The sequence below is a fragment of the Arthrobacter sp. ok909 genome, assembly GCF_900104405.1.
In the GTDB taxonomy this organism is placed as follows: domain Bacteria; phylum Actinomycetota; class Actinomycetes; order Actinomycetales; family Micrococcaceae; genus Arthrobacter; species Arthrobacter humicola.
In genome coordinates this window covers 1-57,671 of the sequence record NZ_FNJS01000017.1, presented here as the reverse complement: position 1 = coordinate 57,671, position 57,671 = coordinate 1, and the positions used below count along the sequence as shown (strand labels likewise).

Here is a 57,671-nt window from a genome sequence, read left to right as displayed (position 1 = left end):
CTCGACCGCGGACGGCCACTGGGCGCGGTGCACGGAACCGGTGCGCCACCAGCTCCAGACTTCCTCCGTGGCGAACGGCAGGAACGGCGCGAAGAGCCGCAGGAGCGTGTCCAGGCTCGTCGCCAGGGCAGCCAGGACGGACGCCTGCTGCTCCTCGCCGGCGGCACCGTAGGCACGGTCCTTGATGAGCTCCACGTAGTCGTCGGTGAAGTTCCAGAAGAAGCTCTCCGTGATCTGCAGGGCCCGGGCGTAGTCGTAGCCCTCGAACGCCTTCGTGGCCTGGTGGACGACGTCGGCGAGCTGGGCCAGGACGGCGCGGTCCAGGGGGTTGCTCAGCGCGGACAGGTCGCCGGCAACCACCGAGTCCTCCGTGGCGCCCAGGTTCAGGACGAACTTGGAGGCGTTGAGGAGCTTGATGGCCAGGCGGCGGCCGATCTTCATCTGGGCGATCTCGTACGCGGTGTCCGCACCGAGTCGGGCGGAGGCGGCCCAATAGCGCACGGCGTCGGAGCCGTATTCATCCAGCACGTCCGTGGGGACAATCACGTTGCCCTTGGACTTGGACATCTTCTTGCGGTCCGGATCCAGGATCCAGCCGGAGATGGCAGCGTGCTTCCACGGCGCCGTGTTCTGGAGCGCGTCGGCGCGTACGGCGGAGGAGAAGAGCCAGGTCCGGATGATGTCGTGACCCTGCGGGCGCACATCGAACGGGTAGACCTTGGCGAAGAGTGCCTCGTCGGTGCTCCAGCCGCCCACGATCTGGGGGGTCAGCGAGGACGTGGCCCAGGTGTCCAGGACGTCAGCGTCGCCCGTGAAGCCGCCCGGCACGTCGCGCTGGGCTTCCTCGTAACCGGGTGCGGCGTCGGCGGCCGGATCCACGGGCAGCTGCGCGTCCGCGGGCAGGATCGGGGCGTCGTAATCGGGGTTGCCGTCGGCGTCCAGCGGGTACCAGACCGGTACCGGGACACCGAAGAAGCGCTGGCGGGACACAAGCCAGTCGCCGTTGAGCCCCGAGATCCAGTTCTCGTAGCGGGAGCGCATGAAGGAAGGGTGGAACTCAATTTCGTTGCCGCGGCCGATCAGCCGTTCGCGCCGGTCCTCGTCACGGCCGCCGTTGCGGATGTACCACTGGCGGGACGTCACGACCTCGAGGGGCTTGTCGCCCTTCTCGAAGAAGTTCACCGGGTGCATGATTTTCTTGGGCTCGCCGTCGAGCAGTTCCGCCGCGGCCAGGAGCTCCACCACGCCCTCCTTGGCGCTGAAGACGGTCTTGCCGGCGATTGCCGCGAAGTTGGCGCGGCCTTCCTCGGTGGTGATCCACTCCGGGGTCTCGCCGATGATGCGGCCGTCGCGGCCCACGATCGCGCGGGTGGGCAGCTGCAGCTCGCGCCACCACGTGACGTCGGTGAGGTCGCCGAAGGTGCAGACCATGGCGATGCCCGAGCCCTTGTCCGCCTTCGCGAGCGGGTGGGCTTTGACCTCCACCTCGACGCCGAACAGGGGAGAGGTGACCTTCTTGCCGAACAGCGGCTGGTACCGCTCGTCGTCGGGGTTCGCCACCAGCGCGGCGCAGGCGGCCAGCAACTCGGGGCGGGTGGTCTCGATGAAGATCTTCTCGCCTTCGGCGGTGAAGAACGGGTAGCGGTAGTAGGCGCCCGCGACTTCGCGGTCCTCAAGCTCGGCCTGGGCCACCGCGGTGCGGAAGGTGACATCCCACAGGGTGGGCGCCTCGGCCATGTACGCGTCGCCGGCAGTCAGGTTGGCCAGGAAGGCCCGCTGGGAGATCGCGCGGGACTTGTCATCGATCGTCCGGTAGGTCAGGTTCCAGTCCACGGACAGGCCCAGGGTCTGGAACAGGTGCTCGAAGACTTTCTCGTCCTCGACCGCGAGCTCCTCGCACAGCTCGATGAAGTTCCTGCGGGAGATGACGTCGAAGTCGCGCTGGTTCTTGGCGGGCTCGGCCGGGGGACGGTAGTCGGCGTCGTAGGCGATCGCCGGATCGCAGCGCACGCCGTAATAGTTCTGCACGCGGCGCTCGGTGGGCAGGCCGTTGTCGTCCCAGCCCATGGGGTAGAAGACGTTCTTGCCGGTCATGCGCTGGTAGCGGGCCAGGACGTCGGTCTGCGTGTAGGAGAACATGTGTCCGACGTGGAGGGAGCCCGACGCCGTCGGCGGGGGAGTGTCGATCGAGTAGACCTGCTCCCGGGTGGTGTCCGGGTTGAACTTGTAGGTCCCTTCGTCAAGCCAGCGCCGGGTGAGGGCGCCTTCCAATCCCTCCAGGGCGGGCTTGTCCGGAACGTTGATGGGGGCGGTGGTGGGCGTGTCTGTACCCTGATTGTCTTCAGCCATGGGTCAATTCTTCCACGGCCCGCAGCGCCGACCTGCAGTAGCATGCGCAAATCGTCAATTCTCCGGAAAGCGGTGCCGGAACCTTCGTGATCAAGCGCGTATATGACGCCCCCGCGGACGACGACGGCGCTCAAGGAGTTCCTGCAGCACGGCGGCCGCAGCGGGAACTGAGCCCGGCATTGCCGTTAGGGTGGTGCCATGACTGAGGGAATCGACAACAACGCAAAAGTAGCCCCGGCAGCAGCGGCCAAGGCAGCCGTGGTCACCGGCGCCAGCACCGGGATCGGCGAAGCCACCGTGCGGGCGCTCCGCAGGGAAGGCTGGACCGTGTTCGCGGTCGCGCGCCGCGCGGACCGGCTCGAAGCGCTCGCCGCCGGGACCGGCGCCGTCGCGCTTCCGGCCGACGTGACCGACGACGCCGACGTCGCCCGGCTCCTCGACGAGGTGACCCGGGCCGGCGGCATCGACACCCTGATCAACATCGCGGGCGGGGCCCGCGGCGCCGACAAGGTGGCCGAGGCGAAGACCGGGGACTGGGAATGGATGTACCAGGTCAACGTGCTGGGCAGCATGAAGCTGATCCGTGCGTTCCTGCCCATGCTGCGGGCCTGCGGCGAAGGCACCGTGCTGAACCTGACCTCGACCGCCGGGTACGCGGCATACGAGGGCGGCGGCGGCTACAACGCGGCCAAGTTCGCCCAGCACGCCCTGACCGGCGCCCTGAGGCTCGAAGAAGCCGAGCACAACGTTCGTGTGATCGAAGTGGCCCCTGGCCTGGTCTACACCGAGGAGTTCGCACTGAACCGCCTCGGGGACCAGGACGCGGCCGCCAAGGTCTACGCCGGGGTCGAGAAGCCGCTCTCCGCCGAAGACGTTGCGGACGTGGTCCGCTACGCAGTCTCCGTCCCGCACCACGTCAACCTGGACGAGATCGTGATCCGCCCGGTAGCCCAGGCCTCCAACTTCAAGGTGATCCGCAAGGCCTGAGCCGGCCCCCGGCGCTGCGCTGTCGGGTCTCGCGGCGCGGGGGTCAGCCGTCGGCCGGCACGGACAGCGTCACCAGAACCGCAGCGTGGTCCGTCCCGGCCACAGGCAGCACGGAATAGCTGTGGCTGCGCACCTGCGGGCTGGTCACGATGTGGTCGATCACCACGCCGGGCAGCGGCGGGCCGGCCTTGGGCCACGTCGGAACCAGGCGGGCCAGGGCCGCGACCCCGGCGTCGACGAGGGTCCCGCCGTCGCCGGCCGCGCCCTGGCCGCCCGGACCGCGCTTGAGCATCTGGCGGAACTCGGCGTGGTCGTAGGTGGCATTGAAGTCACCCAGCAGCAGCACGTTGCCCGGACGGTCGGCAAGGCGGCCCACAGCGGCCAGTTCGCTGCGCCACTGCCCGGCCCGGCCCCACACCGGAGCCTTCGTGTGCACATTGGTCACCGAGAGGGAGACCGGCCGGCCGCCGGCGTCGGCGCCCGGATGCCGGCCCAGGTCCAACTGGACGGTGGCGATGTGGAAGGCGGAGCCGCGCAGGGAGTCCGCGGCTACGATCGGGCGGGACGAATACACGCCGCCGCCGCCCGCACCGACCGTCGGGCGGCTGATCCGGTACGGCAGCAGTGCGTCCAGCCCCTCGGCGTCGAGCCGTTGTTCCAAGGCCGGGGAGAGTTCCTGGATGGCCAGCAGACCGACGCCGTTCTCGCGCACCAGCCGGACCACCTCCGCGGCGTCCGCCTGGCCTTTCCAGGCGTTGAGGGTCATCACCTTCAGTTCGGCCGCGGGCTGTTGCCCCGTGCCCTGCTGCGGATCACCCGGCCGGCCCGGCAGCCGCTCCGCTAACCGGTCCGGCGGGAACAACCAGAGCAGCTGGAGGGCCAGCAGGGCGCCGGCGGGCAGGACCGCCCACGGACGGCGTCCCGGCAGCGCCAGCAGGAAGGCTGCCCCGGCCGGAAGCATAAACCAGGGCGTGAAGGCCACGAGTTGCACCACCGGCGACGGCCACGGCGCCGGGACCGCCCGGAACACGGAGGCCACGGCCACTGGCGCGGCGCACAGGGCGGAGGACACCTGCCAGCGGCGGCTCGCGCGGCGGCTCATCACGGGTCGGCCCGAGGCGGCCGGGGGTCGGTCATGGCAAGAGTCTAAGCAGTCCGGCCGTCCGCGTCGCCCCTGAGCGCACGTTTGCCGGGCGGTGTCACTGCCTGTCACTGCCGGTCGCTCCTTGTGGGGCAATGATTTGCAGTAACATCGACGTAGCAGCTTTGACCCGGCCATCACCGGTGAGCTTCCGGAAGAACACCCCCGCGTGCGGTGGCGACGTCGTCGCGGCAGCGCGTGCAGGGCCAGTAGAACCGGACGGGTAAGCCCGTCACAGCAGTAATGAGCGGCCGACGCCGGCGCAGCCCCTTTCCCGAAAGGGTGCGGGCCCGGTGGCGGTAAGTGAGGTGGTACCGCGGTGCCGGTGTTGTCGAAAGACAGTGCAGGAGCCGTCCTCGCATCCTGAATGAATACATGTGTTCGCCGCTCAACCCAGGATGTCGAGATGACCCATTACCCCAAGGCCTCAGCCGCACCCGCCGGTTCCACCACCTCAGCTTCCAACACCTCCGGCGTGTCCGCCTCTGTGAAGTTCCCGGAGATCGAAGAGCGCATCCTCAAGTACTGGGACCGGGACGGCACCTTCCAGGCCAGCATCGACCAGCGCGACGCCGGCCAAGACGGCAGCAACGAATTCGTCTTCTACGACGGCCCGCCCTTCGCCAACGGCCTGCCGCACTACGGCCACCTCCTGACCGGCTACGCCAAGGACCTCGTAGGCCGCTACCAGACCCAGCGTGGCCGCCGCGTGGAGCGCCGCTTCGGCTGGGACACGCACGGCCTGCCCGCCGAGCTGGAAGCGATGAAGCAGCTGGGCATGACGGACAAGACCCAGATCGAGGCCATGGGCATCGACAAGTTCAACGATGCCTGCCGTGCCTCCGTCATGAAGTACGCCGACGAGTGGAAGAGCTATGTCACCCGCCAGGCGCGCTGGGTGGACTTCGAGAACGACTACAAGACGCTCAACGTCGAGTACATGGAGTCCGTGCTCTGGGCCTTCAAGCAGCTGCACGAGAAGGGCCTGACCTACAACGGCTACCGCGTGCTGCCGTACTGCTGGAAGGACGAGACGCCCCTGTCCAACCATGAACTGCGCATGGATGACGACGTCTACAAGAACCGCCAGGACCAGACCGTCACGGTCACCTTCCCCATCACGGCAGGGGAGTCGGAGCTGTCCAAGCAGCTCGCCGGCGTGCAGGCGCTCGCCTGGACCACCACCCCCTGGACGCTGCCCACCAACCTGGCGCTCGCCGTCGGGCCCGCCATCAGCTACGCGGTCCTGCCGGCCGGCCCGCACGGGATCAAGGCCGCCGCGGCCGAAGCTCCCGTGACGGGCAGCTTCCTGCTCGCCTCGGACCTCCTGGGCGCCTACGCCAAGGACCTCGGCTACGGCGACGGCGCCGAGGGCGTGGCTGCCGCCGAGGCCGCCGTCACCTCACGCCACACCGGCGCCGAGCTCGAAGGGCTGACGTACGCGCCGCTCTGGGACTACTTCCACGACGCCGAGAAGTACGGCACCGAGAACGCCTGGCGCTTCCTCGTGGCCGACTACGTCACCACCACCGACGGCACCGGCATCGTCCACCAGGCTCCCGCCTATGGTGAAGACGACCAGAAGGTCTGTGAAGAGGCCGGCATCCCCGTCGTCCTGTCGGTCGACGAGGGCGCCAAGTTCCTGCCGCTCTTCGGCCACGGCGACCTCGCCGAAATCGCCGGGCTGCAGGTGTTCGAGGCCAACAAGCCCATCACCCAGGTGCTCCGCGCCCAGGGCCGCCTGGTCCGCCAGGCCAGCTACGAGCACAGCTACCCGCACTGCTGGCGCTGCCGCAACCCGCTGATCTACCGCGCCGTCTCCTCCTGGTACGTCGAGGTCACCAAGTTCAAGGACCGCATGTCCGAGCTCAACCAGGAGATCAACTGGATCCCGGGCAACGTCAAGGACGGCCAGTTCGGCAAGTGGCTCGCCAACGCCCGCGACTGGTCCATCAGCCGCAACCGCTACTGGGGCAGCCCCATCCCGGTGTGGCAGTCCACCGACCCGGACTACCCCCGCACCGATGTCTACGGCTCGCTCGCCGAGATCGAGGCCGACTTTGGCCGCCTGCCGCTGAACAACGACGGTCAGGTGGACCTGCACCGGCCGTTCATCGACGACCTCACCCGCCCGAACCCGGACGACCCCCGCACCCCGGAGGAAGGCCAGTCCGTCATGCGCCGCGTCGAGGACGTCCTGGACGTCTGGTTCGACTCCGGCTCCATGCCCTACGGCCAGGTCCACTACCCGTTCCAGAACGAGGAATGGTTCGACACCCACAACCCGGCGGACTTCATCGTCGAGTACATCGGCCAGACCCGCGGCTGGTTCTACATGCTGCACATCCTCTCCACCGCGCTGTTCGACCGGCCGGCCTTCCGCAACGTCATCAGCCACGGCATCGTCCTGGGCTCCGACGGGCAGAAGATGTCCAAGAGCCTGCGCAACTACCCGGACGTCTCCGAGGTCCTGGACCGCGACGGCTCCGACGCCATGCGCTGGTTCCTGATGTCCAGCCCGATCCTGCGCGGCGGCAACCTCGTGGTCACCGAGCAGGGCATCCGCGACGGCGTCCGCCAGGTCATCCTGCCGCTGTGGAACGTGTACAGCTTCTTCACGCTGTACACGAACGCGGCTCATGGCGGGCAGGGGTATGACGCGCAGCTCCGCTACGACGGCTACGCCGACACCCTGGACCAGTACCTGATGGCCAACACCGGGGACCTCGTCCGGAACATGACCGCCCAGCTGGACAACTACGACATCTCCGGCGCCTGCGACGAACTGCGCGGCTATCTCGACATGCTCACCAACTGGTACGTCCGCCGCAGCCGCCAGCGTTTCTTCGACGAGAACGTCGACGCCTTCGACGCCCTATACACGGCGCTGGAAACGGTCTGCCGGGTCGCGGCCCCGCTCCTGCCGCTGGTCACCGAGGAAATCTGGCGCGGGCTCACCGGCGGCCGCTCCGTGCACCTGGCCGACTGGCCGGACGCCGACCTGTTCCCGGCCGACGCCGACCTCGTCGAGGCGATGGACCGTGTCCAGCAGATCTGCTCCACCGGCTCCTCGCTGCGCAAGGCCGCAAACCTCCGCGTTCGGCTGCCGCTGCAGGAACTCACCGTCGTGGCACCCGGCGCGGACGCGCTGGAAGGCTTCGCCGCCGTCGTCGCCGATGAACTGAACCTGCGCTCGGTCCGCTTGCTCGACGCCGAGAACGCCTCCCCGGAGGAGTTCGGCATCGAGCAGAAGCTCGTGGTGAACGCCCGCGCCGCGGGCCCGCGCCTGGGCAAGAACGTCCAGCAGGCCATCAAGGGTTCCAAGTCCGGCGACTGGTCGGTCAGCGACGAAGGTGTGGTCACCGCCGGAGGGCTCGCGCTCGAGCCGCAGGAATACACCCTGGAAACCGTCGTGGCCGAGGCCGCGGAGGGCGAGGGATCCCGTGCGGCGGCTGTCCTGCCCGGCGGCGGCTTCGTGGTCCTCAACACCGAAGTCACGCCCGAACTGGAAGCCGAAGGTGCGGCCCGCGACATGGTCCGCGCCATCCAGCAGGCCCGCAAGGACGCCGGACTCAACGTCAGCGACCGCATCCACACCACCGTCACCGCCAAGCAGGACATCATCGATGCCCTCCTGGCCAACGCGGCGCTCGTCACCACCGAAACCCTGACGGTCCGGCTGGACACCGTCCCGGCCGACGTCAAAGAACCGCAGGTCAGTGTTGCCAAGACCGCTGCAGAAGTAGGGGCCTAAGCCATGACCGACGAATTCTCCGTAGAAAGCGTGTACGCCGAGCTCCTGGGCCGGGCGCCGGAAAACAAGATGGAGCCGCGGCTCGCCCCGCTGTACCGTGCCATGGAGATCCTGGGGGAGCCGAACAAGGCCTTCCCGATCATCCACGTCACGGGCACCAACGGCAAGACCTCCACGGCCCGGATGATCGAGGCCGGCCTGCGGGCCCACGGCCTGAGCACCGGCCGCTACACGAGCCCGCACCTGTCCAAGGTCACCGAACGGATCAGCATCGACGGGGCCCCGGTGCCGGACGAAACTTTCGTCCGTATCTGGGACGAGATCCGCCCCTACCTGCAGATCGTGGACAGCGAACTCGAGGCCGAGGGCCAGCCCCGGCTGACGTACTTCGAGTGCCTGACCATCCTGGGCTTCGCGGTCTTCGCGGACCAGCCGGTCAACGTCGCCGTGATCGAGGTGGGTCTGGGCGGCATCACCGACGCCACGAACGTCGGCGACGGCCAGGTGTCCGTGGTCACCCCGATCTCCCTGGACCACACGGAGCTGCTGGGCGACACCACCGGGGACATCGCCTACGAGAAAGCCGGCATCATCAAGCCCGGCGGCTTCCTCATCAGCGCGGCGCAGCCGGTCGACGCGGCCCAGGTCCTGCTGGAAAAGGCCAAGGAAGTCAACGTGCCGTTCCGCTTCGAGGGCGTGGAGTTCGGCGTCGAATCCCGCACTGTCGCCGTCGGCGGCCAGATGGTCACCATCCAGGGCATCGCCGGCCGTTATGAGGACCTGCTGGTGCCGCTGCACGGCGCACACCAGGCCGAGAACGCCGCCGTCGCGATCGCCGCGCTGGAAGCGTTCTTCGGCGCGGAAAAGGCGATCGACGCCGAGATCCTGCAGGAGGCCTTCGCCTCCGTCACCTCCCCGGGCCGGCTCGAGGTGGTCCGCACCGCGCCGACCATCATCGTGGACGCGGCGCACAACCCGGAAGGCATCCGGGTCTCCGCCGAGGCCATCCACGAGGCCTTTAACTTCACCAAGCTCGTGGTGGTGGTCGGCGTCCTGCGGGAAAAGGATGCCGAGGAGATCCTCCGCCAGCTCAAGGAATCCCTGGGCGGGCTCGCCACCGAATACTGCTTCACCGAGTCCAACTCGCCCCGGGCCGTCCCGGCCGAGGACCTTGCCGAGATCGCGATGGATCTGGGCTTTGGCGAGGACAACATCCATGTCGCCGCGAAGCTCGACGACGCCCTGGAATGGGCCGTGGAACGCGCCGAAGCCGACGACGAGCTCGCCGGCGGCGTCCTGGTCACCGGGTCGATCACGCTTGTTGCCGATGCCCGGATCCTGCTCGGAAAGGCGGACGCTTAAGCGATGGCCAAACTCACCAAAGCCCAGCGCGAATGGCGCCCGGGCATGCCCAAAAAGCGGCGTTCCACGAAGGTCATGTTCGCCTCCACGGTCCTGCTGCTGGAAGCGTTTGTGGTGCTGTTCGGGACGCTGGCCGTCTTTGGGCTCCACCGGAACGAGTTCCCGCCGGCTCTGGTCTTCTCGGTGGGGATCGGGCTGTGCCTCGTGTTCGTCCTGACCTGCGCGGTCCTCTCGAAACCGTGGGGAGTGGCCCTGGGCTGGATCCTGCAGCTGGTGCTCATCCTGGGGGGCCTCGTGGAGCCCGCCATGTACGTCGTCGGCGCCCTCTTTGCCGTGTCCTGGTGGTACGGCATCCGCACCGGCATCCGGATTGACCGGGAGGCGGCCCAGCGGGAACGCGAACAGGCTGAATGGGAAGCGGCCCATCCCGCGGTCAGCGGGCCGGAACAAACGCCTGGCGCCGACGCCCGGAACACGTAGCCCGAACCCCGTAGACTTGACCCGAACCCCACCCCAACACATTGGAGCAGCTGTGAGCATTGAGCGCACCCTCGTCCTGATCAAGCCCGACGGCGTCGCCCGCAACCTGTCCGGCGCCATCCTGAGCCGGATCGAAGCCAAGGGCTACACCCTGGCCGAGCTCAAGAAAGTCGATGCGAGCCGGGAGCTGCTGGAGCAGCACTACGAGGAACATGTCGGCAAGCCGTTCTACGAGCCGCTGGTTGAGTTCATGCTCAGCGGCCCTGTTGTCGCCGCGATCTTCGAGGGACACCGCGTGATCGAGGGCTTCCGTTCCCTCGCCGGCACCACGGACCCGACGACGGCGGCGCCCGGCACCATCCGCGGCGACTTCGGCCGCGACTGGGGCCTGGCCGTGCAGCAGAACCTGGTCCACGGTTCGGATTCGGTGGAGTCCGCCGAGCGCGAGATCAAGATCTGGTTCTAGCCCTCATTTCCGGGTGTACCCCGCACCGGGGTAACAGAAAAGGCCAATGTTCGCGAAGAACATTGGCCTTTTCTGTCAGCTCGTTTTCCCGGGGCGCGGTTCCTAATACCCGGAGGTCCCGATGAAAACCTGGATGAAGGCGAAGAAGATCGTGGCGATGACGGCGACGTAGAGCAGCGCCGTGATGATCCAGCCGGCCTCGCCCAGGACCCTGGTGGGGCCGACGGGCAGGGCGATCACGCCGTGGGAGATGTTCCGGATGGTCACCCAGACGAACATCGGGATCATTATGGCCCAGACGATCATGCAGAACGGGCAGAGGATGTGGATGGAGTACAGGGCCTGGGACCAGAGCCAGACCACGAACACGAAGCCCAGGGTTACGCCGGTCTGAACCCCCAGCCAGTACCAGCGGGCGAACCTGGCGCCGGCCAGGATGCCCATGGCTGTGGTGACGATCACCGCGAACGCGACGATTCCGATGAACATGTTTGGGAAGCCGAACACCGAACTCTGCGGCGTCTGCATGACCTGGCCGCAGGAGATCCACGGGTTCACGTCGCAGATCGTGACGTGGTTGGGGTCCTTCAGGACCTCGAGCTTCTCCAGCACCAGGGCGCCGGATGCGAGCCAGCCGATCACGCCGGTGATCAGCAGGAGCCAGGCGAACGGCCGGTCGCGGGTCATGGTGGGAAGGGGCCGGTCCGCGGGGGCCGGTCCGGAGCCCGGTTGGTGCGCGGTCGCGTCACCGGCAGTGCTGGAGATGCTGGGCATGGAATATGGGTCCTTTTGATCGGGTGCTTCTGGCCCCGATTGTAGCGCCGCGGGCTGGACGGCGCCGGGAAACGCCCCTGTCTGTCCCGTCGCGGCCCGCAGCCGGGGGCACTTCCGGCCTTGCCTAAGCCAGCTTTGACGGCTCTTGTGAGACAATGATCGTGGCTGGAACCCGATCCACATCCGGATTCCGGTCCGGCGATTTTGTTTCAAGACCGCCAATGATGAGCAGGGAGCTGCGGATCCTCTGATTCCAGCTGTCCCGCAATGCCATTGGACGGCACCTGGTTGTGGCATGTAGGTCAACGGGTTCCAAAACAATCTCGCCGGCCCTCCAGGGCTGCCGCACCCCACTGCCGGTGCGAACCTGAGGGTATCCAATTGACTTCTGTCAATGCCTGCGGGTGTTGACGCATATTTGCCCCAACGGGCGCCGAATGTGGCGGCGCATCAGGGGCAGGAGTGTCGCCACATATGGATAATGATCAGGTTGTAGCCGGTAACGAAGAACTAGTTGTTGCCGAGGAAACGCAGGAAATGGCCGCAAGTGCGGAAGCAGAGGCTCCGGTAGCGCCGAAGAGGGCCGTCCGGACCCGCCGCAAGGCACCCGTCGCGAAGGTCGACCCTGCGGCGGCCGCCGAAGCTGTGGCCGAAGCCGCGGCCTTGGCCGCAGCAACCGCCTCGGATGAGCCGCTCGCCGCCGCCGAACGGGTCGCGGCCCCCGAACCCAAGGCAAAAGCACCCGCACGGCGCACCCGTGCCCGCAAGCCGGTTGCCGCGCCGGAGCCCCTGCCGGCCTTCGCCGACGAACCCGAAGCTAACGCCGCCGCCGCGGAAGCTCCCGCCGAAGCAGCACAATCAACAGAGTCCGCCGTTGCGGAAAAGCCGGTCCGGCGCCGCGCCAGCCGCGCCAGCCGCGCTAAGGCCGCTCCGAAGGTCGACGAGGTCCCCGCAGTAGCTGCGGCGGAAGAAGAAATCGAAGAAGCAACCGAAGAAGCGGCGGCCGCACCCGCCGAAACACAGGCACAGGCTGCACAGCCCGTCACGGCAGATGAGCAGCCGGCGGAAAGCCCTGCCGCATCGCTCTTCTTGGAACCGGGTGCCCTCACCTCCGTGATCTTCCAGGCCCCGGATCTCAGCACCGTGGTGCGTCCGGCCCCGGCGGCCGCGGCAGCGGAGCCCGAGGACGAAGAAGGCGACGAGGACGAGGACGCCGGCAGCCGCCGTCGCCGCCGCAGCCGTGGCCGCCGCGGACGCACCCGCACGTCCGCCGAGTCCGACACCGAGGTTGAAGGCACCGAGGAAGAGGGCGAGGAGGGCCAGGAGGGGACGCTCGAGGACGGCGTGACCTCGCGCCGCCGGCGCCGCCGCCGCCGCGGTGACCAGGACCTGGAACTGACCGGCGGGGGAGACGACGATCCGCCCAACACCGTGACCCGCGTGCGCGCGCCGCGGGCCATCAGCGAAGCCCCGGTCAACAACCGCGTCACCTCGGTCAAGGGTTCCACCCGCCTCGAGGCCAAGAAGCAGCGCCGCCGCGAATCCCGCGACACCGGCCGCCGCCGCACCGTGATCACCGAAGCCGAGTTCCTGGCCCGCCGTGAATCCGTAGACCGGCAGATGATCGTCCGCCAGCGCGACGACAGAATCCAGATCGCCGTCCTCGAAGACGGTGTCCTGGCCGAGCACTTCGTCTCCAAGACCCAGCAGGACTCCCTGATCGGCAACGTCTACCTGGGCAAGGTCCAGAACGTGCTGCCCTCCATGGAAGCTGCCTTCGTGGACATCGGACGCGGCCGCAACGCCGTCCTGTACGCCGGCGAAGTGAACTGGGACGCCGTCAACCTCGAAGGCAAGCAGCGCCGGATCGAAAACGCGCTCAAGTCCGGCGACTCCGTCCTGGTCCAGGTCACCAAGGACCCCGTCGGCCACAAGGGCGCCCGGCTCACCAGCCAGATCTCGCTGCCCGGACGCTACCTGGTGTACGTGCCCGGCGGCTCCATGACCGGCATCTCCCGCAAGCTGCCCGACGTCGAACGCAACCGCCTCAAGCGGATCCTCAAGGACCGCCTGCCCGAAGACGCGGGCGTCATTGTCCGCACCGCGGCCGAAGGGGCGTCCGAGGAAGAGCTGACGCACGACATCAACCGGCTCCGCGCGCAGTGGGAAGGCATCGAGAGCCAGTCGACCTCGACGAAGATCCTCGCCCCCGAGCTGCTCTACGGCGAACCTGACCTCACCATCAAGGTGGTCCGCGACGTCTTCAACGAGGACTTCTCCAAGCTGATCGTCTCCGGCGAGGAAGCCTGGGACACCATCGAGGCCTATGTGACCTACGTGGCGCCGGACCTCGTGGGCCGGCTCGAGAAGTGGACCAAGGACACGGACATCTTCGCTGCCTGGCGCATTGACGAGCAGATCCACAAGGCCCTGGACCGGAAGGTCTTCCTGCCCTCCGGCGGGTCCCTCGTGATCGACCGCACCGAGGCCATGACCGTGGTGGACGTCAACACCGGCAAGTTCACCGGCTCCGGCGGCAACCTCGAAGAAACCGTCACCAAGAACAACCTGGAAGCGGCCGAGGAAGTCGTCCGTCAGCTGCGGCTGCGCGACATCGGCGGCATCATCGTGATCGACTTCATCGACATGGTGCTCGAATCCAACCGCGACCTCGTGCTCCGCCGCATGGTGGAGTGCCTGGGCCGGGACCGCACCAAGCACCAGGTGGCGGAGGTGACCTCGCTGGGCCTCGTGCAGATGACCCGCAAGCGGATGGGTACCGGGCTGCTGGAAGTCTTCGGCGAACAGTGTGAAGCGTGCGCGGGCCGCGGCATCGTCACCCATGACGAACCCGTCGAGCACCGCCGGGCCAACACAGTCGCGGCCGAGCACTACGTCCCGCGAGCCGAGGCCCAGCCTGCCGCCCGCACCGAACGCAAGAGCCGTCGCCGCGGCCGGGGCCAGGGCCCGGAGTCCGCTCCGTCCGCACCGGCCGCCGTCCACGCCGAGCCCACCGAGGCCGAGCGCCACGCCAAGGCTGAAGCCACCCGTGCCGCGCTGGCGAACATCGCCGCCGCGGCCCACGCCGCGCACCTGCACGACGGGGAAGCGGCCGCTGCCAGCGAAGCCGGGGCCCGCCAGGCCGCCGTCGACGCCGTCACGAAGCTTGCCGCCACGGAAGAGGCGGCCGGCCGTCCCGCGGCTGTGCTGACGTTCGGCGGTGAGCAGGTGGCCCTGCCGTTCGTCGAGCACGCCGAGGGAACACCGGAGCCGTCCCTGACGCTGGACCTGCTGACCGAGGCCTTCGCCAACCTGGGCGAGGCTGAGGCCCAGGCCGGCGAGCAGGCGGCCGCCCAGGCCCGGCACGAGCCTCAGGCCACGGCCGCACCCGAGCCTGCGCGCGCCGAGGCGCCGGCTTCACGGACAGCGGAGACCGGAACGCCGCGCGGCCGCCGCGGGCGCCGCAACCGGAGTGCCAGCCGCGCCCAGGGTGCGGCCAACGAGACCTCCGTGGAGCACCGCGAGGCAACACGGCCGGCCGCGGCCGGCTCGGTTCACGAGGCCAAGGCACCCGCCGTGGCCAGGCCGGCCATCCCGGTCGGCAACGAGCCGATCATTCTCGGGGTTGGCGTGCCGGCATCGGAGCTGTAGTCCTCCACGGCTGATCCCTTCCACCACTGGTCGGGCTGTTGTGTAGATTGCGGGTTTGGGCCGGAGCGGGCGTAATAATACGTCCGCTCCGGCCCGGGCCCGCTTCGCCGTTAACAGGGCGGCGCCGGGTTAGCGGCTAGGCTTGACCACTGACACGGGGTGCCGCGCATCGGGCCGGCTGAGATCCAGACCCGTTGAACCTGTCCGGTTAGCACCGGCGAAGGGATGTCTGACTTGTCCGCAACAGTGAATCCGTCTGAATTTCCGCCCGACGCTTTTCTGCCTCCCAATTTTCTGCCCTCCGCGCCGTCTGCGCCGCTGCGCATTCCCCGGGTGCTGGCCATCGCCGGCTCGGACCCGTCCGGCGGTGCAGGGATCCAGGCGGACTTGAAGAGCATCGCGGCGAACGGCGGCTACGGCATGGCCGCCATCACGGCCCTGACGGCGCAAAACACCCAGGGCGTGCGCGCCGTCCACGTTCCTCCGGCAGAGTTCCTCACGGCGCAGCTGGACGCCATCAGCGACGACATCGGCATCGACGCCGTGAAGATCGGCATGCTCGGTGACGCCGCGGTGATCGACGCCGTCCGCAGCTGGCTGGACAAGGTGCGACCCGCCGTCGTGGTCCTGGACCCGGTCATGGTGGCCACCAGCGGCGACCGGCTCCTGAAGGAATCCGCCGAGGCCGCACTGCAGGCGCTCCTGCCGCTGGCGGACCTCATCACGCCGAATCTTGCCGAGCTCGCCATTCTGCTCAAGGAACCCGTCGCGGCAGACTGGGCGGAGGCCCTGGCGCAGGGCAAGCGCCTGGCCGCCCTGACCGGCACCACCGTCCTGGTCAAGGGCGGACACCTCCCCGCTGGGGATAGTGGCGGGGATAGTGCCGGGGACGGCTGCCCGGATGCGCTGGTCAATACCGTAGGGCTGCTGGGGCAGGAGGCCGTGGTGGTGCCGGGGGAGCGGATCGCCACCCGCAACAGCCACGGCACCGGCTGCTCCCTGTCCTCGGCCATGGCCACGGTGCAGGCACGGGTGGGGGACTGGGAAGCCGCACTGCGGGAGGTCAAGCCGTGGCTGCTGGGCGCGCTTCGCGAAGCCTCGGCCCTGGACGTCGGCACCGGCAACGGCCCGGTCCATCACTTCCATCACGTGCAGGACCGCACGAGCGCTCAGCACAGCCAGTACAGTCAGGGGCCGGCGGAGAGCCCCGCGGAGGGCGAGTTCGCCGCGGCCCTGCGCGACGGCGCCGCGGCCGATCTCGACGCCATCTATGCCCTGGACTTTATCCGCGGACTTGCCGACGGCACCCTGCCCGAGCACGAGTTCGCCTATTACCTGGCCCAGGACGCCATTTACCTCAACGGCTACTCCCGGGTCCTGGCCCGCGCCGCCGCCCTGGCACCCACCGAGGCCGAACAGCTTTTCTGGGCCCGCTCGGCGCAGACCTGCCTTGAGGTCGAGTCCGAGCTCCACCGCTCCTGGCTTAGCACCCGCCCGGCGGCGGCCGGCCTGGGCCCGGTCACGAAGTCCTACGTGGACCACCTGCTGGCCGCCTCCGTCTCCGGCAGCTACGGCGTGCTCGTGGCGGCAGCCCTGCCATGCTTCTGGCTCTACGCCGAAGTCGGGGCCACCCTGCACCGGGAATTCCTGGCCGGCGGCGCCCCCGCGGCGCACCCTTACGCCGACTGGCTGCGGACGTACGCCGATGAGGACTTTGCCGCCGCGACCCGGCAAGCGATTGCGTACACCGATGCGGCGGCCCGGCAGGCCTCCGCCGGCGAACGGGAGGCCATGGCCCTGGCCTTCCGGCAGTCCTCACGCTACGAAGTGCACTTCTTCGACGCGCCGAGGCTGCACGCCTGACCCAACCCGCCCCGCACACCCGCTAGGATGGTGGGGCACGGTTCCGGAAGTCGTTGCGGCAACACTGCGTAAAAACGCAGTGGCGCCTATCACGGACTACCCGCCGGAACCAGCCTCATTTGCGGCCGAAGGCAAAATTAGCGTATTCTAGATCTTCGGTGCTTACGCCAACACTTGGGTTATGACCCTGAGAACTATCCGCTTGGAATTCCACGTGGATTTGTTCCGGGGGTAGCTCATGGGTTCCCCCGGGGAATCCACCGGCGTTGAGGCACAGCGTGAGCCGGTCCAAACAATTTGGCCCCAGGTTCCGCACGCAAATCTAGTAATAAACGTCGAGAGAAGTGAGTTCCCCAGTGGTGTACGCGATTGTCCGCGCAGGCGGCCGCCAAGAGAAGGTTTCCGTTGGAGACTTCGTTACCCTGAACCGCGTCCCCGGTGGAGCCGGCAGCACCTTTGAGTTGCCCGCACTGCTCCTGGTGGACGGTGACAAGGTCACGTCTGCTGCTGCGGACCTGGCCAAGGTAACGGTTACGGCTGAGATCCTCGAAGACCTTCGTGGTCCGAAGATCGTCATCCAGAAGTTCAAGAACAAGACCGGTTACAAGAAGCGCCAGGGCCACCGTCAGGAATTGACCAAGGTCAAGATCACCGGTATCAAGTAACTCTTCGTTACTGTTCAGGTTCCAGCAGATTCCCCAGAATTTTTGAAGGCAGGCATTTCAAATGGCACATAAAAAAGGCGCGAGTTCCACTCGCAACGGTCGTGACTCCAACGCCCAGTACCTCGGCGTGAAGCGCTTCGGTGGCCAGGTAGTTTCCGCAGGCGAAATCATCGTCCGCCAGCGCGGCACCCACTTCCACCCGGGCGCCGGCGTCGGCCGCGGCGGGGACGACACCCTGTTCGCCCTGACCCCCGGTGCTGTCGAGTTCGGCACCCGCCGTGGTCGTCGCGTTGTGAACATCGTGGCTGCTGCAGCTGCAGAGTAACAACAAGTTCTAAATCGGTGGGGCGGGCCATTAGGTCCGCTCCACCGGTGTTTTAACCGCATTACAATCAACTTGGGCCTTTTTGGGGTCCGGGGAACAGCACTGAGGAGATCCACGTGGCTAGCTTTGTAGACCGGGTAGTACTGCACGTATCCGGCGGTACCGGCGGTCACGGCTGTGTCTCCGTTCACCGCGAGAAGTTCAAGCCCCTCGGCGGTCCCGACGGCGGCAACGGCGGCAATGGCGGCGACGTCATCCTGCGCGTCGACCCGCAGACCACCACGCTCCTGGACTACCACCACGCCCCCCACCGGCACGCCACCAACGGCGGTCCCGGCATGGGTGACTGGCGTGGCGGCAAGAACGGCGAGACCCTCATTCTTCCGGTTCCCGAGGGAACCGTCGTTAAGTCCAAAACCGGCGAAGTCCTCGCCGACCTCGTAGGCGAAGGCGCCGAGTACATCGCGGCGGCCGGCGGCATCGGAGGACTGGGCAACGCCGCGCTGTCCTCGCAGAAGCGCCGCGCCCCGGGCTTCGCGCTGCTCGGCATCGAAGGCGAATCCAGCGACATCGTCCTGGAGTTGAAGTCCATCGCCGACATCGCCCTGGTCGGCTTCCCGTCCGCCGGCAAGTCCAGCCTCATCGCCGCGATGTCCGCGGCTCGGCCCAAGATCGCCGACTACCCCTTCACGACCCTCATCCCCAACCTGGGCGTCGTCCAGGCCGGCGAGGTGCGCTTCACGATCGCCGACGTCCCCGGCCTGATCGAGGGCGCCAGCGAAGGCAAGGGCCTGGGCCACAACTTCCTGCGCCACGTGGAGCGCTGCGCCGCCCTGGTGCACGTGCTCGACTGCGGAACCCTCGAAGCCGACCGCGACCCGCTCTCCGACCTCGCCATCATCGAAGCCGAGCTCGAGAAGTACGCCGTGGACATGAGCTACGCCGGCACCGACGGCGAAGTGGTCCCGCTGAACCACCGCCCCCGCCTGGTGGCGCTGAACAAGGTCGACCTGCCTGACGGCAAGGACATGGCCGAGTTCGTCCGCCCGGAACTGGAATCCCGCGGCTACAAGGTCTTCGAGATCTCCGCAACCAGCCACGAGGGCCTCCGCCAGCTGGGCTTCGCCATGGCCGAAATCGTCAAGGCCGCCCGCGACGCCGTCGCCGCGACCCCGCCGAAGGTGCAGGCCCCCGTGCTGCGCCCCCGCGCCGTCAACGAATCCGGCTTCACGATCCGCCGCGAAGAAAAGAACCTCGAGCCGCTCTTCCGCGTCATCGGCGACAAGCCCGTGCGCTGGGTCAAGCAGACCGACTTCACGAACGAGGAAGCGATCGGCTACCTCGCCGACCGCCTCGCCAAGCTCGGCGTCGAAAACGAACTCTTCAAGCAGGGCGCAACGCCTGGCGACACTGTGGTGATCGGCGAGGACGACGGCGTCGTCTTCGACTGGGAGCCGACCATGATGGCCGGCGCCGAACTGCTCGCCTCGCCGCGCGGCACCGACGTGCGCTTCGCCGACATCGGCGACCGCCCGACGCGCGGCCAGAAGCGCGACGAGCAGCAGGAGCGCCGCGACGCCAAGGCCGCCGCCCGCGCCGAGCTCGAAGCCGAGCGCAAGGCCGGTATCTGGACCGAATCCGTCAGCGGCCGCCGGGCGCGGCCGCTCAAGGAGAGTGGGCTGGGCGAAGCCGATGACGAGTAAGACCGTCGTCGGGCACCGGTCGCAGCCGACCAGTGCCCAAAACTCCAGCGCCCAAAACCTCAAGGCGCAGACCCTCAGGGCCCCCGACCGTACCGCGCTGTCCGGTGCCCGCCGGATCGTCGTCAAAGTGGGTTCGTCCTCGCTGACGTCCATCAAGGGCGGGATCTCGGAAGAGGCCCTGACCGGCCTCGCCGACGCCCTGGCGCACAAGCGCAACGCGGGAGCTGAGATCATCCTGGTCTCCTCCGGGGCGATTGCGGCCGGGCTTGCCCCGCTGGGACTCGAGAAGCGCCCGCGCGACCTCGCCACCCAGCAGGCCGCCGCCAGCGTGGGCCAGGGCCTGCTCATGGCCCGCTACACGCACGCGTTCGGGGCGCACGGGGTCACCGTCAGCCAGGTGCTTCTGACCGCTGATGACTTCATGCGGCGCAGCCAGCACACCAACGCGTTCCGCGCGCTGGACCGGCTGCTGAACCTCGGGGTCGTCCCGGTGGTCAACGAAAACGACACTGTGGCCACCCATGAGATCCGCTTCGGCGACAACGACCGCCTCGCCGCCCTGGTGGCGCACCTGGTCCGCGCCGACGCGCTGGTGCTGCTCTCCGACGTCGACTCCCTCTACGACGGCCCGCCGTCGCACGGCGCCAAGCGGATTCCGCACGTTTCCGGCCCGCACGACCTCGACGGCATCTCGATCGGCAGCACCGGCAAAGCCGGCGTGGGCACGGGCGGCATGGTCACCAAGGTCGAGGCCGCCAGCATCGCCGCCGGTTCGGGCATCCACGCCCTCGTCACCTCCACGCGCAATGCGGCCGCCGCGCTGGCCGGGGAGGACGTGGGAACGTGGTTCTCCGTCAACGGCTCCCGCAAGCCCATCCGGCTCCTGTGGCTGGCCCACCTGGCGTCCGTGCAGGGCACGCTGGTGCTCGACGACGGCGCGGTCAAGGCCGTCCGCGACCGCCACACCTCACTGTTGCCGGCCGGGATCGCCGCCGTGCGGGGCCATTTCGAGGCGGGCGACGCCGTGGAGATGGTCTCGACCGACAACACCGTGATTGCGCGCGGGCTCGTGAACTATTCCGCCGCCGAACTGCCCCAAATGCTGGGCCGCTCCACGCGCGAGCTGGGCAAGGCGCTGGGCCGCGGATATGACCGCGAAGTTGTTCATGTTGACGATCTGGTGCTGGTCTAGGTTCACCGCTCGCCTAAACTGGACGTATGACTGAGGCCCTGACTTCCGCCGCCCTGCCTTCTAACGACCTGCCTTCTGACGACCTGCCTTCTGACGACGCGCCTGCTGAGAACACTGCCGGCACCACCGTGCCCGCCCAGGGGTTCGCCGCGGCGCCGGATCCGGCACCCGCAGGAGCCCCGGCCACGGCAGCGGACGTCGAAGCTGCCGTCCACGCAATCGCTGACCGTTCCCGCAAGGCTGCCCGCAAGATGGCGCACGCGAACCGGGCCTGGAAGGACCGCGGCCTGCGCGCCATCGGCAAGGCGCTGTTGGAACACAAGAACCAGATCCTCGCCGCCAACGCCAAGGATGTTGCGGCCGGCCGGGCCAATGGCACCGGTGCCGCCCTCCTGGACCGCCTGACCCTGAGCGATGCACGCATCACAGCCCTGGCCGCGGCACTCGAGAACCTCGCCACCCTGCCGGACCCCGTAGGGAACGTGGTGCGCGGCCAGACGCTGCCCAACGGGCTCCGCCTCCGCCAGATCAACGTGCCCATGGGTGTGGTGGCCGCGATCTACGAGGCCCGCCCCAACGTCACGGTCGATATCGCCGGCCTCGCCCTCAAGAGCGGCAACGCCGTGATCCTGCGCGGCGGATCCGCCGCCGCTGCCACCAACGCCGCCCTCGTCACGATCCTCCGCGATGCCCTGGAATCGGTGGGCCTGCCCGCCGACGCCGTCCAGAGCGTGGACCAGTACGGCCGCGACGGCGCCAACGCGCTCATGCGGGCGCGCGGCCGCGTGGACGTCCTCATTCCCCGCGGCGGGCGCGAGCTCATCCAGGCCGTGGTGACGAACTCCTCCGTGCCGGTCATCGAGACCGGTGAGGGCAATGTGCACATCTTCCTGGATGCGTCCGCCGGCGAGGAAATGTCCGTGGACATCCTCCTCAACGCCAAGACGCAGCGGCCCAGCGTCTGCAACACCGTCGAAACGCTCCTGGTGCACTCCAAGTCCACCGTCCTGCCCGCCGTCGCCGCCGCCCTGCGGGCGGCCGGGGTCACCCTGCACGTGGACCAGCGCGTCCGCGCCGCGCTGCCGGCGTCGATCGAAACCGTCCCGGCCACGGACGAAGACTGGGCCACCGAATACATGGACCTGGACCTGGCCGTGGCCATGGTGGACAGCCTGGACGAGGCCGTCCGGCACATCCGCAAATGGTCCACGGGCCACACGGAAGCGATCCTGACCAACGACCTCGCCAACGCCGAACGCTTCATCGCCGACGTCGACTCGGCGGCCGTGATCGTGAACGCCTCCACCCGCTTCACCGACGGCGGGGAGCTCGGCCTCGGCGCCGAGGTGGGGATTTCCACCCAGAAACTCCATGCCCGCGGCCCCATGGGACTGACCGAGCTGACCACCACGAAGTGGATCGTGCAGGGCGAGGGCCAGATCCGGGGCTAGCAACGCTGTAACATGGAACGGAAGACCGGGACGGCGGACACCTCCGCCGTCGTCACATTTTGAACTCACTAGGGGAGAACATGCTGTCGCAGCAGATCGCCACTTTCGTCGCCGCAGCCGGCGCATCAGCCAACGAGGAGCTCGCGCCGCTCATCGCACCGCCGTTTGTCATTGGCGGCTCCATGTTCGCGGTCCTGGTGGTCCTGCTGCTGATCACGCTGTCCTACTCCAACCTGGGCCGTCGCCACGAGGCCGTCGAGGAGCACTCGGATCCGCACCGTCAGCACCCGAACAAGCACGACCACGGCCAGGGTCACTAATATTTCCGCCACCATGAGGCAGCGCGGCGCCCAGCGCCGCCTGCGTCTGGGTGTGATGGGCGGCACGTTCGATCCCATCCATCACGGACACCTTGTCGCGGCCAGCGAGGTCGCGGCGAAGTTCGAGCTCGACGAAGTCGTGTTTGTTCCCACCGGTCAGCCCTGGCAGAAGATGGCCAAGAAGGTCAGCGAAGCCGAGCACCGGTACCTCATGACCGTCATCGCCACGGCCTCGAACCCCCGTTTCACCGTGAGCCGGGTGGACGTGGACCGACCAGGCCCGACCTACACGATCGACACCCTGCGCGACCTCCGCACGCTGCGCCCCGATGCCGATCTCTTCTTCATCACCGGCGCGGACGCGCTGGCCCAGATTTTGTCGTGGAAGGACATCGATGAACTCTGGTCCCTCGCGCATTTCGTGGGTGTAACCCGTCCCGGGCACGTCCTGGACGGCATGGGCCGCAAGGACGTCAGCCTCCTCGAGGTCCCGGCCATGGCCATTTCCTCCACGGATTGCCGCACCCGGGTGGCCGAAGGAAATCCCGTCTGGTACCTCGTGCCGGACGGGGTGGTCCAATACATCGCAAAGTATGGCCTGTATGACGCTCCCCGCGAGGCGGTCCGCCTCGACAGCCGACACGCCGGGACCAGCAACACCGGAAACGACGCGGCGGGGCTTGATCCGGCACAGCATGATCCAGCCTTCGAGATAACCCAACCAGCCAGCACTGAATGAGTTTGCCATGAGTCAGGAACAGCCTCCCATCCGCAGCCGCCGCGAACTGCGGCAGGCCAGAGATGAACGCCTGGACACTGCGGCACCGGACGAGCCGACCGAGGCCGAAACCACCGGCCGTATCCGCCGGGTAGCCGACGCTCCCGTGGACTCTGTGGGCGCCGGCGCGGAGCGGTCCTCCCAGGTCCGTGCCCGGGACCGTGCCGCGCTGCGCACCATCAAGGAACTCGCTGAAAAGGAAGGCCACCTGGCCGGAGGCGGACCGCCCACGCGACGCCAGCTGCGGCTCCTGCAGCTGGCCGCCGAAACCGCCCCGGCCACCCAGGCCAACACCATTGTCCCGGCCTCACCGCGGACCCGGGCCACCCCGGTGGTTTCCCCGTCCGGCAAGGACGCCGCCCGGAAAGACCCAGCTCAGAAGAACGCCGCCCCTAAAGACGCCGCCGGCAAGGACACGCCGCGAAACGACACCGGCGCCGGGGCGCCCAAGGCTGCCGGTGGCGGCGTCGGGCCCGGCGGCAAGACGCCCGAGGGCATGACTGTGGAGCAGGCGCTGGCCGCGCGCGAGCTCCTCGCGGCGCAGGCCCTGAACCAGATGGCCAAGATGGAGCACATCACGGCCACGGATCCCGACGCCGTTGATCCGGCCGTCCTGGCCGAGCAGATCGCCTTGGCCGAACGCGTTGCGATCCTTAACCGCCGTGCCGCCGCCAAGCAGAAGCTCGCAGAACAAAACAGCCAGCCCGCGGCGCCTCGCAACGATCCCACCACGGCCAACAATCTGGCCATGGTCACACCTTTGGAATTCGAGAAGGTTCCCGGCGTGGAGCGGCCCGTCATGAAGCGCCCTGCCACGTCGTATGTTCCGGTGGTCACCAACCCGGGTCCCCGGGTGGACGCGCCACGGAAACCCGGCCTCCGGCGCCCCGGACTGTCCCGCCAGCGGGCCGCCAGTCCTGCCGCCGGCCGGGCAGGCGTGCTGGCCCGGGCGGAAGCAGCCACTAAGGCAGGAACGGTCAAGCCACCAGCCACGGCTGCGACTGCTGCGGGGGAGACCGACGAAAGCCTGGTGGGCGGGGAGCCCGTGGCAGCGAATGCCGCCTATGGCCTGGATCCCCTGGATGCGGCGACCGCGGGACTGGGCCGGGCCCGGCGCCTGCGCATGATCCAGCTTGGCGTCCTGGCCCTGGGGATCGTCGCGCTCATCGCCGGCATCACGCTGATTGTCACCGGGCTGGCCCACTAGGGGCCGGTACCGTCCGCGCGAGGCCGTCAGCGCAGGGGGAGCGTTCCAGCTACGAGGCCCGTTGTCTCCGCCACAGCGGTTCGCTTGCAGCCTCCGCCACCGGCGCTTCCTCAGCCCGGATTTTTCAGTTCAGCTTTTGAGTTCATCTTTTGACCACAAAGTTTCATCACAAGAATTTTCATCACTACAAGGAGTCCCGTGACTGCAACCGATTCATCCATCACCACCGCCCGCCACGCAGCCCGCGCTGCCTCGGAGAAACTCGCCGAGGACATCGTGGCCCTGGACGTCAGCGAACGGCTGGCCCTGGCCGACGTTTTCCTCATCGCCTCGGCGCCCAGCGAACGCCAGGTCAACGCGATCGTGGACGGCATCGAGGACGAGCTCGCCAAGTTTGACCAGAAGCCCGTGCGCCGCGAGGGCCGCTCCGGCGGGCGCTGGGTGCTGCTGGACTACTCGAACGTCGTCATCCACGTCCAGCACGAGGAAGATCGCGTCTTCTACGCCCTCGAACGCCTCTGGAAGGACTGCCCCGTCGTCGATCTCCAGCTCGGCGATGACGCTTCCGCCAAGGCCACCGCAGCCACCGACGCCGAGTAGCAACCCCCGTACCGCCCGGGCCGCCGGAAGCTCAACAGAGCCGAATATGCCCGATTTGGAATTTTCGGAAAGGCTGTTCTAAGATATTTGAGTTGCTTCGGAGAGATCCGGACAAAGAACCGGAACTTTGCACCTCGGTAGAGGTGGTCGGAGCAGCGAAAATTCGGGGCTGTGGCGCAGCTGGTAGCGCACCTGCATGGCATGCAGGGGGTCAGGGGTTCGAGTCCCCTCAGCTCCACCGGAGAATCCGCCGGAATCGAAAGATTCCGGCGGATTTTTTTATGCTTGCGTGCAGGAAAGTGACGGTTCGGCGCGCCAATTGGCGCGGACGGCGATTGTGGTTTAGGCTATTCAGGTTGCTTCAGCGAGGACGGAACTTGCGAGGCAAATGAGGGGCTGTGGCGCAGCTGGTAGCGCACCTGCATGGCATGCAGGGGGTCAGGGGTTCGAGTCCCCTCAGCTCCACCAACTAAGGGAACCACCGGAAACGGTGGTTCCCTTTCTTGTACCCGCTTTACCCCCCATAGCTTGAATGCCCGTAGCGGTCGTATCCGTCAAGACCGTCTCATGAACGCTCGTCACATACCGTCATTTAGGGTCTCCACCCCGGGCCGGTCCTTGCTATCGTCGCTAGGAGACGGCCGCCCCGCAGCTTAGCTGGAAGGCCTTTTCCGGCTCCACTACGAAGGACCATCATGAAGCGCACACGACTTTCCGTAATTGGCCTCATCGCCGCAGCAGGACTCGCCCTGGCGGGGTGCGGCTCGGCGTCCACCGCCCCGGCCAGCTCGGCCCCGGCGGCCGGCGCAGACACCTCCTTGAGTGACGTCAAGAGCGCCGGTGTGCTCAAGGTCGGCACGGAAGGCACGTACAAGCCGTTCTCCTTCCACGCCAACGGCAGCGGCGAACTGACCGGCTATGACGTGGAGATCATCAACGCCGTCGCCGACAAGCTGGGCGTTAAGCCGGCTTTCCAGGAAACGCAGTTCGACGCCATCTTTGCCGGCCTTGACGCCAAACGGTTCGACGTCGTCGCGAACCAGATTTCCATCACGGACGAGCGCAAGGCGAAGTACGACTTCTCCACTCCCTACACGGTGAGCACCGGCGTCATTGTCACCAAGGCCGACAACAACAGCATTACGTCCTTCGACAGCCTGCAGGGCAAGACGACGGCGCAGTCCCTGACGAGCAACTGGTACAAGCTGGCGCAGCAGAGCGGCGCGAACGTCGAGGCCGTGGAGGGGTGGGCGCAGGCGATCACGCTGCTCAAACAGGGCCGTGTCGATGCCACCATCAACGACAAACTGACGTACCTCGACTCCCATAAGACGTCCCACGATGACAGCATCAAGATTGCCGCCGAGACGACGGACAAGTCGTTGAGCGCCTTCGCCCTGCGCAAGGGATCAACGAGCCTGACCGACGCCATCAACAAGGCCCTCGGCGAGCTCGCGGCCGATGGCACCCTGGCGAAGATTTCCCAGAAGTACTTCGACGCCGACGTCTCGAAGTAGCCCCGTGGAGACCGCCGAGGAACGCCGCGTCCGGGCATGAACATCAACTGGGAACTCGTGTGGTCCTCGCTGGGGCCCCTCCTGGCGGGTGCGATTGCCGGCACCATTCCGCTGGCGCTGGCCTCGTTCAGCCTGGGCCTCCTGCTGGCCCTGCTGGTGGCGCTCATGCGGCTGAGCCGCAACCGGGTGGTCTCGGCGGTCGCCCGGATTTACATCTCCGTCATCCGCGGGACCCCGCTCCTGGTCCAGCTGTTTGTCATTTTCTACGGGCTCCCGTCCGTCGGAATCACCATCAGTCCCTGGCCCAGCGCGATCATCGCGTTCTCCCTGAACGTGGGCGGCTATGCGGCGGAGGTTATCCGGGCCGCCATCCTCTCTGTTCCCAAGGGGCAGTGGGAGGCCGGCCACACCATCGGAATGTCGCGCCGCCAGACCCTCGTGCGGATCATCCTGCCGCAGGCCGCGAGGGTCTCGGTCCCGCCGCTGTCCAACACCTTCATCAGCCTGGTCAAAGACACCTCGCTGGCGTCACTGATCCTGGTCACCGAGCTGTTCCGCCAGGCGCAGCAAGTGGCGGCTTTCAGCCAGGAATTCATGCTGCTGTATCTGGAGGCAGCCGTGATCTACTGGATCATCTGCCTCGTCCTGGCCAGCGGACAATCCGCACTGGAGAAGAGATTGGACCGCTATGTCGCCCACTGAATCCCCGCTTCCGGGCGAGTCTGTCCCGGACGCCGCCCTGCTGACCGTCCGAGGGTTACGGAAGTCGTTTGGCGACCACGAAGTGCTGAAGTCCATCGATCTGGACGTCCGCCGCGGCGAAGTGGTCACGCTGATCGGGCCGTCCGGGTCGGGCAAGACGACTGTCCTGCGGTGCCTCAACGGCCTTGAAGTGCCCGACGCCGGCGTCGCGGAGTTCGCCGGGCAACTGACCGTCGACTTCTCCACGCCGATGGCGAAAAAGCAGGTCTACGGGCTCAGGGACCGCAGCGCCATGGTCTTCCAGCACTACAATCTCTTCCCGCACAAAACCGTTCTGGAGAACGTGATCGAAGGCCCGGTCCAGGTGCAGAAGCGGCCCAAGGCCGAGGCGGTTCAGGAAGCCCGCGAGCTCCTGGCCCGCGTCGGGCTGGCCGGCAAGGAGAACAGCTATCCGTTTGAGCTCTCCGGCGGGCAGCAGCAGCGTGTGGGCATTGTGCGTGCACTCGCCCTGCGCCCGCAGCTGTTGCTCTTCGACGAGCCGACATCGGCCCTGGACCCGGAGCTGGTCGGCGAAGTCCTGGCCGTCATCAAAGAACTGGCGGAAGAAGGCTGGACCATGGTGGTGGTCACCCACGAGCTCGCGTTCGCCCGTCAGGTGGCCGACGAGGTCATCTTCATGGACGGCGGGGTAGTGGTTGAACGCGGCCACCCGGACACCGTGCTGCGCAACCCGCGGGAGGAACGCACCCGGCAGTTCGTGGACCGGCTGCTGAACCCGTTCTAAGGCAGCGCTCCCGGGGTGACCAAAAGAGCCGACCAAAAGAGCCGGCTGAAAGAGCGGACCGAAAGAGCCGACTAAACTTGGGGACGTGAACGACTCCCTGCCCCCGTGCCCCGAATGCTCCAGCGAATACACCTACGAGATGGGGGCGCTCCTGGTTTGCCCGGAGTGCGCGCACGAATGGTCCGCGTCCGCGGAGACTGACACGGACGCCGAAACCCCGGCTGAGGCCGTCATCAAGGACGCCGTCGGCAACGTCCTCGCCGACGGCGACACCGTCACGGTGGTCAAGGACCTCAAGATCAAGGGCAGCTCCACGGTCATCAAGGTCGGCACCAAGGTCCGCGGCATCCGCCTCGTGAACGGCGTCGGCGACCACGACATCGACTGCAAGGTGGACGGTGTGGGCCCCATGCAACTCAAGTCCAGCGTCGTCAAAAAGATCTGACCGGGGGCGGGACCATTACCCCTAAGATGGTGCAGCCGGCCGACGTCGTCGTCATCGGCGCCGGCCAGGCCGGGCTGTCGGCGGCCTACCACCTGCAGCGACGCGGCTTCGTCGCGGCTGCCCCCAGCCCGGGCTCTGCCCAGGGCGGAACCGGAGGGCCTGCGGCGGATGCCCGGCCCGCCGGGACGTACATCGTGCTCGACGCCGAGGACGGCCCCGGTGGGGCCTGGCGCCACCGCTGGAAGAGCCTTCTCATGGCCACGGTCAACGGCATCAGCGACCTTCCGGGCCTCCCGCAGCCCGACGTCGATCCTGCCGAGGCCAGTTCCAGTTTCCTCACCCGCTATTTCGGCGGGTACGAACACGACCTGGGCCTCGCGATCGAGCGGCCGGTGAAAGTGCAGTCGGTGAGCCGGCAGGACACGGATCCCGCCGGGCGGCTGACCATCACCACCTCCCGGGGCACGTGGTCCGCGCGCGCCGTCATCAACGCCACCGGCACCTGGACCCGGCCGTTCTGGCCCATCTACCCGGGCCAGGCCAGCTTCCGCGGCCGGCAACTGCACGTCGCCGACTACGTCTCCGCCGACGAATTCCGTGGCCGTCATGTCATTGTGGTCGGCGGCGGGATTTCGGCCGTCGGGCTCCTCGATGAAATCTCCCGGGTCACCGGCACCACCTGGTTCACCCGTCGGGAACCGGTCTGGCGCGAGGCCGCGTTCGACCGGCAAGCCGGCCACGACGCCGTCGCCCTCGTGGAGGAGCGGGTGCGCCAGGGCCTTCCGCCGCAGAGCGTGGTCTCCGTGACGGGCCTGATCTGGACGCCGGCCCTGCGCGCCGCCGCGGCGCGCGGCGTCCTTGACCGGCACCCCATGTTCACCGCAATCGAGCCCGGGGGCGTCCGGATGGCCGACGGCAGCTTCCTGGCCGCCGACGTCATCCTGTGGGCCACGGGATTCCGGGCCGAACTCGAACACCTCGCCCCGCTGCACCTGCGCGGACCGGGCGGCGGCATCGCGATGGACGGCACCCGGGTCGCGGCCGAGCCCCGGGTCCACCTGGTCGGCTACGGGCCGTCCTCGTCCACCATCGGCGCCAACCGTGCCGGCCGGGCCGCCGTCGCCGGGATCGTCACACTGCTGGCCGGTTCGGGATAACGTGGAAGCTCATCACCCAAGCCCGAGAAGAAACGGCGGCACAACGCGCGTGGCGGACACCAACTTGGACTCACTCTTTGCCCGGCTGAGACGATTCCCGGATGTCGAGGCCGCCAACCTGCAGGCCTGGGACGCCACGGACAGACTCCTGCTGGACACTGCCCTTGAGATGCAGGCGGCCGGTTTGCTGCAGCCCGGGGGACGGCTTGCGGTTGTGGGGGACCGGTACGGTGCCGTGACCCTGGGTGCCCTGATGCTGGGCTTGCTGACGCTGGACTCCGTGGGGACGGGGGCGCCAGCCGTCCGCGTCCACCAGGACCTCATCACCGGTGAGCGGGCGCTGCGGGCCAACGCCGAGGCCCTGGCCCTCGAGGCCGGCTTTGAGCAGCTCCCGTTGGGCGCCCGGCTGCTGGAGGGCGCCTCGCTCGTCGTGCTGCAGTTGCCCCGGTCCCTGGCCGAACTGGAGGAAATCGCCGACGCCGTCGCCCGCTACGCGGCGCCCGACGTCGTGCTGCTGGCAGGCGGGCGCGTCAAGCACATGAGCCTGGGCATGAACGCGGTGCTGGCGCGTTACTTCGAGGACGTCCAGCCCCAGCTGGCCCGGCAAAAGTCACGGGTCCTGTTGGCCCGGCGCCCCAAGCCGGTCGCGGACGCCCCGCCGTTCCCGGTCACCGAGGTGAACGAGGAACTCGGGCTGACAGTCTGTGCCCGGGGCGCCGTCTTCGCCGGCACGGGGCTGGATATAGGGACCCGGTTCCTGCTGGACTTCCTGCCCCGGATGCCGCACGCCGCCCATGCGGTGGACCTGGGCTGCGGCACCGGAATCCTCGCCGCAATGTACGCCCGCGCCAACCCCGGCGCCCGCGTCACCGCCACGGACCGGTCAGCGGCCGCGGTCGACTCAGCCCTCGCCACGGCCCGCGCCAACGGCCTGGAGGACCGGATCGATGTGCTCCAGGACGACGCGATGAGCTCCCTGCCGGCGGGCAGCGCGGACCTGATCCTGCTCAACCCGCCCTTCCATCTGGAGGCGGCCGTCCACTCCGGCGCCGGGATCAAGCTGATCGAAGCGGCCGGCAGGGTGCTCGCCCCCGGCGGGGAGCTCTGGACCGTGTTCAACAGCCACCTGCACTACCGGCCGGCACTCGAACGGCTGATCGGTCCGACACGCGAGGTCGGCAGGAATCCGAAGTTCACCGTGACGGCCAGCACCCGACGGCCGTGAGGGTGAAACATTGTGTCCGAAAGGCGGATGTGTGGGCGCACGCCTGCACTTAACGTACGATTCTGACAACTGCTGTAGATAACTGCTGTATTGGGCCAATGACGTTTTGAGGTATCAGTGACCGAGATCCGGCAACCTTCGTCGAGGCGAGGGACCAACCTCCCCAAGATGGGTGATTTCAACCTCACGGTCATCCTGGACGCCATCCGGCGCGCGCCGGGCGGCATGAGCCGTGTGGAGCTGGCCCAGATCGTCGGACTGTCGCCGCAGACCATCTCCAATATTTCCCGCCGGCTGCTGGACCAGCACCTGATCGTCGAGGCCGGGAAGGAAGGCACCGGCCCGGGCAAGCCGCGGACCATGCTCCGGCTGAATCCCGCCGGGATGTACGCCGTGGGCGTCCACCTGGACCCGGCTGTGGTCACCTTCGTCCTGCTGGACCTGCTCGGCGCCGTCGTCAGACATTCACGGATCGCCACCCCGCCCGGCAGCGATCCCCGGGCGGTCATTGACACCATCGCAGCCGAAATCACCGGCCTCATCACCGAATCCGGCGTGGACCCGGCCCGGATCGCCGGGCTGGGGGTTGCCTCCCCGGGCCCTATCGACCTCAACGACGGCGCGGTGGTGGACCCGCCCCTGCTGCCCGGCTGGGACAACGTCCGGCTCCGGGACGCCCTCGCCGAAGCCACCGGCCTGTCCACCCTGATGGACAAGGACGTGACCAGCGCAGCCGTGGCAGAAACCTGGGCGGGCGGCCCGAGCGGCGAGGGCAGCTTCATCTTCATGTACATGGGGACCGGGATCGGTTGCGGGATCGTCCTCAATGACGAAGTCGTCCGCGGGGTCTCGGGCAACGCCGGGGAAATCGGGCACATCGTCGTGGACCCGGACGGCGCCCTCTGCGACTGCGGTCAGCGTGGCTGCGTGAAGGTCTCCGCCATTCCGCAGGTCCTCGTGGCGCAGGCCGAGGCTGCCGGGGTGCTGGACGGTTCGCGCGAGGACCGGAGTGCGCCGGCAGTCCAGGAGCGCTTCGCCCAGTTGTGCGAACTCGCCTACGGCGGAAACCAGCAAGCCATGGACATCATCGCCGGTTCCGCTGTTCTCGTGGCCCGGGCAGTCTCGGTCGTCACCAATGCCCTGGACGTGGACCGCGTGGTGTTCGGCGGCCCGTTCTGGGCGTGCCTGTCGGCGGCCTATCTGGAGCAGATTCCCGGACTCGTCGAGGCCAACAGCGCCACCCGGAAGATCCACGGCGTCGAGGTCGTGGGCACGGGCGTGGGGGACGACGTCGGCGCCGTCGGGGCAGCCTGCCTAGTCCTGGAGCACACCCTGGCACCCCGCTCGCAACGGCTCCTCCTGGAGGGCTGACGCCCTCGAGGCGTGAGGCTCCCGCGTGCCAGACAGGTTTCAGTCGATATCCTCAATGACCGTCCCGAACGGGATGGTCTCGTCCAGATGCGCCTGGTGGCCGGTCGGGCCGCGGTTGTAGGACACCCGCACCCCGTGCGTCTTTTCCGCGGCCGACTGCATGAGGACGGGCCGGACGGTGTTGATGAAGCTCTCGCTCTTGCCGGCGAGGTACTCCTGGTAGCTGGCTGGTAGCTGAATCATGGCAAAAGGATAGTCCTGAGCAGGGTCGATGGGGAGGGGCCGGAGGACAGGGCCGCGCAGCAACGGAATCAACCTCTCCGGCGAACATTGTTCTGCCCCGCCCGGAAATTAGCCGTAAAGGTGCGTCTTAATTCGGACGCCGACTTGAAGCGGGCCGTGCCGGGCCTCTAGAGTTCTATACAAGTTACCTCAGTAACGTGTCAGCGATCCTCCGCTGAAGGACGGCCCTTGGAAAAATTTCGCGGGCAGCCCAGGAGGGTGTGGGTGCCCCCATGTGGGCCTGACATTTGCTCACGGACAGCTTCGTATCAGGCGTACCAGTCGCGACTGCGCCCTGCAGGAGTTTCCTCCGTGTTCCCCAAACTCATTTCATTGGCGGCGGGACCCGTTTTTCCGGGTACTTCCGGCAGTGTTCACAGCCAAGGACGCAAATGTCACCACCTAGCCTTATTGACCCCCATCCGAATCTGGCCGGCGCGGCTCCCGTAGCGCTGTCCTATGAGCTGTTCCCGCCGCGGTCGGCCGCGGCCGCCGAATCGCTCTGGACCACCATCGGCGAACTCGAAGCCACGGACCCGGACTACGTGTCGGTAACGTACGGCGCCAGCGGCTCCAACCGCAGCACCGCCGTCGAGCTCATCAACCGGCTCGTGCAGGAAACCACGCTGCGACCCCTGGCCCACCTGACCTGCGTGGGGAACTCCCCGGAGGAACTGGCGGAGATCATCGGCGAACTGCTCGACGTCGGGGTCCGCGGCATTCTCGCCCTGCGCGGCGACCAGCCCAAGGACGGTGCAACCCCGCCGCCGGGTTCGCTCCGGTACGCCCAGGACCTGATCGAACTCATCCGCCGCGTGGAGCAGCGCCGGTCGGCGCTGCTGTGCGCCGGAAAGGTCGCGGTCGGCGTCGCCGCCTACCCGACCCGGCACCCGGAATCCCCGAGTGAGGCGCACGACGTCGAGGTCTTACTGGCCAAGCAGCGCTCCGGCGCCGACTTCGCCATCACCCAGGTCTTCTTCCACGCCGAGCAGTACGCGGACCTCCTGACCCGGGCACGCCGGGCCGGGGTGACGATCCCGATCATTCCGGGCGTCATGCCGCTGACCAGCCTCCGCCGGCTCGCCCGCCTCGGCGAACTGACCGGAGTGGAACCGGCGCCGGAACTCATCGAACGCCTCGCCGCTGCCGATACCGACGCCGAACGGACCCGGATCGGCGTCAGCGCCACGGTGGACCTCGCCAATGCCGCCCTGGACGCCGGAGCACCCGGCATCCACCTCTACACGTTCAACGAGCACGCCGCCGCCCTGGACGTGCTGGACAAACTCGCACTGCCCCGGCCGCGAACCGGCAACCGGCAGGGGGGAAACCGGCACAGCGGCGGACGCATCAACGCGTCCCGGCGTGCCGCCGCCCACCAGCTCGCGAGCTGACCACCCCTACTTCGTCATCTCAACGACCACTTCAAGGACTTTCCATGACTGAACAGCTCACCACCCCCTTCCCGTCCGCCTCGATCCTCGGCTACCCCCGCATCGGCCGCCGCCGCGAACTCAAGAAGGCCGTCGAGGCCTACTGGGCCGGCAAGATCGACGCCGCAGCCCTGGACGCCGCCGCCAAGGAGATCCAGCTCGGCACCGCCAAGCGCCTCCAGGGCCTCGGCCTGACCGAAGCCGCCGCCGTCCCCGGCACCTTCTCCTACTACGACCAGGTGCTCGACGCCGCCGCCCACCTCGGCGCCGTGCCGGCCCGCTTCGGCAACCTCCTCAACGCCGAGGGCCAGCTGGACATCGACGGCTACTTCACCCTGGCCCGCGGCAACAAGGACCAGCAGCCGCTGGAAATGACCAAGTGGTTCGACACCAACTACCACTACCTCGTGCCGGAAATCGGCCCGGAGACCAGCTTCGCGCTGACCTCCAGCCGGATCGTCGAGGAATTCGAGTACGCCCTCGCCAACGGTGTTCAGACCCGCCCGTACATCGTCGGCCCGGTCACGTTCCTGCTGCTGAGCAAGGCCTCCGACGACGCCCCGGCCGGCTTCAGCCCGCTGTCCCGCCTCGAGGACGTCCTCCCCGTCTACACCGCGCTGCTGGAGAAGCTTGCCGCCGCCGGCGCCAGCTGGGTCCAGCTCGACGAGCCCGCCCTCGTGGTGGACCAGGACACCCCGGCCGGGGAAATCCAGGCCGCCGTCGCCCGCTCCTACGAGGTCCTCGCCTCCGCGGCCCAGCGCCCGCAGCTGTTCGTCTCCACCCCGTACGGCGCGCTCTACGGCCAGCTCGGCACCCTCGCCGCCACCGGCATCGACGCCCTGCACCTGGACGTCTTCAAGGGCGAGGTTCCCTCCGCCGCGGCCCTCGCCGCGCTGGGCACCAAGACCCTCGTCGCCGGCGTCGTGGACGGCCACAACATCTGGCGCAACGACCTCGCGGCCTCCGCGAAGAAGGTCGCCGAGCTGCAGAAGTCCGTGGCCAAGCTCGCCATCAGCACCTCCACCTCCACCCAGCACGTCCCGCACGACGTCGACGAGGAAGTCCAGCTCTCCGAGCAGCTGCGCAGCTGGCTCGCCTTCGCCGACCAGAAGGCCGTCGAAGTTGTCACCCTGGCCGGGCTGCTGACCGACCCCCCGGCAACTGGTGTTCAGTCAAGGGATGTCCAGCCGGCCATCGACGAGGCCACCCGTGTCATCGCCTCCCGCGCCGAGGCAGAGGGCGTCCGCCGCGCCGACGTCCGGGCCCGCACCGCCGCCCTGACCGATGCAGACTTCAACCGCTCGGCCTACGCGGTCCGTGAGGCCGCCCAGGAGAAGGCGCTGCACTTGCCGCCGCTGCCCACCACCACCATCGGCTCATTCCCGCAGACCTCAGAGATCCGCACCGCCCGGGCCCGCGCCAACCGCGGTGACCTCACCACGGAGCAGTACGAGCAGCTCATGAAGGATGAGATCAAGCGCGTCGTGGAGCTGCAGGAAGAGCTCGGCTTCGACGTCCTGGTCCACGGCGAGCCCGAGCGCAACGACATGGTCCAGTACTTCGCCGAGAACCTTGAAGGCTTCGACGTCACCGTGCACGGCTGGGTCCAGTCCTACGGCTCGCGCTGCACCCGCCCCTCGATCCTGTGGGGCGACGTCACCCGCAGCGCCCCCATCACGGTGAAGTGGGCCGAATACGCGCAGTCCCTGACCAACCAGCCGATGAAGGGCATGCTCACAGGTCCGGTCACCATCCTGGCCTGGTCCTTCGTCCGCGACGACCAGCCCCTCGGCGAGACCGCCAACCAGGTGGCCCTGGCCCTCCGCGACGAGATCGCCGACCTCGAAGCCGCCGGCATCAAGGTCATCCAGGTCGACGAGCCCGCCCTGCGCGAACTCCTGCCGCTGCGCAAGGCAGACCAGGCCGCGTACCTGGACTGGTCCGTGAAGTCCTTCCGCCTCTCCACCGCCGGTGCCGCGGACGCCACCCAGGTCCACACGCACTTGTGCTACTCCGAGTTCGGCGCGATCATCGACGCGATCGACGGCCTCGACGCCGATGTCACCTCGATCGAGGCCGCCCGCTCCCGCATGGAGGTAGTGCACGACCTCGAGTCCCACGGCTTCGGCCGCGGCGTGGGCCCGGGCGTCTACGACATCCACTCGCCCCGCGTCCCCGGCGAGCAGGAAGTCACCGAGCTGCTCAGCACCGCCGTCAAGCACGTGCCGTCCCGCCAGCTCTGGGTCAACCCGGACTGCGGCCTGAAGACCCGCGGCTACGCCGAGACCGAAGAGTCCCTGCGCAACCTGGTCACGGCCACCAAGACGGTCCGCGCCGAGCTGCTGCAAGCAGCGAAGTAACAGCCGGCTGAACTGAACACGAGCTGAATCAACGACGCCGGCCGGTCACCTCGCAAGGTGACCGGCCGGCGTCGTACGTTTTCTGCTCATCGACTGCCGAGCAACCGCCGTTTTGAGCCCCCAAAAGGGCCGTTACGGAGCAGTCGATTCAGGCTTTCCCGAGCGATTCAGGATTCCCAGACGATTTCGTCGTCGACGACGCCGTCCTCATCCGCGGAGGCCACCAGGACCTCGTCGGTGAAGTGCTGGCCCAAGGTGAAGTCGAGGACGAAGTAGCGTTCCGGCTGGCCGGGGTAGATGCCCACGTGGCCGAGTTTGAGTGCCTTGAGGAAGACCTCGTCGGTGAGCTGGCTCTTGTCCTCGACGCCGAAGATCTTCTTAAGGTGCTCGTCCTTGATCGCGTTGCAGTGGAAGTGGCGGTATTCCTGCGGGCTGGTGCCCTCCTGCACGAGTTCCTCGGCGATCATTTCGCGGACCTGGTCCACGAGTTCGGGCAGGAAGCGCAGGCGGTAGTCAACTTTATGCATGGCGGCTTCATCGAAGTGGTCATGCGCGTTGACATTCAGGTCAAGCTCCACGGTCTGTCCCGCCAGCTCATGCGTGGCGGTGAGACTATGGTCCCTTCCGTGGTTGAGCTCGACCTCGCCGAAGTGCTTGCTCGCTACCTTGTTCATATCTTCAACATAGTCCTGAAAACCGGACCATTCCAGCATTGGCAGGGTTTTATCCGGTACCGGACCGGTGGAGCGGCCTGTGGACTGTACATTGATCGAATGCAAACCGTAGCCACTTCCGTTGCCCGCGCCCGGGCCCTGTTCGACGCCGGCACCACCCGTCCGCTGGCCTGGCGGCTGGAGCAGCTAAGCAGCCTGCGGCGCATGCTCGCGGACCGCCACGCGGACTTCGCCGCTGCCCTCGCCAAGGATTTGGGCAAGCACAGCACTGAGGCGCAACTGACGGAGATCGGCTTCGTTGCCGCCGAGGCCGCCCACCTGGCGCGGCACCTGGAAGACTGGCTCCGGCCCCGCCCGGTGCCGGTGCCGCTCACCGTGCAGCCGGCCCGGGCCTGGACCGAGCTCACCCCGCTGGGCGTGGTGCTGGTGATCGGGCCGTGGAACTACCCCCTGCAGTTGCTGCTCGCCCCCCTGGCCGGGGCCCTGGCCGCCGGGAACACCGCGGTGCTCAAGCCGAGCGAACATGCCCCGGCCACGTCGGCCGCGCTGGCCCGGTGGATTCCGGAGTACCTGGCCGGCGCTGCCGAGGTGGTGGAGGGCGGCATCCCGGAAACCACGGCGCTGCTGGCCGAGCGCTTCGACCACATCTTCTTCACCGGCGGAGAGGCCGCGGCCAAAGTGGTGATGCGCGCGGCCGCCGAACACCTGACACCCGTGACGCTGGAGCTCGGCGGCAAGTCCCCGGCCTACGTGGACGCGTCCACGGACCTGGCAACGGCGGCGAAGCGGATCGCCTGGGGCCGGTTCATGAACGCCGGCCAGACGTGTGTCGCCCCGGACTATGTCCTGGCCCCGGAGGAGGTCCTGGAGCCGCTGCAGGCCGAGCTGATCAAGGCCGTCACGGCGCTCTTCGGCACGGACCCGGCAGCGAGCCCGTCCTACGGCCGGATTGTCGATGACCGTCACTTCGCCCGCCTCGCTGCCCTGGCCGACGGCAGCACCGTGGTGCACGGCGGGGAACGCGACGCCGCCAGCCGCTACTTTGCGCCCACCCTGCTCCGGCCGGCGCCGGGGGACGCCGTCATGGCCGAGGAAATCTTCGGTCCGCTCCTGCCGCTGGTTCCGGTGCAGGGGGTGGACGAAGCCATCGGGCTGGTCAACGGACGCGCCAAACCGCTGGCGCTCTACGTGTTCAGCAAGGACCCGCTGACGCGCCGCGCCTTCGCCGAGCGGACCTCGTCCGGGGCCCTGTGCTTCGACGTCCCGGCGGCCCACCTGTCCGTCCCCGGGCTGCCGTTCGGCGGCGTCGGCGGCAGCGGCATGGGTGCCTACCACGGGGAACATTCGGTCCGGACGTTCTCGCATGAGCGTCCCACGCTGGACAAGCCGCTGAGGCCCGACACCCTGGAACTGATCTACCCGCCGTACACCCGGGCCAAGCAGGGGATCATCAATGCGCTGGTGGCGCCGGTCCGAAAGCAAGTCCGGAAGCGAATCCGAAAGCCGGCCCCGCAGCGCTGAGTCGCCCCTCCGGGCTACCCGGCCGGCTCGCCCTCCCAGTCGACGTTGACCCAGCGCTGGCCTTCATCGTCCCAGGACTCGGTGTGCCCCAGCAGGGCAATGTCATCAAAGCTGGCCTCGATCCCGTGCCCGCGAAGGGTTTCGCGGAGCTCCTCGGTGGCCGCGCGGACGGCCGCAGCGACCGCCTCGGGGTTGTCGGAGGCAACGGGACGGGAGGCTGAATAGGTTTGGCTCATGGACCCCATCCTCATCGATCGGGCGCCGCAGGGGAACCCCCGCGGCGCGCTCAGTCCTTGCGCGCGGTCTCCAGCTTGTGCATCGTCTCGCCCAGCAGCTCCACGAACAGCTGGACCTGGGCGGTCCGCTTCTCGTTGAGCAGCAGTGCGAAGACATTGCGGGCCAGCCGGATCTCCGGAACGTCGAGGACCACGACGCCGGCCGGCCGGTGCAGCAGCGCGAGCTCGGGGACCAGGGCGGCGCCGAGGCCCGCGGCCGCCATCTCCAGGCTCGCGTGGAAGTCATCGCTGTACGCCACCACCCGGGGGTGCAGGTTGCAGCTGGCGAAGAGGCGTTCGATCACCGTGGCGTCGGAGGTGCCCGGGTGGTGCATGATCCACGGCATGTCCGAGAGGTGCGGGGCGGCCACCTTGGAATCCGTGCCGATGCCCCAGGCCGCCGGCAGCACCACGCGGAAGTCGTCGTCGCCGATCCACTGCCGGTCCACCGTATGCGGCCAGGCGAGTCCGGACTGTCCCACCTGGTACACCAGGGCGACGTCGAGTTCGCCGCCGGCCCGCAGGCCCTGGATGGTCTGGGCCGGTTCCGCGACCGAGACCCTGAGGTCGATGCCGAGCTTCTTCCAGGCCGGGTTCCGCAGGATCGGCGGCAGCACATACGTGGCCAGGCTGGGGAAGATGCCCAGCCGCAGCTCCTGGCTGGTGCTGTCCTGTGCCCGTGACGCGGCGGCCATGAGCGTCTCGATGTCCGTCAGCACTTTGGCCGCGTGCCGCGTCATGACGACGGCGGCTTCCGTCGGCTGGATGCTGCGGGCGGACCGATGGAACAGCGTGACGCCGGTGTCACGTTCCAGCGCCGATATTTGCTGGGAGACGGCCGATGCGGTGTAGCCGAGCCGGGCCGCGGCGGCGGCAAACGATCCCAGCCGGATCACTTCCACAAGGGTCCGCAGATGAACGGGGTTGATCAAGGGCTGCCCTTCGCCTGGTAGCGGGTCCACTGCAACGGGAACGGAATGGCGGGACCGGAAATCCCGCTTCATTGTGGCACACCCGGCCCTGCCGGGGGCGCCTGGTTCCTCCCCGCACGGTCCGCGGCTTCCCGGCGGGGCCCGTCCGGAATGTCTGCGCGGACCGGCGGCGCCGATGCAGGAGAATCCGTGGGGTCAGGCCAAGTTTTCAGATACCACTGGCACAGCTAGCGGGCCCCGGGAGGACGCCGTCACAGGAGCCGAAAAAAATGCCGAACTCATACTCATCCGGCGCCCCGGCGGCGACGAATTGCCCGTAAGACCTTTTTGGCGAGACAACCAGGAGCAGACCAATGGCACAAGCAGCAGGGATTCCGGCAGGCCGGCGGGTTGCCGTCATCGGCAGCGGCGTGGCGGGGCTGACCGCCGCGTATGTGCTGAACGGGCAGGACCGGGTGACCCTCTTCGAGGCGGACTCCCGGCTTGGCGGGCACGCCCATACCCATGATGTTGCGCAGCAGCGCGGCCCCACCCTGGGTGTGGACACCGGCTTCATTGTCCACAACGAGCGGACCTATCCCACGCTCCTGCGCCTGTTCGCCGAGCTCGGCGTCGAAACCCAGGACTCGGAAATGAGCATGTCCGTCCGCTGCGACGGCTGCGGCCTGGAATACGCCGGCGCCCGGCCCAACGCGAGCGGCATCATTCCCCGGCCGTCCACGCTGCTGCGCGGCCGCTATCTGCGGATGCTGCTGGAAGTCACCCGGTTCCACCGCCGGGCCCGCGCCCTGCTGGCGGAACCGGCAACGGTAACCCCCGCCAGCCCGGGTGCGGCCGGCACGGGGCACGAGCTGACCCTGGGGGAGTTCCTGGCCCGGGAGAAGTTCAGCAGCTACTTCATCTCGCACTTCATGACCCCCGTGGTCAGCGCCGTCTGGTCCTGCGACCCCACCACCGCCCTGGCCTACCCGGCCCGCTACCTGTTCACGTTCCTGGGCCACCACGGCCTGCTCGGCGTCAAAGGCTCGCCGCAGTGGCGGACCGTCACCGGCGGCTCGCGCAGCTACGTCGACAAGGTCGCCGGGACCCTGCCGGACATCCGGCTCGCCAGCCCCGTCACATCCGTGCGGCGGCACGCCGACGGCGTCGACGTCACGTCCGCACAGAGCGCGGACAGCACCGGCGGCGACACCGCCACCGAAACCTTTGACGCCGTCGTGATCGCCACCCACCCGGCGCAGGCCCTGCGGATGCTTTCCGATGCCTCGGCCGCCGAGAAGGACGCCCTGGGCGGCATGCCGTACTCGGTGAACCAGACGATCTTCCACCGCGACGCCGCCGTGCTGCCGGCCAGCCCCAACGCCCAGGCCTCCTGGAACTACCGCCTGCCGTCCTGCGACGCCCGCCCGGACAAGGTCCTGGTCAGCTACGACATGACCCGGCTGCAGCGGCTGGAGCCCGTGGACGGCGGCCGGTACATCGTCAGCCTCGGCGAATCCGAGCTGATCGACCACGCCACGGTCCTGGACCGCATGGTCTACGAGCACCCGCAGTACACGCCCGAGTCGCTCAAGGCCCAGGAACGGATCCTCGGGCTCGGCGACGAACGCCTGGCCTTCGCCGGCGCCTACCACGGCTGGGGATTCCACGAGGACGGCGCCCTGTCCGGCCTCAAGGCCGCCGCCCGGCTGGGCCGCGACTGGGACGAGCTCCCGGTCAACATCGGCTCCGTCGCCGTGGACCCGGACCTCCAGGCCGCCGCTGTTCAGCTGGCCACAGTGGAGGCGCCATGAGCGAACCGGCAGCCACCCGCCGCGCAGCCAACCACCGGGCAGCGATCTACCGCACGTCCATCTCCCACGTACGGCGCACCCCGCTGCACAATGCCTTCACCTACCGCAGCTACAGCTGGTACGTGGACGTCGACCACCTGCCGCAGTTGCCCCGCCCGCTCCGGCCGCTGGCCGGCTTCCGGGTGGAGGACCACCTGGGCGATCCGGCCGGCACCTTACGCGGCAACGTGGAACGCTACCTTGCCACCCAGGGGATCGGGCTCGACGGCGGACGCATCACGATGCTCGCCAGCGCCCGGGTCTTCGGGCACGTGTTCAACCCGCTGAGCGTGTTCTGGTGCCATGACGCCGCCGGCGCGCTGCGCTGCGTCGTCGTCGAGGTCCACAACACCTACGGCGAACGGCACTGCTACCTCCTCGAAACGGACGGCACCGGCCGGGCGAGCGTGCCCAAAGCCTTTTACGTCTCGCCGTTCAACGACGTCGACGGCCAGTACCGGATGAAGCTCCCCGAACCCGGCGACCGCCTCGCCGTCTCGATCGTCCTGGAGCGGGAAGGCCACCAGCCCTTCATCGCCACTATGGACGGCGTTCGCCACGAAGCGACCCTGCGGAACATCCTGTCCGCGGCGCTCGCGGTACCCCTGGCCCCGCTGCGCGTCACCGTTCAGATCCGCTGGCAGGGCATCAAACTGTGGGCGCGCCGCCTGCCCATCTTCAAAAGACCACACCACCCTTCACAGGAGGCAGTTCAGTGACAATGACCGAAGCGACCGGATCCGGTACGGGACGGACAGAGGGCACCACGCGCACCAGCGCCAACACCGCGGGAGCGGTGACCAGTGCGGTGACGGGCACCGTGCCGTACACGGTTCCCCAGGCGCCCGTCACCATCGACCCGGCAATCTGGCCCAGCATCGCCACCGTGCCCACAAGCCTCAAGGCCCGCGTGGCCGGCCGCGCCGCGGACGCCATCTTCAAGGCCGCCGTGCGCTCGCTGCCACTGGCCGTCCGCTACCCGGACGGCACCGTGCTGGGCAAAGCCTCCCTTGGCCTGGCCTCCCTTGGCCAGGCGCCCGGCGGCACCGCGTACCCCGTGATGACCATCAACCGGCCCGAGGCGTTCGCCGCCCGGCTGGGCGACGGTGGCCTGATCGGCCTGGGCGAATCCTACATGGCCGGCGACTGGGACGCCGACGACCTCACCGCCGTGATGGAGGTCTTCGCTGCCCGCGTCGGCACGCTGGTTCCCGAACCGCTGCAGAAGCTCCGCGGCCTCTACCTGCCGCGGCAGCCGCGCAAGGAACGCAACACCGAAAAAAACACCCGCTCCAACATCTCGCGGCATTACGATCTCTCCAACGAGCTCTTCGCCTCTTTCCTGGACAGCACCATGACGTACTCCAGCGCGCTGTTCCCGGAAAGCGGTGACGCCCTGCGGACTGTGGCCTGGGACGGCCTCGCCGCCGCCCAGCAGGCCAAGATTGACCGGCTGCTGGACAAGGCGGGCGTGAAGGAAGGCACCCGAGTCCTGGAAATCGGCACCGGCTGGGGTGAACTCGCCCTGCGTGCCGCCGCCCGCGGCGCCACCGTCTACTCGGTCACGCTCTCCAGCGAGCAGCAGGAACTGGCCCGCCAGCGCGTCGCCGACGCCGGCTACGCCGATGCCGTCACGATCGAGCTCAAGGACTACCGTGCCGTGGAGGGCGAGTACGACGCCGTCGTCTCGGTCGAAATGATCGAGGCCGTCGGCTTCGAATACTGGGCCACGTACTTTCAGACGATCGAGCGCGTCCTGGCCCCCGGCGGCAAGGTAGCCATCCAGGCCATCACGATCGCCCACGACCGCCTCATGGCCACCCGCACCAGCTACACCTGGGTGCACAAGTACATCTTCCCCGGCGGCGTCATTCCCTCCGTCCGCGCCATCGAGGACATCACCGAGAAGCAGACCGGACTGCGCGTCCGCGAACGCCTCGCCATGGGCGAGCACTATGCCCAGACCCTGCGGCTCTGGGAGGAGCGGTTCATGGGCCGGGCCGAGGAAGTCGGGGCCATGGGCTTCGATGCCATCTTCCAGCGGATGTGGCTGTTCTACCTGTGCTACTCCCGGGCCGGCTTCGAGACGGGCTACCTCGACGTGCAGCAGATCGTGCTGGACTCTGCTTTTACGAGCAGCGCCTCCTCGAAGACTGCGTCCGCCAAGGGCGCGGCCGCTGCCAAGGGCGCGGCCGCATGACGGCGGCGCTCGCTGACACCATCGCCGAGGTCCTGCGGCCCGTCGTCGGCGGGGAACTGCCCGTCCGGCTCGTCGTCTGGGACGGCAGCGAGACCGGCCCGTCCGGCGCGCCGGTGGTCCGGCTGAACTCGCCCGACGCCATCCGCCGCCTGCTGTGGGCGCCGGGGGAGTTGGGCGCCGCCCAGGCGTACGTCACCGGCGAACTCGACGTCGACGGCGACCTCAATTCCACGCTCGAGCACCTGTGGAAGGTGGTCCGTGACCGCGGCCTCTCCGGCATCCGCCCGACGCCGGCCCTGCTGGCCGGCGTCGGGCGCATCGCCAAAACCGCCGGCGCCCTGGGCGCCCCGCCCCCACCCCCGGCCAGTCAGGCACGGGTCCGGGCCCGGCTGCACAGCCTCATGCGGGACCGGGCGGCCATCAGCCACCACTACGACCTCAGCAACGACTTCTACGCCCTGATCCTGGACCCGCAGATGGCCTACTCCAGCGGATACTGGACGGACAGCTCACCCGGGTACGGACTCGAGGACGCCCAGCGGGACAAGCTGGACCTCGTCTGCCAAAAGCTCGGCCTGGCCCCGGGAATGCGGATGCTCGACGTCGGCTGCGGCTGGGGCTCGCTGAGCCTGCACGCCGCGCAGTACTGCGGCGTCGACGTCGTCGGGGTCACCCTCTCGGTGGAGCAGAAGGCCTTCATTGACGCCCGCATCAGGGAACGCGGGCTGGAAGGACGCGTCGAGATCCGGGTCCAGGACTACCGCGAGATCCCGGACGGCCCGTTCGACGCCGTCGCCTCCCTCGAGATGGGCGAGCACGTCGGCCAGCGCAACTACCCCGTCTACGCCGCCGCCCTCTTCGGCAACGTCAGGCCCGGCGGCCGGGTCCTGGTGCAGCAGATGTCCCGGAACGGCAAGCACCCCGGCGGCGGCCCGTTCATCGAGTCCTTCATCGCCCCGGACATGCACATGCGCCCGGTGGGGGAGACCCTGGGCTTCCTGGAGGATGCAGGGTTCGAGATCCAGGGGGTGCAGGGCATGCGCCGGGACTACGTCCGGACGCTGGAGGCCTGGTACGCCCGGTTCGAGGAGAACCATGACGCCGCCGTCGCCATGATGGGCGAGGAAATCGCCCGGGTCTGGCGGCTGTACCTCGTGGGCGCGCTGCGCAGCTTCGCCGAGGCCCGGATGGGCGTCGACCAGATCCTTTGCAGCCGGCCCGAACCCCTCGGGTAGTTCCCAGGTGCCCCGACCGGTGACCTGGCAGCTCCCCGTGGCGCCGGTCACTGCGGAGTGTTGGAACGGGGGGTGTTAGAACAATCACGATCCGATGAGGCGGACACCACGGTGTCCGCCTCATTCGTGTTCCCGGACACCAGATGTAGTGGCGGGCACCACTCCCGGGCACTCCCGGGCACCCCCGAAAACGTGCGCGACACGCCGTCTGCGGTGCGACACGCGGGGGCGATTAATGTGGCTAACTACTCCACAGGGTGTGGATTTCGTCCGCCAAAACAGCTGAATTCCGGACATTTGGCGGGCCCCCTCCTGTGGATTATCGGTGGGTTAAATGACATACTTGTAATACATCATCTTGGGGTCCATGTGAGGCTCTTGCACTACATGTAGTATCGACATACGGTTCCAGCAGAGCATCAGCGCGGGGCAGTCGGAGCCGGGGAAGCGCTCCGAACAAGACTTTCAACAAAGGGGACAAGGACCATGACCGTTACGGTTTACACGAAGCCGGCCTGCGTTCAGTGCAACGCGACCTACCGCGCGCTGGACAAGAAGGGCATCGCCTACCAGAGCGTCGACATCTCCCAGGACGCGGAGGCCCTCGAGCGCCTGAAGTCCCTGGGCTACATGCAGGCCCCGGTCGTCGTCACCGACCAGGACCACTGGTCCGGTTTCCGCCCGGACAAGATCGAAGAACTGGCGCAGGCCGCCGCCGTCGCTGTAGCCTGAAGCGCTCCGGACGCCGCTACCAGGCAGGATTTGACGGTAGATGAGGTGAGTCCAATGGTTGTGACAACTGAAGATCGGGCAACTGCTGAAGATCGGGCGGCCGCCACGGCTGACAGCGGGGAAGCGGTCAGCACAGCGGCTCCCGAGCTCACCCACAGCCGCCTCATCTATTTTTCCTCCACCTCGGAAAACACGGCACGTTTCGTTGCGAAACTGGGTGTCGACGCCGCCAGGATCCCCCTCTACCCGAGGGACGCTCCGCTGGCGGCCCGGGAACCCTACGTTCTGGTGGTGCCGACCTACGGCGGCACCGGCGGAGAGGGATCTGTTCCAAAGCAGGTCATCAGGTTTTTGAACGACCCGGGCAACCGGAAGCTGATCCGCGGAGTGATCGGGGCCGGCAACACGAATTTCGGGGATAACTACTGCATGGCCGGGGACATCATCGCCGCAAAATGCAACGTCCCCCACCTATACAGGTTCGAACTCATGGGCACGCCGGAAGACGTCTCCCGTGTACAACAAGGATTGGAAGAGTTTTGGACACGACTGTCGCAGACAAAACAGTAACCGGGGGCGCGGGCTCCCACGGGGGCACCGCCGTCGAGAAGCAGGAACAGCAGAAGAAGCCCGAGATGCCGGCCGCCTACAAGGGACTCGGCTACCACGAGCTCAACGCCATGCTGAACCTCTACGGCCCCAACGGCGAGATCCAGTTCGAGGCCGACCGCGAGGCCGCGCACCAGTACTTCCTGCAGCACGTGAACAACAACACCGTGTTCTTCCACGACCTCGAGGAAAAACTCGACTACCTCGTCAAGAACGAGTACTACGAGCGCGAAACCCTCGACCAGTACACGATGAACTTCATCCGCGAGCTCTTCAACCGCGCGTACAAGAAGAAGTTCCGCTTCGAGACCTTCCTGGGCGCATTCAAGTTCTACACCTCCTACACGCTGAAGACGTTCGACGGAAAGCGCTTCCTGGAGCGCTACGAGGACCGCGTCTGCATGGTGGCCCTGCACCTGGCCCGCGGCGACGAGAAGCTCGCCACCCAGATGGTCGACGAGATCATCGAAGGCCGCTTCCAGCCGGCCACCCCGACGTTCCTGAACGCCGGCAAGAAGCAGCGCGGCGAGCTGGTCTCCTGCTTCCTGCTCCGCATCGAGGACAACATGGAGTCGATCGGCCGGTCCATCAACTCCGCCCTGCAGCTGTCCAAGCGCGGCGGCGGCGTGGCCTTCGCCCTGACCAACATCCGCGAGGTCGGCGCGCCGATCAAGCAGATCGAGAACCAGTCCTCCGGCGTCATCCCCGTGATGAAGCTCCTCGAGGACAGCTTCTCCTACGCCAACCAGCTCGGTGCCCGCCAGGGTGCCGGTGCCGTGTACCTGCACGCGCACCACCCGGACATCTACCGCTTCCTGGACACCAAGCGCGAGAACGCGGACGAGAAGATCCGCATCAAGACCCTCTCGCTCGGCGTCGTCATCCCGGACATCACCTTCGAGCTCGCCAAGCGGGACGAGGACATGTACCTGTTCTCCCCGTACGACGTCGAAAAGGTCTACGGCATGCCGTTCTCCGACGTCTCGGTCACCGAGAAGTACTACGAGATGGTGGACGATTCCCGGATCAAGAAGACCAAGATCAAGGCGCGCGAGTTCTTCCAGACCCTCGCCGAGATCCAGTTCGAATCCGGCTACCCGTACATCATGTTCGAGGACACCGTGAACCGGGAAAACCCGATCGACGGCAAGATCATCATGTCCAACCTGTGCTCCGAGATCCTCCAGGTCTCCCAGCCCACCACGTACAACGACGACCTGTCCTACGACCACACGGGCAAGGACATCTCCTGCAACCTGGGCTCGCTGAACATCGCCAAGACCATGGACTCGCCGGATTTCGGCCTGACCATCGAGACGGCCATCCGGTCCCTCTCGGCTGTCTCGGACATGTCGAACATCACCTCGGTGCCCTCGATTGCCCGCGGCAACGACCAGAGCCACGCGATCGGCCTCGGCCAGATGAACCTGCACGGCTACCTGGCCCGCGAGCGGGTCCACTACGGCTCCGAAGAGGGCCTGGACTTCACCAACATCTACTTCTACTCGGTCGTGTACCACGCGGTCCGCGCCTCCAACCTGCTGGCCATCCAGACCGGCCAGACCTTCGGCGGCTTCGAAAAGTCCAAGTACGCCACCGGCGAGTTCTTCGACAAGTACACCGAGCAGGAATGGGTCCCGCAGACCGCCAAGGTTGCCGAGCTGTTCAAGAACATCCACATCCCCACGCAGGATGACTGGCGCGAGCTGAAGGCTTCCGTCATGGAGCACGGCATCTACAACCAGAACCTGCAGGCTGTCCCGCCCACCGGCTCGATCTCCTACATCAACAACTCCACCTCCTCGATCCACCCGGTGGCGTCCAAGATTGAGATCCGCAAGGAAGGCAAGCTGGGCCGCGTGTACTACCCGGCGCCGTACCTGACGAACGACAACCTGGAGTACTACCAGGACGCGTACGAGATCGGCTACGAGAAGGTCATCGACACCTACGCCGCCGCCACGCAGCACGTGGACCAGGGCCTGTCCCTGACGCTGTTCTTCAAGGACACCGCCACCACGCGCGACATCAACAAGGCCCAGATCTACGCCTGGAAGAAGGGCATCAAGACCATCTACTACATCCGTCTCCGCCAGCTCGCGCTGGAAGGGACCGAGGTAGAGGGCTGCGTCAGCTGCATGCTGTAGCTTCAACTCAATCGTGACTGTACGACGGCGGGCGCCCGCCCGCCGTCGTACGCTTTAACAAAAGAACTAACCCAACCTTTAGGGGATGACATGACCGAAAAGGTCAAGCTGCTTAGCCACGTTGAAGCCATTAACTGGAACCGCATCCAGGACGACAAGGACGTGGATGTCTGGAACCGCCTGGTCAACAACTTCTGGCTGCCGGAGAAGGTGCCGCTGTCCAACGACATCCAGTCGTGGGCGACGCTGACCCCGGACGAGCAGCAGCTCACCATGCGCGTGTTCACGGGCCTGACCCTGCTGGACACCATCCAGGGAACAGTCGGCGCCGTCTCCCTGATTCCGGATGCCCTCACCCCGCACGAAGAGGCTGTCTACACGAACATTGCGTTCATGGAGTCCGTGCACGCCAAGAGCTATTCCTCCATCTTCTCCACGCTGGCTTCCACCAAGGAGATTGACGAAGCGTTCCGCTGGTCCACCGAGAATGAGAACCTTCAGAAGAAGGCCCAGATCGTCATGGACTACTACCAGGGCGACGACCCCCTGAAGCGCAAGGTGGCCTCGACGTTGCTGGAGAGCTTCCTGTTCTACTCGGGCTTCTACCTGCCGATGTACTGGTCCTCGCGGGCCAAGCTGACGAACACGGCCGACCTGATCCGCCTGATCATCCGCGATGAGGCCGTGCACGGCTACTACATCGGCTACAAGTTCCAGAAGGGCCTGGAGAAGGTTTCCGAGGAGCGCCGGCAGGAAATCAAGGACTACACCTTCGAACTGCTCTTCGAGCTGTACGAGAACGAGGTCCAGTACACCCACGACCTCTACGACTCCGTCGGCCTGGCCGAAGACGTCAAGAAGTTCCTGCACTACAACGCCAACAAGGCCCTGATGAACCTGGGCTACGAGGCAATGTTCCCGGCCTCTGTCACCGACGTGAACCCGGCCATCCTGTCGGCCCTGTCTCCGAACGCGGACGAGAACCACGACTTCTTCTCGGGGTCCGGGTCTTCGTACGTGATTGGCAAGGCTGTTAATACTGAAGATGAGGACTGGGACTTCTAGTCTTCTGAGAGAAATAGGTCTATTTGGAAGAATGGCACCTATTTGGAAGAAACGAATCGTCTAGTTGGAAGTCTTCCAAGTAGCCGTCGTTGTGCGGGCCCTGCGCGTCAATTCGCGCAGGGCCCGCTTTGTGCTCGCAGCAGCCACGGTGGAGACCGCGCAGGGAGTTGGCCCCTCCGCCCTTTTTGGGATGAACTCCATGAGAACGCTAGTCGAGTGGATCGATGCTCACTACGGGCGACGTCGTCCTTGAGGTTGGAACGTGATCATTGCGTACTTGTATCCAAAAGAGCGCTGAACATCCGACCTCACAGAACTCAAGCATAAGTAGTTCCAATGCTTCGCCATCGCGACGAAGCTTGGAGAACCGAGCATCCAAGAAATCCACTAACGGCGCGGTCGCCGCCACCGTTCGTGAGATGGTTCGGTCGTCTAGATTGACGACGTACTGGCTCCCTGTAGCTGTCGTGACCAGGAAAGGTCCAGTGCTGTCGTTGGAGATTGAGCGCGGCATGCGGCGAGCCTATAGCGGCTGCAGAGCCGTCGGGGATAGCTGTTTTCGACTCCACGAATCTCGCACTAGACGGACGCTACGGGTCTTTCGGCGACCGCCGAAGCACCGGCATGATCGCTGCTTCGCTCAGCGAGGGTGCTCACTGCCAATAAAGCAGGAAGAAGTTCGGCAAACTTCAGCGTCCTGAGGGCTCGGTCGTCAACCTGTGGAAGTAGGCGCGGCGCCTCGTCTTTGAGCAATAGCACGATCTGCCTCATAGCTTCAGCCAGAGCCGGGGTGGTGGTGTCGCCTCGCAATCCGATTTGCCAGTTGTTGTAAGCCCGCGATTCGTCCAGCAACTCCGGCGCCACATCCAGTAAGCCCGCGACCAGGACGGCGTTCGCGCGGGCGCCGGCCCAAGTCCACCAGCGAAGTCTCCCATTCGGCTCACGGACCAGGACTGTTGAACCATCCAGTACCCGATGGGAGTACTCCTTCCGGAGTTCGTCCAGCTTGGTCAGAGCCCTTTTGGACAGCAGCACGCCAGCGGGAGTGGCCCCGAGCAGCACCCGCCGTGTTGCATCGCTCAGGGCATAGCCCTCCGGCTGCGGCATGCTTGACCATTTGGAGTCCGCGGCGTTTGCCGACGGTTCAACGTAGGCGCGGTGACGCTTCCAATCGACGTAGTTCACCTGCCAGGCCCTGCCGTCCAGGGTAAGGAGCCGAGGACCGTCCACTTTGCGCTGCAGCACCATCGGGTCCACGGAGCCGATCTCCTCGCGCCCGTGCAGAATTACCACCTGCGGGTCGGCGGTAAACACGGCCATGAGGTCGCGGTAATGAATTCCACCGTACTTTCGTTCGGCTTCGGGCCCCATGAAAAGCATCCCTTGGTCCGGATCCAGATGCCCCGTTTCCACGAGCCAGTCGGCGATCTCTTGCCATTCACCGGCCGCGGCGAGCCCGAGCCCGGAGAACCACTCCTGCCACGTGTTTGCACCGACCCGCCGCTCCTGCAGCGTCAATCCCAGCAGTTGTTGTGCTGCCACGTGCAACGGAGTCGGCGGGGGAGTGACAGGCTCCACATAGCCCTCAGACCAGAGCAACAGCAGGCCGCAGGCCCGGAGGAACTGCGCGTCGTCGGTGGACAAGAACAGCATGTTCCGCTCGGTTCCTGGCCGGCGGCCGGTCCGGCCGATCCGCTGCAATACCGACGCCACGGTGCGCGGTGCGCCGATCTGGAGAACCCTATCGAGGTCGCCCACGTCGATGCCGAGTTCCAGCGTCGAGGTGGACCCGTGACCTGAAACGTTGGAGGTGTTTTTCAGGCCGCTTGTGCGGTGTCGTGGCGGTCCAGCGATGGCCCTTTTCGCTGCGGGCCCGGGCGCGTTCGCGCCGTTGGGCATCGAGCACGTCGGGGTCGCGGGCGTAGTCGTTGCGCCAGCGCAGGTATGCATGCAGCCGCCTGGTCTGCACGGCATGGTTGGGGTGGTTGGAGTTGGCCATGGTGAATTGGCGCAGCACCCCGAAGTGCGCCTCGATCGGGTTGGCCCAGGATGCGTTGGTCGGGGTGAAGCACAATTCGACGCCGTGGCGGGCGGTCCAGCGGCGGATTTGCGGTGTGGCGTGGGCGGAGAGGTTGTCCAGGATCACATAGACCGGTTGCCCGTCGGGGCGGGCGGCCCGGATGCTTTTGAGTGCGGTGAGGCTGTTCACTCCGCCCTTGTGCCGGTGGTTGATGCCCCACAGGGTGTCGTCGCCGATCGAGTAGCAGCCGTGGAAATACGTCACGCCCTCGGTGCGGTGGTAGGTCGCCGGCAGCCGGTCCGGCCGCCGTTCCGGAGCCCATCCGATGCCGGCGGTGGGCCGGATCCCCAACGGCCCGTACTCGTCGAACGCGAAGGTCCGGTCCGGCTGGTGGGCCTGCACCTGCTCGATCCGGTCGAGTTTGGCCTCGAAGTCCGGGTCGGTGGAGTCCTCCCAGGTCGTGGTGTGCTGGAACGTGATGCCGCGCCGGTGCAGCAGGGTCCGCACCGCTTCGCGTCCGATCCGGACCGGACGGTCCGCCCGGGCACCAAGATACTCGGCGAGCTTGCGGATCGACCAATGGGTGAAGGGCTGTCCTGGCCAGGCGGTGGCCGTCGCGGCAACGAGGTCCTCGTCGCCGGGGACGGCCTCCCGCCCAGTCAGGGTCCAGGCAGTCCAGCCCGATCTCGTTGAAGCGGTGGATCACCGCCCGCACGGTGTCCTCGTCGGCAGCCACCAGGCGGGCGATCACCGGCACCGTGTTTCCCCCCGCCGAAGCGAGGATCATCACCGCCCGCCGCCACCGCACCACTTGGCCACCTTGTTCGGATTCGCCGCGACGCACGATCCGCTGCAGCCGTTGACCTTCCGCGGGACTCAGCCGGCGCACTTTCACACGTTCAGCCATGAATCCAGACTGCCACCGGACTCAAAACCTGTGAACCTTTCCGGTCACCGCACTAGCCGTGCCTCTTGGGGTGAGGACCCTCGTTGGGGAGATGACGGCAGTAGCCCGTCTCGGGGTGGTGGGGATGTGCCAGATCGAACTGAGGTCGAAAAGGCGGTGATTCATGCCGATATTTCGGCACCGGCGGTTGAATAACCCGACATGAGTCATTTCGGCAGAGCTTCCGCGTCGTCGTCCTGTGCCGCAGGAAAACCCAGTATCGTTCCGAGGGGACCTAATCCAGTCATAGGCACGGTTTGAAAAGGAAGGAAACAACAACGTGGATCAGAGCTTCTCGCTACGAAATCTGCGAAGAATCTGGGATTCACAGACGCGGCGCGGAAAAGAGTTGCTTCCGATGTTTCCGGATGTCCGGACTGCCTACGACGTGGCGCGTGACGCTGTCCGAGAAGCACGTGCTGTTAGCCGCGGCACGGTCCGCTACATTGGGCCAGAAGAGTCTGCGCCTGCCGTTATAGCCAAGGCAAAGAGACAGGCTGCGGAAGCTGCACTCATGAATGCCTTGGCAAAGACGAGTGATTCTCTCATCGATAGCGTCGAGGAAGGATCGTTCGAGTGGGGTCTCCGGGAAGCAAAGCTGCTCGGAGACCGGCAGTTGTACGAGATCAGCGACACACCCGAAGCGTTTTTCGCCGATCGACAACTGCAAGCATCGATCAAGGGCATTCTCCCCGCGAGACCCGGCGATCGACAGTCAATCATTAGCGGCCTGGCGCGAAGTCTGGACAACGACCTTCCGAAGGTCGTCTTGCGAACGGACGTTGCCTCGTTTTTCGAGTCAATCGACCATGCCAAACTTAAGGGTCGAATCGCGTGTACGCGTCTTTCCCCAACCTCGAAACAGCTGATCAACCTCCTGCTTACAGAGATGGAAAGACTTGTCGGTGCACCTAAGGGTCTCCCTACAGGAGTCGGTCTTAGCGCAAAGTTAGCCGAGCTGTACGTCACCCAAGTAGACTCGGCCATCCGACACCGGCCAGAGGTTTTGTTTTATGCCCGATACGTCGACGACATTGTGATCGTTGCTGCTGATAACTCGCGCCACGCAACGGTCGAAGCCGATCTGGCGAGCCTCGTCTCAAAACAGCTCGACCTCCTGGACCTCAAACTCAATCCAGAGAAGCAGGAGACTTCGAGACTGAGCGAGGCTAAGATGCTGCGGCGCTTCGAGTTCCTCGGCTACTCGCTCTCCTATGCCGGGACCGCTGGACTCAAAGTTGAGGTTACGAATCAACGCGTCGAGACATTGCGCAAGCGCGTAGGCCGGACATTCGATGCGTGGGACAGGGCGGAGCCGAGTAACCACGGCCGGCGGAGCCTCCTACTTGACCGTTTGCGTCTACTGACTGGGAACACGCGTCTTGCAAATAACAAGAGAAACGCAATGGTGGGAATTTATTTTTCCAATCCCCATGTCACGGACGGCGCAATTTTTTCAGGGTTGGACCGCTTTCTTCAGCATCGCGCAAGGAAGTCGCATCTCCCGGCCGTTTTGAAGGAACACATAGACCGGTTGTCGTTCGTTGAAGGATTCAAAGATCGACGGGTCTACCGCTTTACTCCGCAACGAATCGAACAACTGACCAAGGTATGGCGTGAGAAAGCATAGACGATCAATTAGGAAGCACGACGCTCGAGTGGTTCTCAGCGACGTACTGCCATACGAGCTTCCTCCATCGTTTAACAACCGGGGACTTTACGAGTTCATTCGTGCGTCACAAGTCCGCTTACAGGGAAGTACCGTGAAGGCTCGCATCACAAATGCTGACACGGAGGTTCTACTGCGAATTCTCCTCGGCCAGAATGCCTCATTCCCTGCTGGAACCAAGGCGGGGGAGCTTGTCGAGGTCGATCTAGTCCGGACGCCAGCCACGATCCCGACGATTCCGTTCCAGTACACGATTCGGCACCGAGTAAATGACTTCCGCACCCTCACGATTCCTCACCCCTTGGCGCAGCTTGAGATGGCCGAGTTTTACGGCCGGTTCGAGTCGCTGATTCTCTACCACACGTCGAAGAGTAACTTCACGCTTCGACGCCCCGCGCGCGTGGCACCTTATACCGTCACCGGCGATTGGCTCTTTGAGGAACGCAAAAGTTCGCACGATGCTGTTGAGGACGATACGCGCGAATACGAGTGGTTGCGGTCCTACTTCACCTACAGCCGTTACTCAAACGTGTACAAGTTCTATGACTCCGCGGAATATCGCTCGTGCGAGCGGCGATTCGGATATCTCGTCCGGGTAGATGTGGCCAAATGCTTCGATAGCATTTACACCCACTCGATCGCCTGGGCGGCGCACGGCCATGATTACGTCAAGGCAAACCTCACCTCGTCCACAGCGGTTGACGACACCTTCGGTGGTGCGTTCGACCGGCTCATGCAGCGTGTCAATCACAGCGAGACGAGCGGTATCACCATCGGTTCGGAGACATCGAGGATATTTGCCGAAGTCATTTTGCAGGCAGTCGATCTTCAGATAGAGAGCCAGCTCGAAGAGATCGGACTCATCTTTGGCAAGGACTATGAAATTCTGCGCTATGTTGACGATTACTTCATCTTCTTGGCGAATGAGCAAGACCGTGGTCGGGTCCTTGAGACGGTGGCACGGAGCTTGAGGAAATACAAGCTCCACTTGAACGCAGCGAAGGAGGAAGGCGAATACACTCCATGGCTGTCACCATTGACCGTCGCGAAACGACACACAGTCGACCTTCTGCGAAAGACCGTAAAGCGGCGCGAGACGGCAATGCCAGAAGGCAGCCTTCCCCGCCCGTACGTCGACACCGCTGCGCTGATAGTCGGGTACAAAGCAATCCTGCTGGACACCGGCGTCAGCCATTTCGAGCTCGCGAACTATGCTCTTTCCCGGGCCGAACGCGCCGCCGAGAAGCTTATTCGTTCTTCACAGCATCGAGTCCGGGCGCCCGGCGATACAGAGCGACGAGAAATCGCCAGCCATTACCGGGCGCTCACCTCGGCGCTCTTGGGCCTCTTGGACTTCGTATTCTTCGCCTTCTCAGGAGCACCACGAATGAGTCCGGCAGTAAAAGTGGCGCGAGTCACAAGCTCACTGTTGCGGCTTTCACGAGAGCCCCGGTTCCCCGCGCACGATCGAGAGCGGATTGAGATGCGAATCCAGGACGAGTTGATGCAGCAACTACGTCGCTCTAAGGGAGCAACTTCGCCCGACCCAGTCACGGCGACGCTGATCGATTGCATATCCGATCTCGGCCCCAGTTATGCGATTGAAGAGGATGAACTTGCGGCCTTTTGCGGATTCCAAGAGGACGACGGAGAATTTGCGCCGCCCGCAACGATGAACGCGTTACTGCTGTTTAGTATTATCCTCCATTGCAGGAATCACCAAGCGTATCCGCGATTGCGCAAGGCCTGCGAAGAATGGATCCTGGGCCGCATGGACCTGCCTAGTCACCATGCGGAGCGGGCGCTCGTCGCGCTGAACGTGCTCACATGCCCGTTTGTGTCCCATCGGACACGTGCTGCCGTGCTCTCAAGCTACGGTTGCACTGACAGGGGCGCCGTCGCCAGGATTGCGGGACCGCAAACAAAATGGAACATCGACTGGGAGGGCTTCGACCTCTATTCAGCGCTGCAACGAAAGCGTCTCTACGAGGTATATTGAACGAGCGCCCAGGCCCGCTCCTTAGGGAGCCCACACACCAGCGCTGAGCGTGACGCCTGGAGAATCGCCAGCGTTGGTGGGATGACGCAGTCATCCCACCAACGCAAAAACTCTACATCGCCTCGGTCGGACTCAGATGAGGTGGCGTACATGCGACTGACGGAACTTCACTCGGAAAGCTTCGGGACCCGTCGGAGCGCTCAGCGCGTAGTCCAACTAGCCTCGTTGGCTGCAACATCCCAGAGATCGGGACGAGATCACAGCATTCTCGATGTGCCCAAGCGGATCTGACCGGTTGGTCTTAGGACGCCGAAGTGGAAGCAGCGTGTCGATTAATGATGATTTGTTCGGTCAGATCATCTTGGAGGCCCGGATCGGCCAGTGGGCGCTTCAGGAGATCTGCCTTGGTAACATACGGCCTGGAATGAGGTTAACTAGAGCGAGTCGCATGGGCGGAAAGCCGCGGTGGGTGATCTCCATCTCGTCGCCGGTGAGTGCACGCGCTGCCAGGTCGGCTGTACTGGTGCTAAGTTCGCGCAGGCAAACGAAGGTCATGGCTAGTCTTACCGCTGATACGGCGCCGCCGGATGGAGGTGCGTGTTCGTCGCGACGCGGGGCCGGGAGGGTTGCATAGATCTGAACGATATGTCCCCGTTCGGGAGGTCGCCGGATCCAGTGTTAGTGGTGGCGAAGTTCAGTCGCCGCGAACGGATGCCGCTCTGGATGGTATCTGCCGTGCCTAAAGGAGTCTTCAAACTACGGGCCTTCCTGCCTGGCAGTGAGGCGCAAATCAGCTCCCTGATTTCTGCTGTCCGCGTTAGAACTTCAAGCGGACAGCCAGGGCTGGCGAGCCTGACCATCATGATAGATAAATCGAACCGGGCGATAGCGGCAACAAGCGTTCGGAAGCGGGATACCAGCCCGGACATCGCGAACCTCATCGCGCAAGCGATGGCTCCGCCGGCCACCAGACCGGTCGGGAAGCTGTCATGCCGCGGGGACTTGCAGCGGATGAACTTCCCTTGGCCAGTCCTCCTCAATGATGCGGCGTACGCGGCGGCCGCTGCCCGCCGTCCCCGTTTCCGGCCGTCCATAATCCTGACGGACAACGAACATTACCGCTCGCATTCCGTCGAAGCGCTTTGCCTAGAATTCGGGTTCACCCTCGCCACAGCTCCCAGGACGCTGTCCGCCCACATGGTCGTTGAACGCGCCTTGAGCACCATCCGGAAAGAATTCGTCGATAAGTTGCCTGGGCAATCTCCCAGCGGTTACGGACGCATGGACCTTGGTAAGGAGGACCTCATCCTGATAAAAGATTTACGCGTCCTGTTTGACCGCTGGGTTGTCCAGATATGGCCCAATGTGCGGGGAAACTACTAGATGAGTGAGTCCGTATTCGTTTAGTGGTCGTAGGCGATGAGTGAGCGTTTGCGGGGCGCGTCGATGTGCCAGTTGTGCCAGATACCGG

Annotated in this window: 46 protein-coding genes, 2 tRNA genes, 1 pseudogene and 1 riboswitch (1 of these 50 running past the window's edge); of the genes and pseudogenes, 39 read left to right on the top strand and 10 right to left on the bottom strand. The window is 66.5% G+C overall.

The annotated features are described in order from the left end of the window. Window positions 1–2,349, bottom strand: the 5' portion of a protein-coding gene (valS, locus tag BLR03_RS14335; protein WP_091253694.1) for a valine--tRNA ligase. The gene continues 270 nt to the left of window position 1, outside the view; 2,349 of the gene's 2,619 nt are visible here — the first part of the coding sequence; the start codon lies at window positions 2,347–2,349; its stop codon lies off the left edge, out of view. 198 nt (window positions 2,350–2,547) lie between these two features. Here valS and BLR03_RS14330 point away from each other — a divergent pair, with 198 nt between their 5' ends. Then, on the top strand, window positions 2,548–3,336 hold the full coding sequence (locus BLR03_RS14330) for an SDR family oxidoreductase (RefSeq protein ID WP_091253691.1): 789 nt from the start codon (window positions 2,548–2,550) through the stop codon (window positions 3,334–3,336). Between the two features lie 43 nt (window positions 3,337–3,379). Here BLR03_RS14330 and BLR03_RS14325 read toward each other — a convergent pair whose 3' ends face one another. After that, window positions 3,380–4,438 carry an endonuclease/exonuclease/phosphatase family protein gene (locus tag BLR03_RS14325; RefSeq protein ID WP_254788502.1) on the bottom strand — a complete coding sequence of 353 codons (1,059 nt, stop codon included), beginning with the start codon at window positions 4,436–4,438 and terminating at the stop codon, window positions 3,380–3,382. 445 nt (window positions 4,439–4,883) lie between these two features. Between BLR03_RS14325 and ileS the strand changes: the two genes are divergently transcribed. Genes ileS through ndk form a run of 4 tightly spaced genes read left to right on the top strand, consistent with a single transcriptional unit; the run spans window position 4,884 to window position 10,539 of the window. Further along, window positions 4,884–8,231: an isoleucine--tRNA ligase gene (ileS, locus tag BLR03_RS14320; RefSeq protein WP_091253689.1), complete on the top strand. Its 3,348-nt coding sequence runs from the start codon at window positions 4,884–4,886 to the stop codon at window positions 8,229–8,231. A gap of 3 nt (window positions 8,232–8,234) precedes the next feature. After that, entirely contained in the window at window positions 8,235–9,593 is a 1,359-nt protein-coding gene (locus BLR03_RS14315; protein ID WP_091253686.1) for a bifunctional folylpolyglutamate synthase/dihydrofolate synthase, read from the top strand. A 3-nt stretch (window positions 9,594–9,596) separates the two neighbouring features. Next, entirely contained in the window at window positions 9,597–10,073 is a 477-nt protein-coding gene (locus BLR03_RS14310) for a DUF4233 domain-containing protein (protein ID WP_091253682.1), read from the top strand. 52 nt (window positions 10,074–10,125) lie between these two features. Beyond that, on the top strand, window positions 10,126–10,539 hold the full coding sequence (gene ndk / locus BLR03_RS14305) for a nucleoside-diphosphate kinase (RefSeq protein ID WP_091253679.1): 414 nt from the start codon (window positions 10,126–10,128) through the stop codon (window positions 10,537–10,539). Window positions 10,540–10,641: 102 nt separating this feature from the next. Here the strand turns inward: ndk and BLR03_RS14300 are convergent, their stop codons facing one another. Beyond that, window positions 10,642–11,313, bottom strand: a complete 672-nt coding sequence (locus tag BLR03_RS14300) for a vitamin K epoxide reductase family protein (RefSeq protein WP_091253676.1) — start codon at window positions 11,311–11,313, stop codon at window positions 10,642–10,644. A 474-nt stretch (window positions 11,314–11,787) separates the two neighbouring features. On the opposite strand from BLR03_RS14300, the gene BLR03_RS14295 reads away from it, so the two are divergent. From BLR03_RS14295 to BLR03_RS14200, 20 genes are all read left to right on the top strand, one after another. Next, complete coding sequence (locus BLR03_RS14295) at window positions 11,788–14,964, top strand: Rne/Rng family ribonuclease (RefSeq protein WP_091253673.1); 3,177 nt, start codon at window positions 11,788–11,790, stop codon at window positions 14,962–14,964. Window positions 14,965–15,109: 145 nt separating this feature from the next. Continuing rightward, a riboswitch (TPP riboswitch) is annotated at window positions 15,110–15,207 on the top strand. Then, the gene (locus BLR03_RS14290) at window positions 15,190–16,827 is read left to right on the top strand and encodes a bifunctional hydroxymethylpyrimidine kinase/phosphomethylpyrimidine kinase (protein ID WP_175460559.1); all 1,638 of its coding nucleotides are present in this window, start codon (window positions 15,190–15,192) and stop codon (window positions 16,825–16,827) included. It overlaps the preceding riboswitch by 18 nt. Window positions 16,828–17,183: 356 nt before the next feature. Then, window positions 17,184–17,492 (top strand): 50S ribosomal protein L21, encoded by a 309-nt coding sequence (gene rplU, locus BLR03_RS14285; RefSeq protein ID WP_018773353.1) that lies wholly within the window; start codon window positions 17,184–17,186, stop codon window positions 17,490–17,492. 61 nt (window positions 17,493–17,553) lie between these two features. Continuing rightward, entirely contained in the window at window positions 17,554–17,817 is a 264-nt protein-coding gene (gene rpmA / locus BLR03_RS14280) for a 50S ribosomal protein L27 (protein WP_009372867.1), read from the top strand. Window positions 17,818–17,933: 116 nt separating this feature from the next. Continuing rightward, window positions 17,934–19,520 carry a GTPase ObgE gene (gene obgE, locus BLR03_RS14275; RefSeq protein ID WP_091253670.1) on the top strand — a complete coding sequence of 529 codons (1,587 nt, stop codon included), beginning with the start codon at window positions 17,934–17,936 and terminating at the stop codon, window positions 19,518–19,520. Then, window positions 19,510–20,712, top strand: a complete 1,203-nt coding sequence (gene proB / locus BLR03_RS14270; protein WP_254788500.1) for a glutamate 5-kinase — start codon at window positions 19,510–19,512, stop codon at window positions 20,710–20,712. Before obgE ends, proB begins: the two co-directional genes overlap by 11 nt. 26 nt (window positions 20,713–20,738) lie before the next feature. Then, window positions 20,739–22,163 (top strand): glutamate-5-semialdehyde dehydrogenase, encoded by a 1,425-nt coding sequence (locus BLR03_RS14265; protein WP_254788499.1) that lies wholly within the window; start codon window positions 20,739–20,741, stop codon window positions 22,161–22,163. Between the two features lie 80 nt (window positions 22,164–22,243). Then, entirely contained in the window at window positions 22,244–22,483 is a 240-nt protein-coding gene (locus tag BLR03_RS14260; protein ID WP_091253668.1) for a hypothetical protein, read from the top strand. A gap of 13 nt (window positions 22,484–22,496) precedes the next feature. Continuing rightward, window positions 22,497–23,222, top strand: a complete 726-nt coding sequence (gene nadD, locus BLR03_RS14255) for a nicotinate-nucleotide adenylyltransferase (RefSeq protein WP_091253665.1) — start codon at window positions 22,497–22,499, stop codon at window positions 23,220–23,222. Window positions 23,223–23,229: 7 nt separating this feature from the next. Then, window positions 23,230–24,468 carry a hypothetical protein gene (locus BLR03_RS14250; RefSeq protein WP_091253662.1) on the top strand — a complete coding sequence of 413 codons (1,239 nt, stop codon included), beginning with the start codon at window positions 23,230–23,232 and terminating at the stop codon, window positions 24,466–24,468. A 198-nt stretch (window positions 24,469–24,666) separates the two neighbouring features. Next, complete coding sequence (gene rsfS / locus BLR03_RS14245; protein ID WP_091253659.1) at window positions 24,667–25,068, top strand: ribosome silencing factor; 402 nt, start codon at window positions 24,667–24,669, stop codon at window positions 25,066–25,068. 165 nt (window positions 25,069–25,233) lie between these two features. Next, window positions 25,234–25,306: transfer RNA gene (locus BLR03_RS14240), tRNA-Ala, on the top strand. Window positions 25,307–25,460: 154 nt separating this feature from the next. Then, window positions 25,461–25,536: transfer RNA gene (locus BLR03_RS14235), tRNA-Ala, on the top strand. Window positions 25,537–25,763: 227 nt separating this feature from the next. After that, a complete protein-coding gene (locus tag BLR03_RS14230; RefSeq protein ID WP_091253656.1) occupies window positions 25,764–26,585 on the top strand; it encodes an amino acid ABC transporter substrate-binding protein in 822 nt (273 codons plus the stop codon). A 36-nt stretch (window positions 26,586–26,621) separates the two neighbouring features. Beyond that, the gene (locus tag BLR03_RS14225) at window positions 26,622–27,287 is read left to right on the top strand and encodes an amino acid ABC transporter permease (protein WP_175460558.1); all 666 of its coding nucleotides are present in this window, start codon (window positions 26,622–26,624) and stop codon (window positions 27,285–27,287) included. Beyond that, window positions 27,274–28,071 carry an amino acid ABC transporter ATP-binding protein gene (locus BLR03_RS14220; RefSeq protein WP_091253653.1) on the top strand — a complete coding sequence of 266 codons (798 nt, stop codon included), beginning with the start codon at window positions 27,274–27,276 and terminating at the stop codon, window positions 28,069–28,071. Before BLR03_RS14225 ends, BLR03_RS14220 begins: the two co-directional genes overlap by 14 nt. A gap of 85 nt (window positions 28,072–28,156) precedes the next feature. Further along, window positions 28,157–28,516, top strand: coding sequence for a zinc ribbon domain-containing protein YjdM (locus BLR03_RS14215; RefSeq protein ID WP_091253650.1), 360 nt, complete (start codon window positions 28,157–28,159; stop codon window positions 28,514–28,516). A gap of 26 nt (window positions 28,517–28,542) precedes the next feature. Next, a complete protein-coding gene (locus BLR03_RS14210; RefSeq protein WP_091253647.1) occupies window positions 28,543–29,673 on the top strand; it encodes an NAD(P)-binding domain-containing protein in 1,131 nt (376 codons plus the stop codon). A 49-nt stretch (window positions 29,674–29,722) separates the two neighbouring features. Then, entirely contained in the window at window positions 29,723–30,898 is a 1,176-nt protein-coding gene (locus BLR03_RS14205; protein WP_091253644.1) for a class I SAM-dependent methyltransferase, read from the top strand. A 168-nt stretch (window positions 30,899–31,066) separates the two neighbouring features. Beyond that, the gene (locus BLR03_RS14200) at window positions 31,067–32,269 is read left to right on the top strand and encodes an ROK family transcriptional regulator (RefSeq protein WP_091253641.1); all 1,203 of its coding nucleotides are present in this window, start codon (window positions 31,067–31,069) and stop codon (window positions 32,267–32,269) included. A gap of 39 nt (window positions 32,270–32,308) precedes the next feature. Here the strand turns inward: BLR03_RS14200 and BLR03_RS14195 are convergent, their stop codons facing one another. Next, complete coding sequence (locus BLR03_RS14195) at window positions 32,309–32,512, bottom strand: hypothetical protein (protein ID WP_091253639.1); 204 nt, start codon at window positions 32,510–32,512, stop codon at window positions 32,309–32,311. A gap of 431 nt (window positions 32,513–32,943) precedes the next feature. Here BLR03_RS14195 and BLR03_RS14190 point away from each other — a divergent pair, with 431 nt between their 5' ends. Together BLR03_RS14190 and metE are read left to right on the top strand one after the other, a co-directional pair. After that, a complete protein-coding gene (locus BLR03_RS14190; protein WP_091253637.1) occupies window positions 32,944–33,945 on the top strand; it encodes a methylenetetrahydrofolate reductase in 1,002 nt (333 codons plus the stop codon). A 44-nt stretch (window positions 33,946–33,989) separates the two neighbouring features. Continuing rightward, complete coding sequence (gene metE / locus BLR03_RS14185) at window positions 33,990–36,344, top strand: 5-methyltetrahydropteroyltriglutamate--homocysteine S-methyltransferase (protein WP_091253634.1); 2,355 nt, start codon at window positions 33,990–33,992, stop codon at window positions 36,342–36,344. A gap of 167 nt (window positions 36,345–36,511) precedes the next feature. On the opposite strand, the gene BLR03_RS14180 is transcribed toward metE, so the two are convergent. Beyond that, the gene (locus tag BLR03_RS14180; RefSeq protein WP_091253820.1) at window positions 36,512–37,018 is read right to left on the bottom strand and encodes a DUF2004 domain-containing protein; all 507 of its coding nucleotides are present in this window, start codon (window positions 37,016–37,018) and stop codon (window positions 36,512–36,514) included. Between the two features lie 99 nt (window positions 37,019–37,117). Between BLR03_RS14180 and BLR03_RS14175 the strand changes: the two genes are divergently transcribed. Then, complete coding sequence (locus BLR03_RS14175; protein ID WP_091253632.1) at window positions 37,118–38,539, top strand: aldehyde dehydrogenase family protein; 1,422 nt, start codon at window positions 37,118–37,120, stop codon at window positions 38,537–38,539. Window positions 38,540–38,553: 14 nt separating this feature from the next. Here BLR03_RS14175 and BLR03_RS14170 read toward each other — a convergent pair whose 3' ends face one another. Together BLR03_RS14170 and BLR03_RS14165 are read right to left on the bottom strand one after the other, a co-directional pair. Continuing rightward, window positions 38,554–38,775, bottom strand: a complete 222-nt coding sequence (locus BLR03_RS14170; RefSeq protein WP_091253628.1) for a hypothetical protein — start codon at window positions 38,773–38,775, stop codon at window positions 38,554–38,556. 50 nt (window positions 38,776–38,825) lie between these two features. Then, window positions 38,826–39,746, bottom strand: coding sequence for a LysR family transcriptional regulator (locus BLR03_RS14165; protein ID WP_091253817.1), 921 nt, complete (start codon window positions 39,744–39,746; stop codon window positions 38,826–38,828). Window positions 39,747–40,099: 353 nt separating this feature from the next. On the opposite strand from BLR03_RS14165, the gene BLR03_RS14160 reads away from it, so the two are divergent. The 8 genes from BLR03_RS14160 (at window position 40,100) to nrdF (ending at window position 49,566) form a co-directional block, all read left to right on the top strand. Next, window positions 40,100–41,539, top strand: coding sequence for an NAD(P)/FAD-dependent oxidoreductase (locus BLR03_RS14160; RefSeq protein WP_091253626.1), 1,440 nt, complete (start codon window positions 40,100–40,102; stop codon window positions 41,537–41,539). Then, window positions 41,536–42,297 carry a DUF1365 domain-containing protein gene (locus tag BLR03_RS14155; RefSeq protein ID WP_091253624.1) on the top strand — a complete coding sequence of 254 codons (762 nt, stop codon included), beginning with the start codon at window positions 41,536–41,538 and terminating at the stop codon, window positions 42,295–42,297. Before BLR03_RS14160 ends, BLR03_RS14155 begins: the two co-directional genes overlap by 4 nt. A gap of 2 nt (window positions 42,298–42,299) precedes the next feature. Then, complete coding sequence (locus BLR03_RS14150; protein WP_091253621.1) at window positions 42,300–43,778, top strand: class I SAM-dependent methyltransferase; 1,479 nt, start codon at window positions 42,300–42,302, stop codon at window positions 43,776–43,778. Next, window positions 43,775–45,013 (top strand): SAM-dependent methyltransferase, encoded by a 1,239-nt coding sequence (locus BLR03_RS14145; RefSeq protein ID WP_091253618.1) that lies wholly within the window; start codon window positions 43,775–43,777, stop codon window positions 45,011–45,013. The genes BLR03_RS14150 and BLR03_RS14145 overlap by 4 nt, the downstream gene beginning before the upstream one ends. Before the next feature lie 486 nt (window positions 45,014–45,499). Then, entirely contained in the window at window positions 45,500–45,745 is a 246-nt protein-coding gene (gene nrdH / locus BLR03_RS14140) for a glutaredoxin-like protein NrdH (RefSeq protein WP_018773329.1), read from the top strand. Between the two features lie 30 nt (window positions 45,746–45,775). After that, window positions 45,776–46,315 (top strand): class Ib ribonucleoside-diphosphate reductase assembly flavoprotein NrdI, encoded by a 540-nt coding sequence (nrdI, locus tag BLR03_RS14135; protein WP_368086975.1) that lies wholly within the window; start codon window positions 45,776–45,778, stop codon window positions 46,313–46,315. 65 nt (window positions 46,316–46,380) lie between these two features. Then, the gene (gene nrdE, locus BLR03_RS14130) at window positions 46,381–48,501 is read left to right on the top strand and encodes a class 1b ribonucleoside-diphosphate reductase subunit alpha (protein WP_091253813.1); all 2,121 of its coding nucleotides are present in this window, start codon (window positions 46,381–46,383) and stop codon (window positions 48,499–48,501) included. A 90-nt stretch (window positions 48,502–48,591) separates the two neighbouring features. Next, window positions 48,592–49,566 (top strand): class 1b ribonucleoside-diphosphate reductase subunit beta, encoded by a 975-nt coding sequence (gene nrdF / locus BLR03_RS14125; protein WP_091253615.1) that lies wholly within the window; start codon window positions 48,592–48,594, stop codon window positions 49,564–49,566. A gap of 579 nt (window positions 49,567–50,145) precedes the next feature. On the opposite strand, the gene BLR03_RS14120 is transcribed toward nrdF, so the two are convergent. From BLR03_RS14120 to BLR03_RS25340, 3 genes and pseudogenes are all read right to left on the bottom strand, one after another. Continuing rightward, on the bottom strand, window positions 50,146–51,210 hold the full coding sequence (locus tag BLR03_RS14120; RefSeq protein WP_217639797.1) for a hypothetical protein: 1,065 nt from the start codon (window positions 51,208–51,210) through the stop codon (window positions 50,146–50,148). 97 nt (window positions 51,211–51,307) lie between these two features. Beyond that, complete coding sequence (locus tag BLR03_RS14115) at window positions 51,308–52,249, bottom strand: IS630 family transposase (protein WP_217639796.1); 942 nt, start codon at window positions 52,247–52,249, stop codon at window positions 51,308–51,310. Beyond that, a pseudogene (locus BLR03_RS25340) lies at window positions 52,230–52,493 on the bottom strand (helix-turn-helix domain-containing protein); the annotation flags it as partial. The pseudogene BLR03_RS25340 and the gene BLR03_RS14115, both read right to left, overlap by 20 nt. 319 nt (window positions 52,494–52,812) lie before the next feature. On the opposite strand from BLR03_RS25340, the gene drt3a reads away from it, so the two are divergent. The 3 genes from drt3a to BLR03_RS14100 all read left to right on the top strand — a co-directional run bounded on the left by drt3a (window position 52,813) and on the right by BLR03_RS14100 (window position 57,583). Further along, window positions 52,813–54,162, top strand: coding sequence for an antiviral reverse transcriptase Drt3a (gene drt3a, locus BLR03_RS14110; RefSeq protein ID WP_091253613.1), 1,350 nt, complete (start codon window positions 52,813–52,815; stop codon window positions 54,160–54,162). Further along, window positions 54,149–56,200: an antiviral reverse transcriptase Drt3b gene (gene drt3b, locus BLR03_RS14105; RefSeq protein WP_368086974.1), complete on the top strand. Its 2,052-nt coding sequence runs from the start codon at window positions 54,149–54,151 to the stop codon at window positions 56,198–56,200. Before drt3a ends, drt3b begins: the two co-directional genes overlap by 14 nt. Before the next feature lie 684 nt (window positions 56,201–56,884). Then, complete coding sequence (locus BLR03_RS14100; RefSeq protein WP_175460557.1) at window positions 56,885–57,583, top strand: hypothetical protein; 699 nt, start codon at window positions 56,885–56,887, stop codon at window positions 57,581–57,583. Window positions 57,584–57,671: the final 88 nt, after the last annotated feature.

Excerpts from the sequence above, each read along its gene's own strand:
- BLR03_RS14330 (WP_091253691.1), top strand. The coding sequence starts at position 2,548 with ATGACTGAGGGAATCGACAACAACGCAAAAGTAGCCCCGGCAGCAGCG.
- BLR03_RS14325 (WP_254788502.1), bottom strand. The coding sequence starts at position 4,438 with ATGAGCCGCCGCGCGAGCCGCCGCTGGCAGGTGTCCTCCGCCCTGTGC.
- ileS (WP_091253689.1), top strand. The coding sequence starts at position 4,884 with ATGACCCATTACCCCAAGGCCTCAGCCGCACCCGCCGGTTCCACCACC.
- BLR03_RS14315 (WP_091253686.1), top strand. The coding sequence starts at position 8,235 with ATGACCGACGAATTCTCCGTAGAAAGCGTGTACGCCGAGCTCCTGGGC.
- BLR03_RS14310 (WP_091253682.1), top strand. The coding sequence starts at position 9,597 with ATGGCCAAACTCACCAAAGCCCAGCGCGAATGGCGCCCGGGCATGCCC.
- BLR03_RS14300 (WP_091253676.1), bottom strand. The coding sequence starts at position 11,313 with ATGCCCAGCATCTCCAGCACTGCCGGTGACGCGACCGCGCACCAACCG.
- BLR03_RS14295 (WP_091253673.1), top strand. The coding sequence starts at position 11,788 with ATGGATAATGATCAGGTTGTAGCCGGTAACGAAGAACTAGTTGTTGCC.
- BLR03_RS14290 (WP_175460559.1), top strand. The coding sequence starts at position 15,190 with ATGTCTGACTTGTCCGCAACAGTGAATCCGTCTGAATTTCCGCCCGAC.
- rpmA (WP_009372867.1), top strand. The coding sequence starts at position 17,554 with ATGGCACATAAAAAAGGCGCGAGTTCCACTCGCAACGGTCGTGACTCC.
- proB (WP_254788500.1), top strand. The coding sequence starts at position 19,510 with ATGACGAGTAAGACCGTCGTCGGGCACCGGTCGCAGCCGACCAGTGCC.
- BLR03_RS14265 (WP_254788499.1), top strand. The coding sequence starts at position 20,739 with ATGACTGAGGCCCTGACTTCCGCCGCCCTGCCTTCTAACGACCTGCCT.
- BLR03_RS14260 (WP_091253668.1), top strand. The coding sequence starts at position 22,244 with ATGCTGTCGCAGCAGATCGCCACTTTCGTCGCCGCAGCCGGCGCATCA.
- nadD (WP_091253665.1), top strand. The coding sequence starts at position 22,497 with ATGAGGCAGCGCGGCGCCCAGCGCCGCCTGCGTCTGGGTGTGATGGGC.
- BLR03_RS14250 (WP_091253662.1), top strand. The coding sequence starts at position 23,230 with ATGAGTCAGGAACAGCCTCCCATCCGCAGCCGCCGCGAACTGCGGCAG.
- BLR03_RS14230 (WP_091253656.1), top strand. The coding sequence starts at position 25,764 with ATGAAGCGCACACGACTTTCCGTAATTGGCCTCATCGCCGCAGCAGGA.
- BLR03_RS14225 (WP_175460558.1), top strand. The coding sequence starts at position 26,622 with ATGAACATCAACTGGGAACTCGTGTGGTCCTCGCTGGGGCCCCTCCTG.
- BLR03_RS14220 (WP_091253653.1), top strand. The coding sequence starts at position 27,274 with ATGTCGCCCACTGAATCCCCGCTTCCGGGCGAGTCTGTCCCGGACGCC.
- BLR03_RS14210 (WP_091253647.1), top strand. The coding sequence starts at position 28,543 with ATGGTGCAGCCGGCCGACGTCGTCGTCATCGGCGCCGGCCAGGCCGGG.
- BLR03_RS14200 (WP_091253641.1), top strand. The coding sequence starts at position 31,067 with ATGGGTGATTTCAACCTCACGGTCATCCTGGACGCCATCCGGCGCGCG.
- BLR03_RS14195 (WP_091253639.1), bottom strand. The coding sequence starts at position 32,512 with ATGATTCAGCTACCAGCCAGCTACCAGGAGTACCTCGCCGGCAAGAGC.
- BLR03_RS14190 (WP_091253637.1), top strand. The coding sequence starts at position 32,944 with ATGTCACCACCTAGCCTTATTGACCCCCATCCGAATCTGGCCGGCGCG.
- metE (WP_091253634.1), top strand. The coding sequence starts at position 33,990 with ATGACTGAACAGCTCACCACCCCCTTCCCGTCCGCCTCGATCCTCGGC.
- BLR03_RS14180 (WP_091253820.1), bottom strand. The coding sequence starts at position 37,018 with ATGAACAAGGTAGCGAGCAAGCACTTCGGCGAGGTCGAGCTCAACCAC.
- BLR03_RS14175 (WP_091253632.1), top strand. The coding sequence starts at position 37,118 with ATGCAAACCGTAGCCACTTCCGTTGCCCGCGCCCGGGCCCTGTTCGAC.
- BLR03_RS14170 (WP_091253628.1), bottom strand. The coding sequence starts at position 38,775 with ATGAGCCAAACCTATTCAGCCTCCCGTCCCGTTGCCTCCGACAACCCC.
- BLR03_RS14160 (WP_091253626.1), top strand. The coding sequence starts at position 40,100 with ATGGCACAAGCAGCAGGGATTCCGGCAGGCCGGCGGGTTGCCGTCATC.
- BLR03_RS14155 (WP_091253624.1), top strand. The coding sequence starts at position 41,536 with ATGAGCGAACCGGCAGCCACCCGCCGCGCAGCCAACCACCGGGCAGCG.
- BLR03_RS14150 (WP_091253621.1), top strand. The coding sequence starts at position 42,300 with ATGACCGAAGCGACCGGATCCGGTACGGGACGGACAGAGGGCACCACG.
- BLR03_RS14145 (WP_091253618.1), top strand. The coding sequence starts at position 43,775 with ATGACGGCGGCGCTCGCTGACACCATCGCCGAGGTCCTGCGGCCCGTC.
- nrdH (WP_018773329.1), top strand. The coding sequence starts at position 45,500 with ATGACCGTTACGGTTTACACGAAGCCGGCCTGCGTTCAGTGCAACGCG.
- nrdE (WP_091253813.1), top strand. The coding sequence starts at position 46,381 with ATGCCGGCCGCCTACAAGGGACTCGGCTACCACGAGCTCAACGCCATG.
- nrdF (WP_091253615.1), top strand. The coding sequence starts at position 48,592 with ATGACCGAAAAGGTCAAGCTGCTTAGCCACGTTGAAGCCATTAACTGG.